The organism is Lysobacter sp. GX 14042 (assembly GCF_021390425.1).
In the GTDB taxonomy this organism is placed as follows: domain Bacteria; phylum Pseudomonadota; class Gammaproteobacteria; order Xanthomonadales; family Xanthomonadaceae; genus Novilysobacter.
The window spans coordinates 1-56,762 of sequence record NZ_JAJUWY010000006.1 but is presented as its reverse complement, the minus strand read 5'-3'; the positions used below and the strand labels follow the sequence as shown (position 1 = coordinate 56,762).

Genomic DNA, 56,762 nt, shown 5'->3' with positions numbered 1-56,762 from the left:
CGTGGCCAGGCTCAGTACGCTCTTGCGCAAACGCTTGTGCTGCATTGCCCTACTCCCCAGAAAAATTTTCCACGTGGACGTGCCCCCCAGGTATTGCCGGGCTGTGTGTAGCATGGGCTTCACATGAGGTCAATAATTTATTCTGCGAAAGCCTCCGCTTTGAATCATGTATTCCCAGCGGTCCTTCTCCTTAACGGGCGGGGCCCGCAGATCCGGCCGGGCCGTTGCGCGGGGACTGCGCCGCACCGCCGCAGGATCCCGCGGCCCCACGTATCCTTGTGCGCACCAGACAGCGCTCAACCGTGGCCAGAAGAATGCCTTTCGACAAGATCCTGATCGCCAACCGCGGCGAGATCGCCTGCCGCGTCATCCGTACCTGCCGCGCGCTCGGCATCCGCACCGTCGCGGTGTATTCCGAGGCCGATGCCGATGCGCAGCACGTGCGCCAGGCCGACGAGGCGTATCCGATCGGCGGGCCGCAACCGGCCGACAGCTACCTGCGCGGGGACGTGATCCTGGAGGTGGCGCGGACCGCCGGGGCGCAGGCGATCCATCCCGGCTACGGGTTCCTGTCCGAGAACGCGGACTTCGCCGAGGCCGTCGAAGCGGCGGGCATCGCCTTCATCGGGCCCAAGGCGGCCTCGATGCGCAAGATGGGTTCCAAGGCGGGCGCCAAGGACCTGATGGCCGCGGCGGGGGTGCCGGTGGTGCCGGGCTACACCGGCGAGGACCAGGACCCCGCCCGGCTGCAGGCCGAGGCCGACCGGGTCGGTTACCCGCTGATGATCAAGGCCGCGCACGGCGGCGGCGGCAAGGGCATGCGCATCGTGCGCCAGGCGGCGGAGTTTGCCGCGGCCCTGGAGTCCTGCCAGCGCGAGGCGCGCAACGCCTTCGGCCGCGACCGGGTGCTGCTGGAGCGCTACATCGAGCAGCCGCGGCATATCGAGATCCAGGTCTTCGGCGATGCCCACGGCAACGTGATCCACCTGGGCGAGCGCGAGTGCTCGGCGCAGCGGCGGTACCAGAAGGTGCTGGAGGAGTCGCCCTCGCCGTTCGTGAGCCCGGAGCTGCGCGAGCGCATGGGCGAGGCCGCGGTGCTGGCGGCGCGGGCGATCGACTACGTCAACGCCGGCACGGTGGAGTTCATCGTGGCCCCCGATGGCGGCTTCTGGTTCATGGAGATCAACACCCGGCTGCAGGTCGAACACCCGGTGACCGAATGCGTGACCGGGCTGGACCTGGTCGCCTGGCAGCTGCAGGTCGCCGCCGGGCAGCCACTGCCGCTGGCCCAGGACCAGGTGCGCCACGACGGCCACGCGATCGAGGTGCGCCTCTACGCCGAGGACCCGGACGCCGGCTTCCTGCCCGGTTCCGGCCGCCTGCAGCGCCTGCGCCTGCCCGGCAAGGTCCGCATCGACTCCGGCGTGGTCGAGGGCGACGAGGTCACGATCTTCTACGACCCGATGATCGCCAAGCTGATCGTCCACGATGCCGACCGCCCGCGCGCCCTCGCCCGGCTGCGCGGGGCGCTCGCGCAATGCGCCGTCGTCGGCCCCAAGTCCAACATCGGCTTCCTGGAACGGCTGGTACGCCATCCGGCGGTGGTCGAGGCGACCATCGACACCGGTTACCTGGACCGCCACCTGGACGAGTTCACCGGCGCGTCGGCGGAGGCCGGCGGCGATCCGGCGGCGGAAACGACCCGGCGGGTCGGCGCGGTGGTGGTCCACCTGCTCGCGGCCGCCCGCGCCGCGCGGCACTGCAACGCGGCTTCCGGTGACCCGCAGTCCCCGTGGACGGCGGGCGACGGCTGGCGCCTGGATGGCCCCGCCATTCGCCACCTGGCCTTCGAGCACGACGGCGGGCGGCTGGAGGTGGCTGTCAGCGGCGGGGCCGGACGCTGGCGCATCGCCCTGGACGGCGCGACCCACGAGGTCGAGGGTGCGCGCCTGGACGACGGCGTGCTCAGCGCCCGCATCGACGGCCACGGGGTGCGCCTGCAGGTCCTTGATGCCGGCGCCCGGGTGCTGGTGCACGATGGCGTGGCACGGCTGCTGCTGCAGCCACGGCCGCTCTACCAGCCGCCCGCCGGGGCCGCGGGGGCCGGGGCCGACAGCGTGCTGGCGCCGATGCCGGGACGCGTGGTGGTGGCGCGGGTCGCGGCCGGCGATGCGGTGGTGGAAGGCCAGGAGCTCATGGTGATCGAGGCGATGAAGATGGAGTTGAGCCTGAAGGCTCCGCGCGGCGGCACCGTCGCCGAGGTCCGCGCGGTCGCCGGCGACTTCGTCGAGGCCGACGCGGTGCTGGTGGCGCTGGAGAAGGCGGAGGCCGCATGAGGTCGCGGGTGCGGGTGGTCGAGGTCGGTCCGCGCGACGGGCTGCAGAACGAGAAGGCGAGCGTCGCCACGGCCGACAAGATCGCGCTGGTCGACCGCCTTTCGGCGACCGGGCTGCAGAGCATCGAGGCCACCAGCTTCGTCAGCCCCAGGTGGGTGCCGCAGCTGGCGGATGCCGCCGAGGTCTACGCCGGCATCAGCCGCCGGCCCGGCGTGCACTACCCGGTGCTGGTCCCCAATGAAAAGGGCTACGCGCGCGCGCGCGAGGTCGGCGTCGAGGAGATCGCGGTGTTCACCGCCGCCTCCGAAGCCTTCAACCAGCGCAACATAAACGCCTCCATCGACGCGTCCCTGGAGCGCTTCGCACCGGTGCTCGAGCACGCCCGGGCCGACGGGGTACGGGTGCGCGGCTATGTCTCCACCGTGCTCGGCTGTCCCTACCAGGGCGCGGTGCCGGTGGCCGACGTGGTGCGCGTTGCACGTGAACTGCATCAGATGGGCTGCTACGAGATATCACTTGGAGACACCATTGGCGTGGGAACGCCCGGCAAGGCGCGCGACATGCTGCGCGCCGTGGCCGCCGAGGTGCCGATGACGGCGCTGGCGGTGCACTTCCATGACACCTTCGGCCAGGCGCTGGCCAACATCCTCGCCTGCCTGGAGGAAGGGGTCGCGGTGGTCGATGCGGCGGTCTCCGGCGCCGGGGGCTGCCCGTACGCGCCCGGGGCAAGCGGCAACGTCGCCACCGAGGACGTGGTCTACATGCTGCACGGGCTGGGCATCGAAACCGGGGTGGACCTGGACGCACTGGCGGCGACCGGCCGCTGGCTCGCCGGGCTGCTGGGCCGCGAGACCGGCAGCAAGGCCGGAAGGGCCCTGGCAGCCACGTGAAGCCCGCTCCGCCCGCGCCTTCTTCCGCGCGGGTCGAGCCGCGCTTCCGCGACGTGGTGGAGTGCCTGGACCAGGGCATCGTGGTCCGCGACCAGCGTGGCCGGATCGTCTACGCCAACCCGGCTGCCCGGCGCATGTTCGGCCAGGATGTCTCGCCCGAGCTGCCCTTCCCCGGCACCCAGCCGCGCTGGAAGTTCATCGACGAGCGCGGCCGCGAGGTACCCGGCGACGCGCTTCCTTCCGCGATCGTGCTGCGCACCGGCGAGCAGGCAGGCCCGCGGGTGCTGGGCATGTTCGACCGCGAGGCACGCACCCTCGGCTGGGTCCGGGTCACCGCCATGCCGCAGGGCAATGGCCGCAACGGCCGCCCGCGCTACGTGACGACGCTGTACGCCGACGTCACCGGGCTCAAGCGCGACAGCGCGCTGTTCGCCCGTGCGCAGTCGCTGGCCAGCATCGGTGGCTGGGAGTGGGATACCGGCCGTGACCGGCTGTACCTGACCCGCGAGGCGAAGCGCATCCTCGGGCGTGACCCCCCGCCCGCCAACCGCGACGCGCTGCTGGCCTGCCTGGTCGAGAGCGACCGGCGGCGGCTGCTGCAGGCACTGGAGGCGGCGGTCGAGCGAGGCCGCGGCTTCGGCCTGGAGCTGCAGGGCAGCCGCGGCGGCGGGCACCCGTTCTGGATGCGGGTCATGGCCGAGGCCGAGGCCCACGGTCCGCTCAGCGCGCGGATCACCGGCACCATCCAGGACATCACCCGGCAGAAGCAGGACGAGGAGACCCTGCGGGTGCAGGCCCGCACCGACCCGCTCACCGGACTGCTCAACCGCGATGCGATCCGCGCCGAGCTGGCCGAGCGGCTGGGCGACCCGACCCAGTCCGCGCTCGCGGTGCTGTACGTCGACCTGGACCGCTTCAAGATCGTCAACGACGTGCTCGGCCACAGCGCCGGTGACCGGCTGCTCACCGCCGCGGCCAGGCGGATCCAGGCGGTGGTCGGCAGCGAGGGACTGATGGCCCGCCTGGGCGGCGATGAGTTCCTGGTGGTGTGTTCGCTCGCCGACGATCCCGGACGCGCCGTGCGCATGGCCGAGGCGATCCTGGCCTCGTTCGACGCCAGCTTCCGGGTGGAAGAGGAGGAATTCGCGGTCACCGCGAGCATCGGCATGGCGGTCGCGCCGCAGGGCGGCACCAGCGCCCAGCTGATGATCCAGAACGCGGATGCGGCGATGTACGCCAGCAAGCGCCGCGGCCGCAACGGCTGGCAGGTGTTCACCCCGGAGCTGGCCGCCGAACAGCAGCGCCGGCTGCAGGTGGAGACCCAGCTGCGCAACGCGGTGGCCCACGGCGAGTTCCACGTCGTCTACCAGCCCCAGGTGGACCTGGCGACCGGCCGGCCGGTCGCCGCCGAGGCGTTGCTGCGCTGGAACAACCCCGCGCTGGGCGTGATGATGCCCGGCGAGTTCATCGACCTGGCCGAGAACACCGGCGACGTGGTCGGGATCGGCAGCTGGATGCTGCGCCAGGCCTGCCGCCAGCTGTGCCGCTGGCGCGCGCAGGGCCTGCCGCTGGAGCGGATCGCGGTCAATGTCTCGTTCCGCCAGTTCCTGTCCGGCGACCTGGCCGAGCAGGTGGCCGGGGCACTCGCCGAGTTCAGGCTGCCGGGCGAGGCGCTGGAACTGGAACTGACCGAGCGGGTGCTGGTGGAGGACGCGCCGGAGACCAATGCCGCCTTCGCCGCGCTGCAGGCGCTCGGGGTGAAGCTGAGCATCGATGACTTCGGCGAAGGCTACAGCGCACTCAACTACCTGCGCCGGCTGCCGATCCACGGCCTGAAGATCAGCCAGCTGTTCGTCCAGGGGGTACCGGACAACGCGTCGGACGTGGCGGTGTGCGAGGCGGTGATCGGCATCGCCCGCAGCCTGCGCCTGGGACTGGTGGCCGAAGGGGTCGAGACCGCGGCGCACCGCGACTTCCTGATTGGCCGCGGTGTGCGCATCGGCCAGGGCTTCCTGTATGCGCCGGGCCTGCCGGCGGAGGAATTCGAGGCAAGGTTCGGCACCGCGGCGCCGGTCACCTAGAATCAGCGGCTGTCCCGTTCCAGGATCCAGCATGCAGCTCAACGGTTCGCGCGCCCTCATCACCGGCGGCGTCTCCGGCCTCGGCCTGGCCGTCGCCCGCCACCTCACCACCCACGGCGCCCGTGTCGCGCTGTTCGACGTCAACCAGGACAAGGGCGCCGAAGCCGTCGCTGCCCTGGGCGACGACAAGGCCCGGTTCTTCGCCACCGACGTTTCCGACGAGGCCCGGGTCCAGGCCAGCGTGGAGGCCGCCCGCGACTTCCTCGGCGGGCTGGACATCGCCGTCAACTGCGCCGGCATCCTCGGCGCCGGCCGCGTGCTGGGCAAGGACGGCCCGATGCCGCTGGCCAAGTTCCAGTCCACGGTGATGGTCAACCTGGTCGGCAGCTTCAACGTCGCCAAGGCCGCCGCCGCGGTGATGCAACACAACGAGCCGGGCGACGACGGCGAGCGCGGGGTGATCGTCAACACCGCCTCGGTCGCCGCCTACGAGGGCCAGATCGGCCAGGCCGCCTACTCCGCCTCCAAGGCCGGCGTGGTCGGCATGACCCTGCCGATGGCGCGCGAGCTCGCCCGCTTCGGCATCCGGGTGATGACGATTGCGCCTGGCGTGTTCTGGACCCCGATGGTCGACGGCATGCCGCCGCAGGTGCGCGAGTCGCTGGAAGCCACCATTCCCTTCCCCTCGCGCCTGGGCCAGCCGGAGGAGTACGCCGACCTGGTCGCCTACATCATCGGCAACAGCTACCTCAACGGCGAGACCATCCGCCTCGACGGCGCCACCCGCCTCGCCCCCAAGTAACGGACCGGACCACGCATGAAGGCTTCAGACGTAAAGAAGGGCAACGTCGTCGAGTACAACGGCGCTGTCTACCAGGTGCGCGACATCGACCGCAGCTCGCCCCAGGGCCGCGGCGGCAATGTCCGTTTCCGCTTCGTGATGTATTCGGTGCCCGGCGGCAACAAGGCCGACGCCAGCTTCGACGCCGACGACACCCTCGCCGAGGTCGAGCTGCTGCGCCGGCAGGCGACCTACTCCTACCGTGACGGCGAGGCCTTCGTGTTCCTCGACGACGAGGACTACACCCCGTACATGCTCGATGCCGACGTGGTGGGCGATGACGCCGGCTACATCGTCGACGACCTGGCCGGCTGCCACGTGCAGATCATCGACGACCAGCCGGTCGGCCTGCAGCTGCCGCAGACCGTGGCCATGGAAGTGGTCGACACCCCGCCCGAACTCAAGGGCGGCACCGCGACCAAGCGCCCGAAGCCGGCGAAGCTGTCGACCGGCCTGGAGATCATGGTCCCCGAGTACATCGCCACCGGCGAGAGGGTCCTGGTCAACACCACCAGCGGGGAGTTCAGCGGCCGCGCCGATTGACGCCCTCCCGCCATTTGCCGGCCATACGGCGCAACGAGGCATCCGCCGCCGGATCGCCAGCAATCTCCGCTATCGGGCGCCAGGCCAGGGCCAGCGATTCCCCGCTGACCACGAAGCGCTCCGAGCCACCGGCCCGCACCACGTAGCGCGCGTCGTAGTGCCAGTGGCCCGGCACGTCGCCGCGGGCCGGAATCCAGTGCCGGTCCAGGTCGAACAGCACCGGCTCGACCGCCAGCCCCTCCAGTCCCGACTCCTCCCGCGCCTCGGTCAGCGCGACCCGCGCGAGGTCCTCGTCGCCATCGGCGTGGCCGCCCAGCTGCAGCCAGCGGCCGAGCTTGCGGTGGTGGGTCAGCAGCACCCGCGTGCCGGTACGGTCGACCAGCCAGGCCGAAGCGGTGAAGTGGCCGGCCTGCCGGTCGCGGACATAGGCATTGCCTGCACCGCCGTGGTGCCCGTCGAGCAGCTCGCGGAACAGGGCGACCGTTGCGGCCTCCGCGGGCCAGCGCTGGAGGTAGTCCCCGAGTTGCCGGCCCAGGCTTTGGTCCGGACTCATGGAAGCCGGACTCACGGAAGCACGAACCCGCCCGCGGCGCGCTGCTGCGCGCGCAGGCGTTCGCCGAGGCCGGCGATGTTGGCGTCCACCGCGGCCAGCCCGGCCGCCAGCGGCGGATCCAGCAACGGCATGACCTGTTCCTCCAGCGAGGCCTGCAGGGCCTCCATGTCCCGGCGGCGGGCCGCGGCGGCCGACGCCACCTCGCGGCGCTCGGCCGCCTGCGGCAAGCCGTAGCCGGGCCGGCCACCGAGCAGCAGCGCCGGCCGGGTGGCCAGCCCCCCGCCTTCCAGCAGGCCGTCGAGGATGGCGGCAACCGCCTCGAGCACCGCCGGGTCCGCCACTGCCCCCTCCAGGTAGCGACGCTTGAGCCAGTCACGCGCGAGCGCGACCTGGCGCCGGCGCGCGGCGTGCTCCAGCAGCAACAGGGCGGCGCCGGCGCGCGGCGTACCACGTTCAAGCCACGGCTCCCGCTCCCGCGGATCCAGGGCGAACCAGCCGGCGGGCGTGGTGGCGGGGAACGGCGCGGCCGGCGCGGGCGTGCCAGCGTCCGCGGCGCCGGCGAACTCCTGCCGGGCGACATCGAGCATTTGCTGGAACCGCGCCTCCAGTGACTCGAAGCGGTAGCCCAGGCGCAGCGCCTCTCCCGCATCGTCCAGCACGCCGCCATCGGCAATGCCGCGCCGCTCCAGCTTCGACAGCAGCCCGGTCGGCGTGAGGGCGGCCAGGCGTTCGCCGGCCAGGCGCGGCACGCCGTCGTGCAGCAGCTTGAAGGTCTCCACCGCGCAGTTGTTGCCGATGAAGCGATAGCGGCCGTCGTAGCTCCAGTGCAGCCGCCCGACCCGCTCCAGCAACATCGCGATCTCGGCCGGCGCCAGGTCCAGCGGCAGCGAACGCAGCCCGCGCAACTGGACCGCGGTGTACTCCTCGACCACCTGTTCCAGCGGCAGCACGAACAGTCGCGACGGGTAGCCGCCGGTCAGGCCGGCCCAGCTCGACAGTTGCACGTCGTCGACGAAGGCCCGGAACGACAGCACCCGGTGGTGCTGCAGGTCCAGCCGGCATTCCGGCCCAGGCTCCCGTTCAGGGGCGCAGATGACCAGACGCAGCATCGAATGCCCCCAGCGGCTCATCCACTCTTCGTTGCCCTCTGCCAGCAGGTAGTCGACCTGGTAGACGCGCGCCGGGTCGAGCACGGCCAGCGCCGCTCCGCCCTCTTCCACAGGATCCAGGTAGGGGATCCCCGGGGCGCACTCCACCGCCTCCGGCGCCCAGCCGAAGTGGCTGGCGAAATGGCGGTGCATGGCCGGCCGCCGGCAGGCGTACTGCGGATCGAGCAGGAAGTGCTCCAGGTTCACCGCGACGAACTCGGCCGGACTGTCGAGCTCGTAGGGGTCCGGACTGCGGTCGCTGAAGGCGTTGCCGCGTTCGCGCCCGGGCTTGCGCGCCCGCTCCTGCCAGCCGGCCAGGTCGAGCAGGCGCGGATCCCGCGCCAGGCGCGCGCGACGGTCATGGAAGTGGCCAAGCTCATGGATGACCGTGGCCAGCAGGCGCTCGCGCACCACTGCGGCCGCGGCATCCGGCGCGTCCGCCAGCAACGACGACTGCAGGCCGGCATTGAGCAGCAGGGCGTCGGGGGTCGCCCGGCCGGCCACGTGCGCCGGCAGCCGGTCGCTCCAGCGCACCGTGACCGGCGGCGCCTGGCGCATGACCGGCGGCAGCTTCGCCTCCGCCTCGTCGAGCAGGGCACGGGTCGCCGCGCGTGTGTCGGCGCCGATAGCCCCGCGTGCATCGAGCTGCAGCACCGAGGCCGCCACCGGCGATGCGGCCAGCAGCGCGGCGAGCACGCCCGCCCACCGCCACGCGCGCGGCGGCGGCACGGCGGTCAAGGCGCCAGGATGGCGCGCGCCAGCTCCATGTCGCTGGCTTCGCGCGCCGCCGGCAGCTGTTCACGAACGTGGCGCAGCGCCGCTTCCAGCCGCGCGCCGCGCACCTGGCCCGCGGTGGCGACGAAGCTGGCGGCGTCGTCGCGCGCGGCCAGCACCACCTTGTCGTCGCTGAACGAGCCGCTGGTCGCCGAGACGCCATCGCTGGTACCGCCGACCGAGCCGGAGAGCGCATTGGAGGTGGTGTAGAAGCTGGAGGCGGCGACCGGGCCGGCAAGCGCAAGCAGGAGGCAGCCGGCGGCGAGCGTGGCGCGGGGGGCGGGACGGGCGCGGGTCATCTGTCGGGAACCTGGTTGCGGGCCGGCGGGAGGCCGGCGGCGGGCGACAGCGTAGCGCGCCGGGACGCCGCGCGCATGACTCGGGAAGGCGCCCGGACCATGCCTTTGGCCACGGTTGCCGCTGCTTCCCGCGCTGGGGTAACGTGGCCCGCTTCGTCACGTTGCTGTCATCGCAACGTCCAAGGCAGGCGCGCAACGACGCGCCTTCGACCACCGGGGGCCTGATGTCGAACCAGCCGATTCCGTCGGGCGCACGCGAGCCGACCCTGCTCCAGGCGCTCACCCCGCTGGCCCTGCTGGTCGCCCTGCTTGCGCTGGCGGTCTACCTGTTCGGCGAGGACGCCTCGTACGGACCCAACCAGGTCTCGCTGATGCTGTGCGCCGGCGCCGCGGCGATCATCGGCGTGCGCAACGGCCTGGACTGGGGCGCGCTGCAGCACAGCCTGGTGCACGGCATCTCGCTGGCGATCGTGCCGATCTTCATCCTGCTCGCGGTCGGTGGCCTGATCGGCACCTGGATCCTCAGCGGCACCGTGCCGACGCTGATCGTCTACGGACTGAAGCTGCTGCACCCCTCGTTCTTCTATCCCGCCGCCTGCCTGATCTGCGCCATCGTCGCGCTGGCCATCGGCAGTTCCTGGACGGTGGCCGGCACGCTCGGCGTGGCGCTGATCGGCGTGGCCCAGGGCCTGGACATGTCACCGGCGATCACCGCCGGCGCGGTGATCTCGGGCGCCTACTTCGGCGACAAGATCTCCCCGCTGTCGGACACCACCAACATCGCCCCGGCGGCCGCCGGCAGCGAGCTGTTCGCGCACATCCGGCACATGACCTGGACCACGGTCCCGAGCCTGGCCATCGCGCTGGTGCTGTTCACCGTGATCGGGCTGGGCAGCAGCCCCGGTGGCGGGAGCGAAGCCTTCGGCGACCTGCCGCGGGTACTGGGCGAGCACTTCGACCTGGGCTGGCACCTGCTGATCCCGATGGCGGTGGTTTTCGTGCTGGCGATGACCGGTTTCCCGGCCTACCCGAGCATCCTGATCGGCGCGCTGCTGGGGGCGCTGTTCGCGGTGGTGTTCCAGCCCGACGTGGTGGTCGCGCTGGCCGGTGACGACGCACTCTCGCGTCCGATGGCGCTGGTCGCCGGTGCGTGGAGCGCGCTGTCGGACGGCTATCGCGCCAGCACCGGCAACGCCGCGGTGGACGACCTGCTCACCCGGGGGGGCATGGTCAGCATGCTCAACACGGTCTGGCTGATCGTCTGCGCGATGGGCTTCGGCGCGATGATGGAATCGACCGGGCTGCTGGAGCGGATGGTCCGCAGCGTGCTCAAGGCAGCGCAGTCGACCGGCTCGCTGATCGCCGCGACCATCGGCACCGCGACCGCCGCGAACGTGGTCGCCGCCGACCAGTACATGTCGATCGTGCTCACCGGCCGACTGTACGAGCCCGAGTACCGGCGCCGCGGGCTGGACCCGGTGAACCTTTCGCGGGCACTGGAGGACGGCGGCACCATCACCTCGCCCCTGGTGCCGTGGAACACCTGCGGCGCGTACATGGCCGCGACCCTCGGGGTGGCGACCTTCGATTACCTGCCGTTCGCCTTCTTCAACCTGGCCAACCCGCTGCTGGCGATCGTGCTGGGGTACCTGGGCTTCAAGGTGCTCCGGCTGCCGGACGGCGGCAGCGCCGACGGCAGTGCGCCCGCGCCGGACGACGCGGGCACGGCGGAAGGCGCCACCCCGCGCGCCGGCTGACCGGCTCCGACAACCACCGACGGAAGAGATCACGAATGGAAAAGACGTCGTTGCACGGCATGTGGTCCTCCCGCATGGCCTTCATCCTCGCCGCCACCGGTTCGGCCGTCGGCCTGGGCAACATCTGGCGCTTTCCCTACCTGGCGTCGGACAACGGCGGCGGCGCCTTCGTGCTGGTGTACCTGGCGTGCATCTTCTTCGTCGGCCTGCCGGTGCTGATCGCCGAGATCCTGATCGGCCGCCACGGCCGCCGCAGCCCGATCACCACGCTGGCCTCGATCACCCGGGAGACCGGGGTATCGAAGGGCTGGACCGGCATCGGCTGGATCGGCATCGTCGCCGGCGTGCTGATCCTGAGCTTCTACAGCGTGGTCGGCGGCTGGACCCTGCGCTACGGCTGGCTGTACCTGGCGCAGCTGTTCGGCGGCGCGCACATCACCGATCCGGGGGCGGTGTTCACTTCGATGCTCGCCAATCCGGCGGAACTGCTGTTCTGGCACGCGCTGTTCATGGGCGCCACGGTGGGCGTGGTCGCGCTGGGGGTTGAAAAAGGCCTGGAGCGCGCGGTGCGTTTCCTGATGCCGGCGCTGTTCCTGACCCTGCTGTTGCTGGTGCTCTACGGCGCCACCACCGGCCACCTCGGCCAGGCCGCGGCCTGGCTGTTCCGCCCGGACTGGAGCAAGGTCGATGCGGGGGTGTTCGTCGCCGCCATGGGCCAGGCGTTCTTTACCCTGAGCCTGGGCATGTGCGCGATGATGACCTACGGTGCCTACCTGCCCGGCAACGTGTCCATCCCGCGCACGGTCGCCATCGTCGCCGTGTGCGACACCACCGTGGCGCTGATGGCGGGCCTGGCGATCTTCCCGATCGTGATCGCCTTCGGCATCAGCCCGGAGGGCGGCGGCCCCGGCCTGATCTTCACCTCGCTGCCGCTGGCGTTCGAGGTGATGACCGGCGGCATCGTCTACGGGCTGGCGTTCTTCGCGCTGCTGTTCGTGGCCGCGTGGACCTCTTCGATCTCGCTGCTGGAGCCGGCGACCGCCTACCTGGTCGAGCGCGGCCGCAGCCGCAAGGGCGCCGCGATCCTGATGGCGCTGCTGTGCTGGGCGCTCGGCCTGCTGACCGTGTTCTCGTTCAACCTGCTGTCGCACGTGCGCCTGCTCGACCGCGACCTGATGGGCCTGATCGAGCTGGTCGCCAACGACATCATGCTGCCGGTGGGTGGCCTGCTGATCGCGCTGTTCGCCGGCTGGGTGCTCAAGGACAACATCCTGCGCGAGCAGCTGGCCGGCATTCCCGCCTGGGGCTTCGCCCTGTGGCGCTGGCTGCTGCGGGTGCTGTGCCCGCTGCTGGTGGCCGCGGTCCTGATCAACGCGCTGCTCTGACCCCGAGACCTTCCCGATGCTGCACAACCTCCTGGCACGCAAGCCGATCGAACCGGCCGGACACGTCGATGCCGGCGAACCCGTCGAGGGCAGCCTGGAAGGCGAGATCACGCTCCAGCGCACCCTGACCGTGCGCCACCTTGTCCTGCTGGGCATGGGGGCGGTGATCGGCGCCGGGATCTTCGTGGTCACCGGCCAGGCCGCGGCGGAGCACGCCGGGCCGGCGATCATGCTCAGCTTCGTCCTGGCCGGCTTCGCCTGCGCGCTGGCCGGGCTGTGCTACGCCGAGTTCGCGGCCCTGCTGCCGGTGTCCGGCAGCGCGTATTCCTATGCGTACTCGACCCTCGGCGAGTTCGTCGCCTGGTTCATCGGTTGGTGCCTGGTGCTGGAATACCTGTTCGCCGCCTCCTCGGTGGCGGTGGGCTGGTCGAGTTACCTGGTGAGTTTCCTGACCGGCAGCCTCGGGCTGCCCTTCCCCGCCGCGCTGGCGGACGCCCCGGTGCGCTGGGACGGCACCGGCTTCGTGGCCACCGGCGCGGTGGTCAACCTGCCGGCGATCCTGATCGTCGCCGCGGTCGCCGCGCTGTGCTACCGCGGGATCACCCAGTCCGCGCTGGTGAACGCGGTGATCGTGGCGATCAAGGTGGTGGTGATCGCCGCCTTCGTCGGCTTCGGCGCGCAATACGTGGACCCGGCGAACTGGGTGCCCTTCATCCCCGAATCCGAAGGCCCGGGCCGCTTCGGCTTCGACGGGGTGACCCGGGCGGCGGCGATCGTGTTCTTCGCCTACATCGGCTTCGACGCGGTCTCAACCGCCGCCGGCGAGGCGAAGAACCCGCAGCGCGACATGCCGCGCGGCATCCTCGGTTCGCTGGCGGTGTGCACGATCATCTACATCGCGGTGTGCGCGGTGCTGACCGGCATGACCCACTACAGCCTGCTGGGCACCGCCAAGCCGGTGGTCAGCGCGCTGGAGCCCTACCCGGCGCTGGACTGGCTGAAGACCGCCACCGAGATCGGCGCCATCGCCGGCCTGTCCTCGGTGATCCTGGTGATGCTGATGGCGCAGCCGCGGATCTTCTACTCGATGTCCCGCGACGGGCTGCTGCCGCGGCTGTTCGGCAGGGTGCACCCGCGCTTCCGCACCCCGCACGTCAGCACGATCATCGTCGGCGTGGTGGCCTGCGCGCTGGCCGGGCTGCTGCCGCTGAGCGTGCTCGGCGAGCTGGTGTCGATGGGCACGCTGCTGGCCTTCGCCACCGTCTGCGCCGGGGTGCTGGTGCTGCGCTACACCCAGCCCGGACTGAAGCGGCCGTTCCGGGTCCCCGGCGCGCTGCTGATCTGCCCGCTGGGGGTGGCGACCTGCCTGTACCTGTTCTGGCAACCGTTCGTGGAGCACTGGATGATCTTCGTCGGCTGGACGCTGTTCGGGCTGGTGATCTACTTCGGCTACGGCTACCGGCACAGCCGGCTGCGCCCTGATGGCCGCGGGGTTCGATAAACTCGCGGCATGACCGCAAAAGCCCATGACGTGCAGCGCTTCGAGCGGTGCGCGGCCGAACTTGTCGCCAATGTCCGCGAGCTCGCCGCGTTCGGCTGGACCCCGGCGACCAGCAGCAACTTCTCGATGCGGATGGACCCGCAGCACGTTGCCATCACCGCTTCGGGCGGTGACAAGGGCCGGCTGGACACTGGCGGCATCATGGTCGTGGACCTGGACGGCGCGCCGGTCGGCACCGACCGCCGCCCGTCGGCCGAGACCCTGCTGCATACCCGGCTGTACCGGCGCTTTCCGGACGCGGGCTGCGTGCTGCACACCCATTCGCACAACCAGACCGTGGCCTCGCGGCTGTTCGCCGGCGCCGGCCACGTCCGCCTGGAGGGCTACGAGCTGCTGAAGGCCTTTGCCGGCAACAGCACCCACGAGACCGCGGTCGACCTGCCGGTGCTGCCCAACAGCCAGGACATGCTGGCGCTGTCGGCGCTGGCCGACGCCGAACTGGACCGCGGCCCGGCGTGGGGTTACCTGATCGACGGCCACGGGCTGTACGCCTGGGGCCGTGACATGGCCGAGGCCCGGCGCCACCTGGAGGCATTCGAGTTCCTGCTCGGCTGCGAACTGGACCTGAGGAGACTGCAGCGATGAGCCGCCTGCGCATCTTTGCCGACAACCGACCCGGTACCCCGCTGCTGGGCACCGAGGACCCGCTGCGCATCCGCGCCGAGCTGGAGCCGATCGGGGTCGACTTCCAGCAGTGGGAGGCCAGCCGGCCGGTGGCCGCCGGCGATGCGCCGGAGGCGATCATGGAGGCCTATCGCGCCGACATCGACCGGCTGGTCGCCGAGCGCGGCTTCCAGAGCGTCGACGTGGTCTCGATCGCCCCGGACCACCCGCAGCGCGAACAGATGCGGGCGAAGTTCCTCGACGAGCACTTCCACAGGGAGGACGAGGTCCGCTTCTTCGTCGACGGCTTCGGCCTGTTCACCCTGCACGTGGGCGACCGGGTGTACGAGGTGCTGTGCGAAAAGGGCGACCTGATCTCGGTGCCCGACGGCACCACCCACTGGTTCGACATGGGACCGGAGCCGCGCTTCGTCGCCATCCGTTTCTTCACCGACCCGGAAGGCTGGGTCGGGCACTTCACCGGCAGCGACATCGCCACCCGCTTTCCCCGCTACCAGCCGGCCGCCGGAGACAGGCAATGAAGGCGATCCTGACCGACATCGAGGGCACCACCAGCAGCATCTCCTTTGTCAAGGACGTGCTGTTTCCCTACGCGCGCCGCGCCCTGCCCGGCTTCGTCAAGGCCCGCGGCCAGGAACCGGCGGTGCGCCGCTGGCTCGACGAGGTCGCCACCGGACTGGGCGGCATGTGCCAGGACGCCATGGTGGTGGAGGTGCTGCAGGGCTGGATCGACGAGGACCGCAAGCACACCGCGCTCAAGGCCCTGCAGGGAATGATCTGGGCCGACGGCTACCGCAGCGGCGAATTCCACTCGCACTTCTATCCCGACGCGGTGGAGGCGCTGCGGCGCTGGCATGCCGACGGAACGGCGATCCACGTGTACTCCTCCGGGAGCGTGCCGGCCCAACGCATGCTGTTCGCCCACAGCGATGCCGGCGACCTGACCGGCCTGGTCTCGGGCTGGTACGACACCACCAGCGGCCCCAAGCGCGAGGCCGGGAGCTACCGGGCGATCGCCGGGGAAATCGGCCTGCCGGCGGGCGACATCCTGTTCCTGTCCGACGTGGTGGCCGAGCTGGACGCCGCCCGCGATGCCGGCCTGGCGACCACCCTGCTCGACCGTCGCGAGGATTACCCGACCGCGCGCACCGAAGCGGAATGGAACGGCCACCCCCGCGTCGAATCCTTCGCCGACATTCCACCCTACGGGTCGCGGGCTTCCAGGCGGTAGCGGGTGCGGGCGCGTTGTTCGCCCTGCCAGCGGTCGAAGGCGCGGACCTCGACGTCGTGTTCGCCGAGCGCCAGGTCGGTCGGCAGCGCGCCCCGCCACAGGTGGGTGCCGGGCTCGGCCTCGGGCGAGCGGTCATAGCCACGCAACGCGGCCGCCTCGTCGTCACGGACGTTCTCGGCCAGCAGCCGTGGGTCCGGCCGTTCGACCCGGCGCATGGGCTGCCAGTCGCCGCCGCCGACGCGGAACTCGACCCGCGTGTCCGGCGTGCCCATGAACACGTTCGCGTACACGCCCCAGGCCGGGTACGCCCCCTGCCGGAGCACCTCGGGTGCGCGCAGGGCCATGGCTCGGGTCAGCGCCGGGTCGCCATCGGGCAGCCGCGCCGGATGCCAGGCCAGCCGGTAGTCGCCGTCGTCGATGTGCAACGTCGCGTAGCCGTTGGGCGTGCCGTCGGCCATGGTCGCGTCGGGAATCCCGGCCTCATCCTTCACCCCGGACCAGAACGCCCCGCAGGCCGCGCCCAGGTTGTACTCGTGCAGCGGCGCGGCGCCATTCCAGCCGCTGGCCGCATCGTGGAACACGTGGCGCTGCACGTGGCCATGGCCGCTGAGCAGCAGGACCTTGTCGAAGCGCTCCAGCAGGGCGAACAGGCGCTCGCGGTCGGCGCTGCGGAAGGTTTCCACCGCCGGGTCCGGATGGGTGTCGAAAAACGGGATGTGCGCGCCGAGCACCACCATGTGCTCGTCCGGCAGCGTCGCCAGGTAGGACTCCAGGAAGGTGAACTGGTCTTCGCGCAGCCCGCCGGTGTAGGCCGGCCGCTGGCCCGGCAGGTAGATCACGTCGTCGAGCAGCACGAACGCCGCGCCCGGTTCCTCCCAGGCATAGGTGTCGGGGCCGTAGCTGTGGCGCCAGGTCAGCAGCGAGCCGGCATCGCCGACTGCATCGAAGTCCAGGTCATGGTTTCCCGGCGCGTGCAGCCACGGGATCCCCAGCGAGGCGGTGTGCGCGTTGATCGCCGGATACAGCGACAGGTCGTCGTCGACGATGTCGCCCAGGCTCATGCCCAGCGCCGGCGCGGTGTGCGCCGCGACGTCGGCGATGATGTCGCGCGCGTAGTAGTCGACGTCGGCCGTGTTCTTCACCTGCGGGTCGGCCATCACCAGCACCTCCAGCGGATCCTCCGCCTGGGCCGCCGGCTGCAGGGCCACCTCCATGCGCTCGACCGCGCGTGCCGGGATGCCGCCGTAGCGCAACGCCGGGGAGCCGTCGGGGAAGTGGTGCTGCCAGAAGCGCGGCAGCCCGTTGGCGCCGGTCGGCACCGTGTAGCCGGGTGGCTTGATCGCGAACACGGTATCGCCCTGTCGCAGCGGCAGCCGGAAGTCCCCCTGCGCGTCGCTGAGCACCACGTCGCGGCCGTTGGAGACCTTGATCCCGGCCAGCAGGGTTTCGCCCGGATCGCGGCGCCCGTTGCCGTTGGCGTCCAGGAACGCCGTGCCCGGCACCTGGAGCTCCGCGGCCTGCGCGGTGCCGCCGGCCAGTACCAGGGTGAAGGCGAGTGCAAGGGTGTCCAGGTGCATGTCGTCCTCCTCAGTCGGCCCACGCATTCCGGGCGGCGGCCAGTACCACGCCATCGGTGACCAGCTTCACGGCGGCGGCCACGTCGCCGTCCATCGCCCGGTCACGCGGCATGAAGGCGATGCGCCCGCGGATCGCCGCATGGGCGGCCGCGACCGCCCTGCCCGGCCGGAACTCCGGCGCCGCGGCGAGCTCGGTGCACAGCCCCTCGACATCACGGTGGAACGCGGCCTGCAGCGGCTCGCCGTCCCGGCGTGGCCCACCCTGGATCTTGCGCGCCAGCGCCGCGGCACTGCCTTCGCGGGCCAGCTTCCGGGCGGCGTTGATCATCGCCAGGCGCAGGTCCAGCGCCTGCGCGGCGGTGTATAGCTCCAGCCCCAGCACCTTGCCCAGGTCGTCGACCATGGCCAGCACGTGGCGCGCCTCGTTGGCGCCCATCGACACGTGGTCCTCGGCGTTGGCGCTGGTCGGGATGGAGTACACCGAGGCCGGCATGGCCCGGCTGGCCAGGTCGTTGACGATCGCCGCGGCGGTGTACTGGACGATCATGAAGCCGGACTCGGTGGCGTCCTCGTTGCCGATCAGGAACGCCGGCAGGCCGTCGTTGGTGGCCGGGTCGACCAGCTTGTTGAGCCGGCGCTCGGAGATGCTGGCCAGGGTCGGGATGGCCGCCTTGAGGTAGCTCATCACCAGTGCCAGCGGCATGCCGTGGAAGTGGCCGGCGGAGATCACCTGCTGCTCGACGTGCTCGGCTTCGGCATCGGGGAACACGATCGGGTTGTCGGTCAACGCGTTGAGCTCGATCTCCAGCACCCGCGCGGCCTGGGCGACCGCATCGCGCACCGCGCCGTGCACCTGCGGCACGCAGCGCAGCGAGTAGCTGTCCTGCGGCTGGTGCTTCTTGCCGCCACGGAACGGGCGGAAGCGCTGGTAGAACTTCTCCCGGCCGTGGCGCTGGTCGGCCGGCACCCAGTCCCAGCCGATGTCGAAGCCCGGCGCGTCGGCATCGTCCTGCGGCCAGGCGTCCGGCGACCAGGGGCGGAAACGCGGCACCAGGTGGTAGCCGATGTCGGCCAGGGTCGAGCCTTCCAGCAGCTTGCGCAGGTGCGCGGCGACCTCGACCTGCCCCGGGTGCGGGCGCAGGGCGTGGACCTCCCCGGCGAACGCGCCCAGGCGCCCGGCGAAGGCATCGACGGTCATCGCCGCGGCCAGGTCGGCGGTGTCGAGCAGTTCCTCCAGCTTCGACAGCGCCAGCACGCCGCAGGCCAGCATCTGCGCGGTGCCGTTGTTGAGCGCCAGGCCTTCCTTGTAGGACAGCGTCACCGGCTCCAGGCCGGCGCGCGACAGCGCCTCGCCACCGGGGATGCGCTCACCCTGGTAGAAGGCCTCGCCGCCGCCCAGCAGCACGATGGCCAGGTGCGACAGCGGCGCCAGGTCACCCGAGGCCCCCACCGAGCCCAGCTGCGGCACCACCGGCACGATGCCGGCGTTGAGCATCGCCACCAGTGCCTGCAGGGTCTCCACGCGGATCCCGGAGTGCCCTCGCAGCAGGGTGTTGATGCGGATGCACAGCATCGCCCGCACCACCTCCGGCGCGAACGGCTCGCCCACGCACACGGCGTGGGTGACGATCAGGTTGTGCTGCAGTTCGGCGTGCAGGGATTCGTGCGGATTGGCGGCATCGCCGCCGGCGCCGCTGCGCACCCGGCGGGCACCCAGCAGCCGGTCGGCATTGCTGCCGAAACCGGTCGACACGCCGTAGATCGGCTCCTCGCGGGCGACCTGGGCGGCCAGGAATTCGGCCGCCTTCGCCACCGCCGGGAGGCGCGCGGCGTCCAGTTCCACCGCGGCGCCATGGGCGACCGCGACCAGTTGCGCCCGCGTCAGCGAGCATCCGTCCAGCTTCACCGGCGTCATGCCGCGCCCCCCTGTTGCATGCGCGCCCGCAGCGCGGCCACCAGCCCGGCGCGCGGCGCCTCGAACTGGTCGCCATCGCGCAGGTCCTTGATCGTCACCACCCCGCGCGCGGCCTCGTCCCCGCCCAGCACCGCGACGAAGCGGATGCCGGCGCGGTCGGCGTACTTGAACTGTTTACCGAGCTTCGACGCCTCCATGACCACCTCGGTATCGATCCCGCCGGCGCGCAGCTCGGAGGCCAGCGCCAGCGACTGCGGCAGCGCATCGGCGTCCATCTGGGTGACCAGCACGTCGACCGTGCTCTCGCCGGTGGCCACCAGGCCGGCTTCTCGCAGCTGCCAGAACAGCCGGGTCAGGCCGATCGAGATGCCGACGCCCGGAAGCCTGGATCTGGTGTAGTGGCTGGCCAGATCCTCGTAGCGCCCACCCGAGCAGATCGAACCGATCTGCGGATAGTCGTCCAGCGTGGTCTCGTACACCGTGCCGGTGTAGTAGTCCAGGCCGCGGGCGATGGAGAAGTTGAGCGCGTAGTCGGCCTCCGGCACGCCCATCGCGCGGACCAGCCCAAGTACCTCGCGCAGCTCGGCCACGCCCTCGCGCAAAACGCCGTTGTCGCCTTCCAGCGCGTCCAGCCGGGCGATCGCGTCTTCATGCGAGGTGGAGCGCACCTGGACGAAGGCCATGATCGCGTCCACCGCGTCGGCGGCGAGGCCGAAGCCCTCGCCGGCCAAGGTTTCGCGCACGTAGTCGGGGCCGCGCTTGTCAAGCTTGTCGACCTCGCGCAGCACGCGGGCCTGCAGGTCCGGATCGGCAACGCCGCGGGCCTCGAAGAAGCCGCGCATCAGCTTGCGGTTGTTGAGCTGGATGGTGAACCTGCCGATCGCCAGATCGGAAAACACCGCGTGGATCACCGCCGGGATCTCGGCGTCGTAGCGCACGCTCAGCGTGTCCTTCCCGATCACGTCGATGTCGCACTGGTAGAACTCGCGGAAGCGCCCGCGCTGGGCCCGCTCGCCACGGTAGACCCGCTGCATCTGGTAGCGCCGGAACGGGAAGGCCAGGTCGTGCTCGTGCTCGGCCACGTAGCGCGCCAGCGGCACGGTCAGGTCGAAGCGCAGCGCCTGCTCCGGCCGGCCCTCGCCGCCCTTCTCCAGCGCCCCGGTGGACTGGACGAAGTACACCTGCCGCTCGGTCTCGCCGCCGGACTTGGTCAGCAGCACCTCCGACAGTTCCATGACCGGCGTCTCCACCGGCAGGAAGCCAAACCGCTCGTAGTTGCGGCGGATGGTGTCCAGCATCCGCTGGAAGGCGACCTGGTCACGGGGCAGCAGCTCCATGACCCCGGGGGGCGTGCGTGGCTTGATCAAGACCGGCTCCGGGCGCGGGCGTTGAGGGGAGCCGACAAGTCTAGCGGGCGGGTGGAGGTGTGTCGCAGTTCGGCATCCGGCGAACCAGGATTCCCCCTTGCCTGCCCCCGGGGCCGCCGCTACAATGCGCTGCTCCCGTCGGGGTGTAGCTCAGCCTGGTAGAGCGCTACGTTCGGGACGTAGAAGTCGCAGGTTCAAATCCTGTCTCCCCGACCAAAGAATCAACGACCAAGGCCGCCCTTCCGGGCGGCCTTTTTCGTGATGCCACGGGACTTCCTGAAGTCCTCGCCGACACGGCGATTCCATAATGTCGGCAATAGTTTACTCTTGCCGACATTATGGAACAGACTCCCTGCATGACGAACGCCTTCGAACTGGCTCGCGACCTGATCGGCCAAGGCACGGCCCGTTCCCACGAACTTGAAGCGGCTGGCGTGGCGCGTTCGCAACTGAGCCGGCTTGTAGTCAGCGGCCAACTGGTCCGGGTCGCTCGAGGCTTGTATGCACTACCTGGACGGGAACCAGCTTCGGATGAGGCCTTGGTCATCGTGGTCAAACGAGTTCCGGAGGCGATTTTCTGCCTCCTGACTGCGCTTCGCCTCCACCGCCTCACTACGCAGGCCCCTCATGAAGTCTGGATTGCCATCGGCCACAAGGACCGGGCTCCACGTCTTGATTGGCCTCCGTTGCGCGTAGTGCGGTTCTCCGGCTCCTCTCTGGAAGCCGGGATCGAAACCCGCGTGGTCGACAATGTCCCCGTCAAGCTCACCAGCATTGCCCGCACCGTTGCTGACTGCTTCAAGTTCCGCAACAAAATTGGCGTGGATGTCGCCATGGAGGCGCTGCGGGAAGCACGTCGCAGCAGGGTGACGTCCATGGACGAACTCTGGCACTTCGCCCACATCTGCCGAGTCGCGAATGTGATGCGCCCGTACCTCGAGGCACTGTCGTGAATGCGGCGCCACCGGCAAACCGGATCGCATCAATTCGCCAACGTCTACTGGACCGCGCCAGGTCACGCGGTGAGGAGTTCCAGTTCGTACTCGACCGGTTCGCCGTGGAGCGACTGCTGTACCGACTGTCGCAATCGGTGCATCGCGATGAGTTCGTGCTCAAGGGGGCAATGCTGTTTGCGCTCTGGTTCGACCAGCCGCATCGCCCGACCCGCGATGCCGACTTCCTGGGTTTCGGCCCACCCGATGCCGAAAGGCTGGCCGGGACGATCCGCCAGCTCTGCACGATCGATGCCGATGACGGGTTGAGCTACGACACGAACTCCATCGTCGTTACGTCCATTCGCGAGGAAGCGCGCTACGACGGTCTCAGGGCATCTCTACTGGCCCGGCTCGGCAATGCCCGTTGCACCGTCCAGTGGGATGTCGGGTTCGGCGATGCCGTCACCCCCGCGGCACTGCAAATGCCCTTTCCGACCTTGCTTGACGACATGCCGGCGCCGGAGCTGCGCGTTTACCCGCGCGAGACCGTATTCGCCGAAAAGCTGGAAGCCATCGCCCAACTGGGAATCGCCAATAGCCGGATGAAGGACTACTTCGACCTGTTGACGCTGGTCCGGGAAGGCACCATCGATCCAACAGAACTTGCCAATGCCGTGCGCGCCACATTCGAACGCCGTGGCACGCCGATTCCGGTATCACCGCCGTTCGGACTGAGCCGAGCCTTTGCCCAGGACGCGCAGAAAAACGCCCAGTGGCGGGCCTTCCTGAAACGGAATCGCCTGATGGCGCCCGACCTCGAGGTCGCCGTCGCCGAAATCCGCGACTACGTCACTTTGCTCGACACATCCCCGTGCCGCGCCTGTCCCGTCCCGCGCACCACGTAGCGCTCGATGGTCAACGCCTCCAGCCCCATCGGGCCGTAGGAATGCAGGCGGGTGGTGGAGATGCCGATCTCCGCGCCCAGCCCGAGCGCGCCACCGTCGTTGAAGCGCGAGGAGGCGTTGACCATTACCGCGGAACTGCGGACCGACTGCACGAAGCACCGCGCGGCCTCTTCGTCTTCGGTGGCGATCACCTCGGTGTGGTCGGAGGTGTGCCGGCGGATGTGCGCCACGGCATCCTCGAACGAGTCGACCACCTTCACCGTCAGGATCGGCGCCAGGTACTCGGTGTCGTAGTCCTCCGGCGTCGCCTCGGTGGCCTGCGGGAACAGCCCGCGGGTACGCTCGTCACCGCGGATTTCGGCACCGCGCGCCTGCAGCTCGGCCAGTGCGCCGGGCAGCCAGCCGGGCGCGATGTCGGCATGCACCAGCATCGTCTCCAGTGCGTTGCATACGCCGGGGCGCGAGAGCTTGCCGTCGATCGCCAGTTTCAGCGCCAGCGCCGGGTCCGCCGCGCGGTCCACGTACAGGTGGCAGACACCCTTGTAATGCTTGATCACCGGCACCCGGGCGTTCTCGGCCACGAAGCGGATCAGCCGCTCGCCGCCGCGCGGGATCGCCAGGTCGATGAGGTCGCTGAGCTGCAGCAGTTCCAGCACGTGCTCGCGGGCGGTGTCCTCCAGCAACGCCACCGCTTCCCGCGGCAGGCCATGCTCCTCCAGCGCGCGGTGCAGGCACCGGGCAATGGCGATGTTGCTCTCGCGGGCCTCCGAGCCACCGCGCAGCAGGACCGCGTTGCCGGCGCGCAGGCACAGCGCCGCCGCGTCGGCGGTGACGTTGGGACGGGCCTCGTAGATCATCGCGATCAGTCCCAGCGGGATCCGCACGCGGTCGACCTGCAGGCCGTTGTCGAGGGTGCTGGTGCGGGTCACCTCGCCGACCGGGTCCGGCAGCGCGGCCACTTCGCGGATGGCCTGGACAATGCCGTCGATCCGCGCCTCGCCGAGCTGCAGCCGGTCGAGCATGGCCCCGCTGGTGCCGTTGCCACGGGCACGCTCCATGTCCTGTGCATTCGCAACCAGGATGTCGCTGCGCCCGGCGTCGACGGCATCGGCCATCGACTCCAGCAGCGCGGCGCGGGCGGCGCCGTCCAGTGTCGCCAGTTGGACCGCGGCCTCGCGGGCTTTCACGGCGAGCTTGCGTACGTATCCGGTCATCAGCATGCCTCCAGCATGGTTTCGGGGGCGGGTGTGGCGGCGGGTCCGAGCAGCACCAGGTCGTCGCGGTGGATCACCGAGGCGCCGTTGTCGAAGCCGAGCACGTCGGAGATCTCGCGGGTATGGCAACCGGCGATGCGCTGCAGGTGGTCGGACTGGTACTGCACCAGCCCGCGGGCCAGGCGCTTGCGTCCCCTGGCCGGCAGGACGTCGACCATCGCCGAACGGCTGAAGTCGCCCTCCACCGCGACCACCCCGCCGGGCAGCAGCGAGGCGCCGCGGCGGGTCAGCGCCTCGGCGGCCCCCTCATCGATGCGGATCACGCCGCCGCTGGGCGGGGTGTGGCGCAGCCAGAGCTTGCGCGCGACCAGCCGCTCGCCATGCGGCGGGATCCAGGTCCCGCGCAGGCGGCCTTCGGCCAGCCCATCGATGGTGGCCTCGTGGCGGCCGCTGAACAGCGCGGTGCCGATCCCGGCGGCGGCCGCCTTGCTGGCGGCCTCGAGCTTGGTGAGCATGCCGCCGGTGCCGAGCTCGCCGGCGCCGCCGCGCGCCATGTCCATCACCTCGGGGGTGATCGCATCGACCGTGGGCAACGGGCGCGCGTGCGGATCCTCCATCGGATGGCCGGTGTACAGGCCCGGGGTGTCGGTGGCGATCAGCAGCACGTCGGCGTCGACCAGCGAGGCCACCACCGCGGCGAGGTTGTCGTTGTCGCCGACCTTCAGCTCGTCGACCGCCACGGTGTCGTTCTCGTTGACGATCGGCAGCGCGCCGGCGCGCAGCAGCTCGCGCAGGGTGGCCCGGGCATTGAGGTAGCGCCGGCGGTTGCGCAGGTCGTCGTGGCTCAGCAGCACCTGGGCGACCGGCTGGTCCACCAGCCCCTGCCAGAGCCCCAGCATCGGGGTCTGGCCGATGGCGGCGAGCGCCTGCCGCTGGGTGAGGTCGGCGTCGCGGCCGGCAAACAGGCCGCGGCCGGCCGCCACCGCCCCCGACGAGACCAGCAGCACCTCGCGGCCCTGGTCATGGAAGCGGGACATCATCCGGGCCAGCGCGGCGGCATTGCGCTTGCCCAGCCCGCCCTTGCCATCCGACAGCAGGCTGCTGCCGACCTTGAGCACCGCGCGTTTCCAGCGCGGCATCGCTTGCTCGGGGAACTGTGGGGTCATCGGCCTGGGTTTCCTCCTCGTGCGTGGGCTCGGTGCACCACGCGGGACAGCCCGCGTGGTGCGACGGGAGCACAGCCGGATCCATGGCCAAGCGGCGCAGGCCGCTACACGCCTGGAAAAACAGACGAGGGAAGGATGGCAGTCCCGCGATACGACGCGCATGCGCGGTCGATGTTGACGTGCCGGCCCGGGGATGCCGGTCGTGCGACCGGCGGGCCTGCCTGCAGGACAGCGGCGTTACGTGCACCAACGCCGAAGCTGTACTCGAAAGCCGGGCAGTCTAACATACGCCGGCGCTTGGCCCAAGCCCGCGGCAGCCTACGCCTGCCGGTGATGGAAAAGCGCGATGAAGTCGGTCACCGGCATCGCCTCGAGCTGCTCCGGGGCAGCGGCGAGCGAAAGCAGGCGATCGACGCGGGTCCCGGGCAGCCTGCCCCGCACGGCCGATTCGAACTTCTCCATCAGCACCGGGATTCCCTCGGCGCGGCGCTTGCGATGGCCGATGGGATAGTCGATCGAGACCCGCCCGGTGGCGCTGCCGTCCCTGAAGAACACCTGGACCGCGTTGCCGATGTAGCGCCTGTCGGGATCGAAGTAGTCGCGGGTGAACTGCGCGTTTTCGCTGACGACCATCTTGCCGCGCAGCGCATCGATCCGCGGGTCGGCGGCGACCTCGTCGCTGTAGTCGTCGGCAGTGAGCCGGCCGAAGATCAGCGGCACGGCCACCATGTACTGGATGCAGTGGTCGCGGTCGGCGTAGTTGGACAGCGGACCGGTCTTGTCGATGATCCGCATGCCTGCCTCCTGGGTCTGGATCTCGATGCGTTCGACCTGGTCGAGGCGGTCCCTGACCTGCCCATGCAGCTGCATCGCGCACTCCACCGCGGTCTGCGCGTGGAACTCGGCCGGGAAGCTGATCTTGAACAGCACGTTCTCCATCACGTAGCTGCCGAAGGGACGCTCGAACCCGAACGGCCGCCCCTGGAAGGCGACGTCCCGGAACCCCCACACCGGGGCGCTCAGCGCGCTGGGATAGCCGGCCACGCCCTTGACCGCGTTGAGCGCATGGGTGACCGCGCGGCGGCAGGCATCCCCGGCCGCCCAGCTCTTGCGCGGGCCGGTGTTGGGCGCATGGCGGTAGGTCCGCAGCGCACCGTTGTCGATCCAGCTGTGCGAGACCGCGTTGACGATCTCGTCCCTGCCGCCGCCCAGCATCCAGGTGGCCACTGCGGTGGAAGCCAGGCGCACCAGGATCACGTGGTCCAGGCCGACGCGGTTGAACGAATTCTCCAGCGCATAGCAGCCCTGGATCTCGTGAGCCTTGATCGCGAGGGCAAGCACATCGCGCACGGTCAGCGGCGTGCCGCCCCGCGCCTCGGCCTTGCGGCCCAGGTAATCGGCAACGGCGAGGATCGCGCCCAGGTTGTCGGAGGGATGGCCCCATTCGGCGGCCAGCCAGGTGTCGTTGAAGTCCAGCCAGCGGATCTGCACGCCGATGTTGTAGGCGGCCTGGACCGGGTCCAGCTCGTGCCCGGTGTAGGGCACGCGCGCACCGCCCTTCATCTCCGCACCCGGGACCAGCGGCCCCAGGTGCCTCACACACTCCTCGTGGTCCATCGCCAGTGCCGCGCAGGCCAGCGAGTCCAGCAACATGTAGCGCGCGGTTTCGAAGGCCTCCCCGGACTCGATCGTGTAATCGACGAGGTAGTCGGCGATGTCGACCATCGACGGGTCGGGATCGGGACGCACTGCGGAACGGAGGGCGTGCTGGCTCATCGGCATGCACCTGGACTCGCGGATGGACCTCCGACTTTGCGGCCGATCACGTCATGCCGACGTCCATGCCCGCAGGCGGCCGCGCAGCACGTCCAGCCCCGGCTGCGCGCCGGCCCCCGGCGAGACGCGCGCCTGCAGGCTGGCCTCGGGCGAGCGGCCCTCGCCGGCCTGTTCCAGCGAGCCGGCGGCGGCGCGGTAGGCCTCCCGGAACGGGACCCCGGCCGCGGCCTGCTCCACCGCCACGTCGGTCGCATACATTCCGCCGTCGATCGCCGCGCGCATCACCTCCGCCCGCCACTCCAGGTTGCGCAGCAGGTCGGGCAGCAGTTCCAGCGCGCCCAGCCCGCGCCCGAAGGCATGGAAGATCGCGCCCTTGGAGAACTGCAGGTCGCGGTGGTAGCCCGAGGGCAGCGACAGCAGGTGCTCGATCTCCGCCCGGCCCGCCGCCACGCTGGCATGGCTGGCGCGCATCAGTTCGATGACGTCGGGGTTGCGCTTGTTGGGCATGATCGAGCTGCCGGTGGTGTACTGCGCCGGCAGCGAAACGAAGCCGAACTCGGCGCTGGTGAACAGGCTCAGGTCCCAGGCCAGCCGGCGCAGGTCCAATACCGCGCTGGACAGTGCCTCGATCGCGGCCATCTCGAACTTGCCGCGCGAGAGCTGGGCATAGGTCGCGGCCACCTGCATCCGGCCGAAGCCCAGCGCGCGCGTGGTGTAATCGCGGTCCAACGGCAGGTTCACCCCATAGCCGGCGGCGCTGCCCAGCGGGTTGGCATCGACCCAGGCCAGGGTGTCGCGGGCGCGCGCCGCATTGTCGATGAAGCCTTCCGCCCAGGCGGCCCACCACATGCCCAGCGAGGACACCACCGCCCGCTGCAGGTGGGTGTAGCCGGGCAGCGGCACCCCGCCCTCGGCCTCCGCGCGGTCCAGGGCGACGCCGGCCACCTCGACGCACAGCGCCTGCAGGCGGGCCAGCCGGTCCTTGAGCCACAAACGGGTCGCCACCAGCACCTGGTCGTTGCGGCTGCGCCCGGTGTGGATGCGCCGGCCGGTATCGCCCAGGCGCTCGACCAGCCGTGCCTCGATCGCCGAGTGGCCGTCCTCGTAGCGCGCATCGAGCACGAACGCGCCCGACCCGAAGTCCGCCGCCAGCGCGTCGAGCTCGCGGCCGATCGCCTCCAGCTCGTCCGCCGACAGGATGCCGATGCGCTGCAGCCCCTCCGCATGCGCGCGGCTGGCGCGGATGTCGAACAGGAAGAACTCGCGATCCAGGATCACGTCATCGCCGGCACAGAAGGCCTGGATCCGCCCGTCGACCTGCACCCCCGGTTTCTGCCACAGCAACCCGCTCATGCCCTTTCTCCCTCATGGCCGCGCACGGCCCCGCCGTCATGCCCGCGAACGGCCACAACGTTATGCCCGCGGACGCGGGCATCCATGGACGTACCGATCCCCGCCCACTCATCCAGCCCGAACGCCAGGTTGAGGTTCTGCAGTGCCTGGGTCGCCGCGCCCTTCAACAGGTTGTCTTCGGTCGCCACCACCACCAGCCGCCTGCCATCGGCCGACAGGGTGAACCCGCCGATCTCGACGTGGTGCCGGCCGGCAATCGCGCTGACCCACGGCGCTTCATCGACCACGCGCACCAGCGGCTCGCCGGCGTAGCGGTCGTGGTAGCGCGCCATCACCTCTTCCCGCCGCAGCGGCGCGGCCAGGTGCAGGTTCACCGTCACCGTGATGCCGCGGAAATGCGGGGCGACGTGCGGCATGAACTCGACCGGGTGGCCGAGCCGGGTGCTGACTTCGCGCTCGTGCACATGCCCGGTGAGCGCGTACGGCATCAGGTTGTCGCGCAGCTTCTCCGGGTCGTTGCGGTCCGAGGGCGTGGTCCCTGCGCCGGAATGGCCCGAAACACCGAAGCACTGCACGGGCCCTTCGAGCAGCCCGAGCATCGGCTCGATCGCCAGCTGCATCGCGGTGGCGTAGCAGCCGGGGTTGCTGATCCGGCGCTGGCCGGCGTACCGGACGCGGGTGAGCTCGGGCAGGCCGTAGTACCAGCCCGGGTCGAAGCGGTAGTCCGCCGACAGGTCGATCAGGAGCGCCTGCGAACCGGCCGCGTCGAAAGCCTCGACGCAGCGCGCGGCCTTGCCGTTGGGCAGCGCCAGCACGACCGCATCGGCCCCCAGCGCCGGCAGTTCCGCGTAGTCCGGGGCGCGGTAACGCAGCTCGCCCGCGTACGCCGGGTTGTGGTCGGCGACGCGTTCACCATCCAGCGCACGGGATGAGACGAAGGCGAGCTCGAAGCCCGGGTGCCCGGCCACCAGCCGGATCAGTTCCGCGCCAACGTGGCCGCGTGCGCCGACGATGCCGAGCCGGACGGGAGCGTCGCTCATGCCTCTGCCTCCTTCCCCACCAGCGGCGCGCCCAGCGTCGGCGCACGTCCGCGGCAATGCGCCACGCAGCGTGCGACCACGTCCAGGTCGTCGATGCCGTACCAGAACACCTTCCAGTCCTCCTGCCGCAGGTGGCCGTCGGCCTCGGCGTAGTAGAACGCGTTGACCGGGTTGCGATGGCGCGAGCGCCAGAACAGGCGCGGGGTGCGTTCGCGCATCACCTGCCACACCGCGCGCCCCAGGCCCTCGCCCTGGGCCTCGTCGAGCACGGCGAACTTGTCCAGGTAGTCCTGCCCGTCGACGTCGGCCAGGATCACCGCGGCGCGGTAGTTCTCGCTGACGTAGGCACGGCGCAGCGGGGTGCGTTCGAAGTAGCCGTCGACCAGCTTCTTCCCGAACGCGGATTCGATCAGCGTGCGCAGCCGCGGCAGGTCCAGTTCGTCCCAGGATGCCGCCTGCAGTACCTGTTCGCCGCGCCGCACCAGGGTGCCCGAGCCCTTGTGGGTGAACAGTTCGCTGGCCAACTCGGCCGGGCGGGTGATCGACACCGACGAGGACGGCGGCAGCCGGTCCAGCAACGTCTTGATCTGGGCCAGCTTCAGGCGCATGCCGCCGTTGACCCAGTCGGCCTCCATCAGCGATGCGTACTCGGTGGTCAGGTTGATGGAGTCGATCACCCTGCCCTGCGCGTCCAGCAGGCCGCCGGTGCCGGTCAGGAAAACGATCTTGTAGGGCTGCAGCTCGGTGACCAGGGCGTTGGCGGCGTAGTCGGCGTTGACGTTGACGATCTGCCCGCCGGCGGTCTCGCCCAGGCTGGCGATCACCGGGATCGAGCCGGCGGCCAGCGCGGCGCGGACCGGTGCGCGCTCCACCCCGCTGACCTCGCCGACCAGGCCCAGCCGCACCGGATCGATGACCTTCGCCTCGAACACGCCGGAGACGATCGAAGTCGCGCGCGCGCCGTGCCGGTGCAGCGCCTCGACCAGCCGCAGGTTCTGCGCATGAAACACCCGCCGCACCACGGCCAGTGCCTGCGGGGTGGTGATGCGCAGGCCGTCGACGGTCTGCTTTTCGATGCCGGCGGCGGAGAGTTCCGCGTCCAGCTGCGGGCCGGCGCCGTGAACCACGATCGGGGTCAGGCCCACGTCCTGCAGGAAGGCCAGCGACGACGCCAGCGCCTCCAGGTCGTCGCGCAGCACCGCACCGCCCACCTTGACCACGGCGAAGCGCGCGGCGTCCAGGCGCGAGAAGCGTTTCAGGTACTGGCTCACCTCGCGGGTGCTGGCCATGGAAGACAGCAACCGGACGATGGTCTGCCGGGTCTGCAGGTCACGTGGATCAGGGTTGATGGTCATGACAGGATCCCGGCTACCGATTCCGCATACCGCTGCAGCTGGTCGAGTTCGACCCACTCATCCGCCGCATGCGCCTGGGCGATGTCGCCGGGGCCATAGACCAGCGCCGTCAGCCCAGCGGCGGAAAACAGCGAGGCCTCGGTCCAGAAGTCCACGGCGTTGCCGACCGGCAGGCCGAGCTCATCGGCCAGGTCACGCGCCTGCAGCCTGCGCGCCTCCGCATCGGCGACGTCGCCGGCCGGCAGCGGCGGACCACGGAAGGTCTCTTCGTAATGGCCCACGGCCGCATCGGGAGCGAGCCCCCGCAAGCGCCCGTGCAGTCCGTCGACCGACATCGACGGCAGCGGGCGGAAGCCGAAACGGACCTCCGCGTCGGGCGCGATCATGTTGGCCTTGATGCCGCCTTCCACGCGCCCGATGTTGAAGCGCAGCCCGGCCAACCCGCCGAAGCGCTGCTGCGCTTCGCCCTCGACCAGGTCCAGCGCGCGGCTGCCCCAGCGCATCGCCTGGTGCAGCGCGCTGGCCCGCATCGCGTCGGCGCCGGAGGCGTGCCCGGCATTGCCGGTGAAACGCATCAGCACCGAGCTGATGCCGCGGTGGGCCAGCACCGCCTCGCACGCGGTGGGCTCGGCAATGATCGCCTCGTCGAAGCCATGATCGCCGGCGAGGAAGGCCCTGATGCAGCGCGCGTCGTTGGCCTCCTCGTCGGTGGAGAACAGGAACGCGGCGTCACCCGTGGTCCGTGCCGCGGCGGCCAGCAGCCCGGCGGCCGCGCCCTTGATGTCGCAGGCACCCAGGCCGGTCGCACGCCCGCCGGCAACCCGCAGCCGGTGCGGGTCCGCGGTCCACGCCGGCGAATCCGGCACCGTGTCCAGGTGCACGTTGAACACCCGCCGCGGATTGCCACGCACCGCGAGCAGCGACACCGCGCCATCGCCGTGGTCGGTCACCTCGATCCGGAATCCCGGCAGCTGCGCGCGCAGGTAATCGAAGATCCCGCCGGTCCCGATCAGCCGCGGCGGATTGCGGGTGTCGAAGCCCACCAGCGCCTCCAGGTGGCCCAGCACATCCTCAAGCACCGGCAATTCCCCCGTTCCCGGCGCCCGGTGCCCCGTTCCCGCCCCGGTTCACCTGCGCCCACAAGGTGCTGCTCATCCCGAACAGCTTGATGAACCCCTCGGCCTCCGCCACGCCCCAGTCGGCGGCCTGGGCATAGGTCGCGCCGCCGGCAGCGAGGATGTGCGGCGAATCGACCGCCACCGCGTCCACCCGGCCACCCTCGGTACGCAGCACCACCTCGCCATTGACGGTGGCCTGGCTGGAGGCGAGGAAGGCCTCCAGGTCGGCCTTGAGCGGATCGGAGAAGAAGCCTTCGTAGACCAGCTCCACCCACTTGCGCGCGACCTCGGGCTTGAAGCGGTTCTGCTGCTTGCTCAGGACCGCCTCCTCCAGCGCGCGGTGCGCGGCCAGCAGCGCCACCAGGCCCGGCGCCTCGTAGACGATCCGGCCCTTCAGGCCGATGGTGGTGTCACCGGTGTACAGGCCGCGGCCCACGCCGTACTGCGCCAGCGCCCGGTTGAGGCGCGCCAGCAGCTCATGCCCGGGCAGGCGCTCGCCATCCAGGCTGACCGCCTCGCCCTGCTCGAAGCCGACCCGCAGCTCCAGCGCCTCGTCGGGCCATTGCGCGCGCGGCAGGCACCAGCCCACCGCGCCCTCGCCCGGCACCTCCCAGCGGTCCACCTCGCCGCCGGACAGGGTCACACCCAGCAGGTTCTCGTTGATGGTATAGGCCTGCTGCTTCGCCCTGACGTGGAAGCCGCGCGCCTCCAGGTACTGCTGCTCATAGGCGCGCACCTGGGTGTGCTCCTTCTGGATCTCGCGGATCGGGGCGACGATCCGGTAATCCCCCCGGGCCATGACCGCCAGGTCGAAGCGCACCTGGTCGTTGCCCATCCCGGTGCAACCGTGGGCAATCGCCCGGGTGCCCAGTTCGGCCGCCCGCCCGAGCGCCGCCTCGACGATCAGGTAGCGGTCCGAGACCAGCAGCGGGTACTGGCCCTGGTAGCCCTCCCCGGCCCGGACGAAGGGCTTGACGAAGCCGTCCCAGATCGCCGGACCGCCATCGACGGTGACATGGCTGGCCACGCCCAGCTCGTGGGCGCGCTGCTCGATATAGGCGCGCTCCCCGGCGTCCACGCCACCGGTATCGGCAAAGACCGTATGGACCTCCCAGCCACGCGCGGCGAGGTAGGGAACGCAGAAACTGGTGTCGAGGCCGCCGGAGAAGGCGAGGACGATGGGGCGGGGCTGGGTCATGGGCTGGAACCTGAAAAAGCTCGGGGAACGGGTGGAGAGGAACGGGGAACGAGGAACGGGTGTCAGCGCACCAGCGCCGACATCACCGCCTTCTGCACGTGCAGGCGGTTCTCCGCCTCGTCGATGGCGATGCATTGCGGGGAATCCATCACCGCGTCGGACGCCTTCACGTTGCGCCGCAGGGGCAGGCAGTGGCTGAAGACCGCGCCGCGGGTCAGGGCCATCTTCCGCTCGTCGACGATGAAGTGGCGGTGCCGTTCGCGGATCGCCTTCTCCGCTTCCCAGTTACCGAAGTACGGCAGTGCGCCCCAGCTCTTGGCGTAGACCACGTCGGCGCCGGCGTAGGCGCTGTCGGGGTCGTGGCTGACGCTCAGCGAGCCGCCGCTCTCGGCCACGTTGCGGGCCGCCCAGTCCATGTAGCGCGCGTCGAGCACGTACTCGGACGTGGGGCACAGCAGGGTCACGTCCATGCCCATCCGGGTGGCGATGGCCAGGGCGGAATTGGCGACCGCGGTGTTCAGCGGCTTCGGGTGGTAGGTCCAGGTCAGCACGTACTTCTTCCCGCGCAGGACCTGCTCCGGACTGGATCCCGGCTCGCGGCCCAGGAAGTGCTCCTGCAGCGCCATCACGTGGGCCAGTTCCTGGCACGGGTGGGTGATGGTCTCCATGTTGATCACCGGCACCGGGCTGAACTTCGCGAATGCCCGCAGCACCCGGTCCTCGCGGTCCACCGACCAGTCGGCGAACCGGGGGAACGCGCGCACCCCGACCAGGTCGGCGTAGCGGCCCAGCACCCGGGCGACCTCGGCGATGTGCTCCTCGGCCTCGCCGTCCATCACCACGCCGGTATCGAACTCGATCGGCCAGGCGTCCTTGCCCGGCTGCAGCACCACCGCGTGGCCCCCCAGCTGGAAGGCGCCCAGTTCGAAACTGGTGCGGGTACGCATGGACGGGTTGAAGAACACCAGCGCGATCGAGCGCCCCCTGAGCTGGTCGCCCAGCGGGCTGCGCTTGAACTGCGCGGCACGGGCCAGCAGGTCGTCCAGGCCGGACCGGGACCAGTCCTGGGTGTTGAGGAAGTGGCGGGGGGACATCGCGAGGCTCCTTGGAGGGAAGGCGCCGGGCGGTCGAGGTACGAAAAAGCCCAGCGCGGTGGCTGGGCTTGCGTACCGCGTACAACGATGCGTGCGCGTACTACCCGGCCGGAATGTCGGTCGAGCGTCGGCGCGCGCGCGAGGTCATGCCGGCCGCCATGCGGGCGGAGGTCAGGATGTCGGCGTGGGCGCGCAGGGCATTCATCGAGCGGAGGATCTTGGCACGCGGCAGGGACGGCGGCAAGCGCCTACTCGCTGTGGTCGCCGACCACCACCGGGGTCACGCCGACCCGGATGCGAAGCCGGTTGCCCGGATCGTCCGGCAGCCTGGAGCGGAACTTCAGCCCCTTGTAGTCGTAGTCCACGTCATAGGCGATCGGACGGCGGAACTCGCGCTGGACCGGCACCGTGCGGCAGTCCACGCGCGGCTCGCCCGCGTCCCCGCCATCGCTTCCGCCCAGCGCGTCGCGCACGCGGCCGACCACGCGCTGCAGCCGCGACGGCCCGTCCGCGTCCGCCGCGGGTTCGCCGGCCGGATCGCACTCCTGCTCGACCGCGGTCGCCGTCAGGGTCTGGTACACCGGGGTGACCTGCAGCACCTGCGCATAGGCGAAACGGACGTTCTCGGCCTGGATGACCGTGCGGGTCTCCTGTCCCCAGGCAGGGAATGCCGCGGCTGCAAGCAGCAAGGCAAGCGGCGCAAGGCTGGACTTCATCGGTGGGCAGGTCCTTCGCAGGCAACCGGCAGAGTGTAGGTGCCGTGCACGCACGGGGGCTGAACCCCTGCTGGTGCGCGGTCCGCGGCCACGCCGGGGCGGGCCGGTCGCCGCGCCGGGTAGAATGTCGCAAACCTGTCCGATGTCCCCATGAGCCTGCACCTCTTCAACAGCCTGACGCGGCGCGTCGAACCCTTCCGGCCGCTCGATCCCGCGCGCCCCACCATGTACGTATGCGGGCCGACCGTCTACAACTACGTGCACATCGGCAACGCGCGCGGCCCGGTGGTGTTCGGGGTCCTGGCCGAGCTGCTGCGGCGCCGCTTCGGCGCCCTCGCCTACGCCCGCAACATCACCGACGTCGACGACAAGATCAATGCCGCGGCCGCCGCACAGGGCGTGCCGATCTCGGCGATCACCGACCGTTTCGCCGCCGCCTACCGCGAGGACATGGCCGCGCTGGGCGTGGCGCCGCCGGACATCGAGCCGGAGGCGACCGCGCACATTGCCGAGATCATCGCGATGATCGAGCGGCTGGTCGCCAGTGGGCACGCCTACGCCGCGGAAGGCCACGTGCTGTTCTCGGTCGGCAGCTTCGCCGGCTACGGCAGGCTCTCGCGGCGCGACACCGGGGAGATGCTCGCCGGCGCCCGGGTGGACGTCGCTCCGTACAAGCGCGATCCCGGCGACTTCGTGCTGTGGAAGCCGTCGACCGCGGAATTGCCGGGCTGGGACTCGCCCTGGGGCCGCGGCCGCCCGGGCTGGCACATCGAATGCTCGGCGATGGCCGCCGCGCACCTGGGCGAGACCATCGACATCCACGCCGGCGGGGTCGACCTGCAGTTCCCGCACCACGAGAACGAGATCGCCCAGAGCGAATGCGCCCACGGCGGGCGCACCTTCGCCCGGTTCTGGCTGCACAACGGCATGCTGACCTTCGGCGGCGCCAAGATGAGCAAGTCGGTGGGCAACATCGAGAAGGTCCACGACCTGGTCCGTGCCCACCCACCGGAGGCGCTGCGCTATGCCCTGCTCAGCGCGCACTACCGGCAGCCGCTGGACTGGTCCGCGGCGCTGGTCGAGCGCAGCATCAGGACCCTGGACCGGTTGTACGGCACGCTGCGCGACCTGGCCGGCGTGCAGGCCGGGCCTATCATCCCGGCGGAACTCGAAGCCGCGCTGGACGACGACCTCAACACCCCGCAGGCGCTGGCCGAGCTCTCGCGCATCGCCGGCGAGGCCCGCAAGGCGGGCTCCGATCCGGAACGGGCGCGCTTGAAGTCGCAGCTGATCGGCGCCGGCCGGGCGCTGGGCCTGTTGCAGCAGGATCCGGCCGGCTGGTTCGCCCGCGACGCGGCTGCCGGGGACGATGCCCGCATCCAGGCCCTGGTGGAAGAGCGCGAAACGGCCAGGAAGGCGCGCGACTTCGCCCGCGCCGACGCCATCCGCGACCAGCTCGCCGCCGAGGGCGTGCTGCTGGAGGACACCGCCGCCGGCGTGCGCTGGCGCCGCGGCTGAGACAACGAGGATCCCGTGACCGCTTTCCCCGACTCCCCCTTCCCGCTCGAACCCACCGCCCGGGCCGCCCAGGCCGCCATCGTCGAGGAGTTCGGCTTCTTCAGCGACTGGTCCGAGCGCTACCAGTACCTGATCGACCTGGGACGCAAGCTGCCGCCCTTCCCGGAAGCCTGGAAGACCGAAGAGCACCGGCTGCACGGCTGCCAGTCGATGGTCTGGATCGTCCCGGAGAACCGCGACGGCACCCTGCACTTCCACGCCATCAGCGACTCGGCGATCGTGTCGGGCCTGATCCATCTCGCGCTGCGGGTCTACTCCGGGCGCAGTCCGGAGGAGATCCTCGCCACCGAACCGGACTACGTCGCCGACATCGGGCTGGCGCGGCAGCTTTCGCCGACCCGCAGCAACGGGCTGGCGGCGATGCTGGGGTTCATTCGCCAAGCGGCGGCTGAGGGGATTCGCGGCTGAGGCCGCTCCCCGCGGGCGCTCCGGTGGAGCCGACCACGGAAAAGGCCCCGCTCTGCGGGGCCTTTCGGTATCGCGCAGGGGAACGGGAGCTCAGTCGCCCATCTGCTTGCGCAGGTGCTCCCAGCGTTCCTGGGCATCCAGGGTGCGCTCGGCGGTCAGCCGCGCCTCCAGGCGATCCAGGCCGATCTCCTCGCCGGTGTCGACGCAGTAGCCGTATTCGCCCGAGTCCACGCGCTTGAGGGTGCTGTCGATCTTGCTGATCAGCTTGCGGTAGCGGTCGCGGGTGCGCAGTTCCAGCGAGTTCTCGGTCTCGCGGGTGGCCCGCTCGGCCTCGTCGCCGACGTCGCGCACTTCCTCCTTGAGGTTCTCGATGGTCTGCTTGGACTCTTCCACCAGGTCCTCGCGCCACTGCATCAGGCGCTGGCGGAAATACTCCAGCTGGAGCGCGCTCATGTACTCCTCGTCCGCGTCCGGGCGATAGCCGTCGGGGAGGATCGGGCGGCCGGTGTTCTTGTCGGTCTTGTACTGCACGGTCTTGTACTTGCTCCGGGGAGTGGGTGCCTGCGGCTTGGCTGCCACCGCCACGGCGACCTTGCCGGGACGGCGCGCGGCCGGCGCGCCGGCGGTCTTCGCCGGAGCGGTGGTCGCCTTGGCGGCCTTCGCCACCTTGCTGGCCGCCTTCTTCGCGGCGGCCCCGGAGGCGGTTTTCGCAACCGCCTTCTTCGCCGGGGCTTCGCTGGCGACGGCCTTCTTCGCCGCTGCCTTCTTCGCCACCGCCGCCTTCTTCGCGGGAGTCTTGGCCGCCGCCTTGCTGGCGCTGCTGGTGGCCTTCGCGGCCTTCTTGACGGTCTTCTTCGCTGCCACTGTCGGGTATCCTTGGTCAGTCCCTTGTGACGGGAAAGCGCGCTGTTATACCCTGCCCCGCAAGCGGCGGCAACCGCGCCACAGCGGGTTCCCACACCGCGCGCCCGTCACTTGTCATGGCGCCTGCCGTGTGCCGCAGCGGCTTCGCGCCACATCGATGGTGAAGGCCCCATCCTACCCCGCCGCGACAACGCGTGCCCGGCACCGGACCCCCGTGATCGAACGCGTCCTCATCGTCCTGCTGAAAGGCTACAAGCGCTTCGTCAGCCCCCTGCTGGGACCCCGCTGCCGTTTCCACCCGAGCTGCTCGAGCTACGCGATGCAGGCCATCGCCCGCTTCGGCGCGCTGCGTGGCGGCTGGCTGGCGCTGCGCCGCATCGCCCGCTGCCATCCACTCAACCCCGGCGGCCACGACCCCGTGCCGCCCGCCCACTGACCGAGGACCCCCATGAGCCCATCGACCCTGATCGTCAATGCCCGCCTGGTCAACGAAGGACGCGAGTTCGACGGCGACCTGCGGATCGAAGACGGGCGCATCGCGCGGATCGGCAGTGGACTGTCGGCGCGGGAGGGCGAGCCGGTGGTCGACGCCGCCGGCCGGCGCCTGCTGCCGGGCATGATCGACGACCAGGTGCATTTCCGCGAGCCGGGCATGGAGTACAAGGCCGACATGGCGGTGGAGTCCGGCGCCGCCGTCGCCGGCGGGCTGACCAGCTTCATGGACATGCCCAACACCAGCCCGCCGACGCTCGATGCCGACGCGCTGGAGGACAAGTACCGCCGCGCCGCCGGCCGTGTCCGCGGCAACTACGGCTTCTACATGGGCACCAGCACCTCCAACCTGGAGGCGATCCAGCGCCTGGACCCGCGCAGTGCGCCGGGGGTGAAGGTGTTCATGGGCGCCTCCACCGGCAACATGCTGGTCGACGACCCGGAGGTGCTGGACGCGGTGTTCCGCGACGTACCCACGCCGATCATCACCCACTGCGAAGACACCCCGATGATCGAGGCCGCCACGGCCCGGTACCGGGAGAAGTACGGTGACGACATCCCCGCGGCCTGCCACCCCGACATCCGCTCGCGCGAGGCCTGCATGAAGTCCACGCAACTGGCGATCTCGTTGGCGCGCCGGCACGGCACCCGGCTGCACGTACTGCACATCTCCACCGCCGACGAGCTGGCGCTGTTCGAGCGCGGACCGCTGGTGCGCCCCGATGGCAGCCGCAAGCAGATCACCGCCGAGACCTGCATCCACTTCCTGCGTTTCGACCGCCGCGACTACGAGGCGCTCGGGCACCTGATCAAATGCAACCCGGCGATCAAGGACCCGGCCGACCGCGAAGCGTTGATCCAGGCCCTGGCCGACGACGTGCTCGACGTGCTCGCCACCGACCACGCCCCGCACCTGCTGGAAGAAAAGCGGAACCCCTACACCAGGGCGCCCAGCGGGCTGCCGCTGGTGCAGTACGCGCTGGTCGCCGCGCTGGAGCTGGTCCATGAGGGCCGGCTGTCCACCGCGCAGGTGGTGCAGAAGTTCGCCCATGCCCCGGCGCAGCTGTTCGACGTGAAGGAGCGCGGCTTCCTGCGCGAGGGCTATGCCGCCGACCTGGTACTGGTCGACGACACCCCGTTCACCGTGCGCCGCGAAGACGTGCTGTCGAAGTGCGGCTGGTCGCCGTTCGAGGGCCGCAGCTTCCACAGCCGGATCGCCTCGACCTGGGTCAATGGGCAACTGGCCTGGGACGGGACGCAGCTGGTCGGCGCGGCGGCCGGCCGGCGCCTGGAGTTCGACCGTTGAGCGTGCGCTCCGCCTGCCTGGCGCTGGCGCTCGCCGCCGGGGCTGGGATCACGGCCGCGCCCCCGGCGTCCGCCGCGCAGTCCGCTGCGGCCGATACGCGGGTGGTGTTCCCGGCTTCGGTGCAGCAGGGGGCGATGGTGATCGGCCGGGTCCCGCCGGGCAGCCGCGTCACCCACGCCGGACGGACCCTGCGGGTCACCGGCTACGGCAGCGTGGTGTTCGGGGTGGCACGCGACCAGGCCGGACCGGTGGAGGTCCGGGTGCAGCGTCCCGACGGCCGCGTGGAGACCGTGGCGGTACGGGTCGACGCCCGCGACTGGCCGGTGGAGCGCGTCGGCGGGCTGCCGCCAAAGACCGTCTCGCCACCAAAAGCGGTCGCCGAACGCATTGCCCGCGAGCAGGCCCGGGTGGCCGAGGCGAGGACCCGTGACGAGGCCCGCGCCGGATTCGCCGAGCATTTCACCTGGCCGGTGGAGGGGCGCATCAGCGGCCGCTTCGGCAACCACCGGGTCTACAACGGCACGCCCGGCGCGCCGCACTCGGGCATGGACATCGCCGCCGCCACCGGCACCCCGGTCAGGGCACCGGCATCGGGCATCGTCAGCTTCGCCGACGATCTCTACCTGACCGGCGGAACGGTGGTGCTCGATCATGGCCACGGCGTCAGTTCCAACTTCCTGCACCTGTCGCGCATGGACGTGGAACCGGGCACCGAGGTCCGCCAGGGCGAGGTGATCGGCGCGGTCGGCGCCACCGGCCGGGCCACCGGGCCCCACCTGCACTGGGGCATGAACTGGTTCGACGTCAGGATCGATCCGCTGCTGGTGCTCGAGCGCCGGTAGCGTGGGCTCCGGCGCCGGCGCGCAGGCCGGCCCAGCGGCTGGCGCTGACCCGGTCGCGGCCGGCCTGCTTGCTGGCATAGAGCGCCTCGTCGGCACGCCTGACCAGCTGGTCGGCACCCTCCCCCTCCATGAGCTGGGCCACCCCCAGGCTCAGGCTCGCAACCAGGTGCGTGCCCTCGATCTCCAGGCTCCGGCAGTTGACCGCCGAGCGCAGGTTCTCGGCCATGCCCACCGCCTCGTCCAGCGCCGTGTCCGGCAGCAGCACCAGGATCTCGTCACCTCCCCAGCGCCCGAACAGGTCGTAGGTGCGCAGCCGGTTGCGGGTACGCAGGGCGATGATCCGGATGCACTGGTCGCCGACCGGATGGCCGTGCACGTCGTTGACCTGCTTGAAGTGGTCGATGTCGAAAAAAACCACCGACAGCGGCGTCCCCGAGGAGTGGGCGGCGTGCACCGCCTCGCCGAGCCTGGCCTCGATCGCCGGACGTGACAGCCCGCCGGTCAGCAGGTCGTAGGAGGCCATGCGGCTGGCGTCGTCGCGGTCGCGGCGCAGCTTCTGCAGGGTCTCGCCGAGACCGGTCATCACCACCAGTCCGGACAGCACGCAGCTAGCCGGCAAGGCGTGGCCCAGCCACGGCGGCCCCAGCCACGCCCCGTTGAGCTCGGCCAGGTGGGCCAGCAGCAGCGCGGTCATCGGCAGCCAGGCGACCAGCAGGAACAGCGCCGGGCGCCGGCCGCGGGCCGCCTCGGCGAGCGCCGCCAGCACCACGGTGGTGGCCATTGCCGCGGCGACCACGCTGGTGGCGACCAGCACCTTCGCGCCGGGAATCACCAGGACCGCGAGGGCCAGTGCGCACATCGCCGCGCCAAGCACGCGGAATACCGGCACCAGCGCCGGCCGGTGCCTGGCAAGCCCGAGATAGCGGCCCGCGAACACCATGCTCGAAAGCAGTGCCAGCAAGCCCGACAGGTGCACCAGCCTGGGGTCCCAGGCCAGCCATGCGAGCGCCGGCGCCATCAGCGCCTCACCGCCGCTGGCGGCGAAATAGACCGCCTGGCTGGCCAGTGCCAGGGCGAGCAGGCCGAAGATCGCCTCGCGCACCCCGAACCACAGCCCAAGCGCGAGTACTGCCATCACACCCAGCCCCGCCAGTCCCGCGCTGCGCCAGGCCACGTGCAGCAGGTCGGCGCGATGGACCTCCGCGAGCGGGTCGATCCGCACCCGCATCGGGTGGCCCAGTGGCGTACGCACGCGCAGGTAGACCGCGTCGCCGGCACGCAGGCCGGATGCAAGCGGCACCGCCAGTACCCGCAGGGACAACCGGCCATCGCCCATCCCGTGGCGCGATGGGCGCACGTCGCCGGGCAACCACGCCTCCACCATGGCCTGGTGCGGACCGAGCACCACCAGTTGCGGCAGCGCATCGGGCGCCACGTCGCCGTGCACGCGCACCCGCCACCAGCCGGTCTCGTCCGGCGGCTGGCTCAACACCGCGCCGCGCACCGGAACGAACGCGTCCTCGAGCCGGCCGCCGAGCACCTCCGCCGGCAGCGGGTCACCGGGGACATGGGCAACCGAGACCTCCACCAGCGAAGGCCCTTCGGCCAGGCTGCCATCGTCGTCCGTCCCGCTGCAACCGGACAGCAGCAGCATCGCCCACAGGGCGGATGCCGCCAGCGCGGCCCCGCCCAACGACCGCCACGACAGCTCCATGCAGCCCCCCAATTGCATCGCAGGCGCGGGACCCTGCCATCCGTCCCGTACGGACCAAGCGTACTTATACCCGGGCGGCCTTCCAGGCACGCCACAGGGTGCTCCAGCCGGACAGCGGCTGGCCCGGGTCCGCGGCGTCGAGCCGGCCCCGCGCCAGCGCCGTCCAGATCCGGCGTGGCCGGGAACTGGATGCGGCACCCGGCCAGCGCTGCCTCAGCTCGGCTGTCCATGCCTGGCGCGGATCGCCCGACCCCGCCGATGCCAGCAGCGTGAGCGGGATGTGGGCGTCGTTGTCATGGGTGAAACGCGATAGCAGCAGCCAGGCGGACAGCGGCCCGTGGTCCGCCTCCCGGCCGGGCGCGGCACCGAACAGCGCGCCCTCCACCGCCGCTGCCGCGCGCGCGAACGGCGCGAGCTGGTCGAAGGCTTCCGCGGCATCGCCGGGACGTTCACGGGTTCCGGGCAGGCTGTCCAGCGCGGCGGCCAGGACGCCCCAGGGCGCGCCGGTACGCAGCAGCGACAGGCCCAGCGGATGCCGGCGCACGCCGCGCTCCCAGCCCCGCAGCTCCTCCTGCCACCAGCCGAGCTTGGCCAGTCCGGGCCGCGGGTCCGCGCCACCCCAGGCGGCATCACCCAGTTCCTGCACCAGCGCGGCCCAGGCCAGCGCACGGGGGCGCTCGGCGGCGGGCACGAACACCTCGGCGATCGGCCATTCCGGCCAGCGTGCCCGCCACTTGTCGAGGAAGGCCTGCAGCGCGGCGGCGTCGCCCTCGCGGGCATCGGCCGGGGCCACCGGGGTCAGTTCCGGGCCGGCCACGCCGCCGCCTCGCACAACTGCCGGGGATCCTCGACCAGCACGTCCCCGCGCCAGGCGAACGGGTCGTCAGTGCTGAGCCGGTAACCCCACAGCGCGACCACCGAGGGCATGCCGGCCCCGTGCGCGGCGACGATGTCGCGCTCGTCGTCGCCGACATAGGCACAGCGCTCCGGCTCGATGCCGAGGATGCGGGCGGCGTGCAGCAGCGGCGCCGGGTCCGGCTTGCGCACCGGCAGGGTGTCGCCGCCGACCAGCACCGCGCAACGCTCCTGCCAGCCGAGCATCGGCATCAGCGGAATGGCCAGGAATTCGGGTTTGTTGGTGACGATGCCCCAGGGACGGCCGGCGGCCTCCAAGGTCGACAGCAGGGGCTCGATGCCCTCGAAGGCCGAGCAGTGCCGGCCCAGCTCGGCCTGGTAGGACGCCAGGAACTCGGGAACCCATGCCTCTCGGGTCGCCTCGTCGATGCCCGGGAAGGCGGCGGAAATCATCGCCCTCGCCCCCTTGGACACGTGCGGGCGCAGCTCGGCCAGCAGCATCGGGGCGGTCTGGCGACGCGCGCGCATCGCGTTGGCGGCCGCCAGCATGTCCGGGGCGCTGTCGAGCAGGGTGCCGTCCAGGTCGAACAGCACCGCGTCGGGGAGCCGCGCCGCCATCAGCCGGCGCCGGGCTTGCGGGCGCAGGCCAGGTAGTTCACGTCCGGCCGGCGGATCACCCGCGCGGCGTTGCGCCAAGGCTCATAGGCCAGCCCGCTGACGTCCTCCAGCTCCAGCCCCGCGGCACGCAGCATCGCGCCCAACTCCGAGGGCCGGATGAAGTCGCGGTACTGGTGGGTGCCGCGCGGCAGCAGCCGCGCCAGGTACTCGGCGCCGACGATCGCCAGCGCGAAGGCCGCCGGGGTGCGGTTGAGGGTGGACAGGAACAGCAACCCGCCGGGCCGGAGCAGGCGCGCGCAGGCCTCGACCACCGAGGCCGGGTCCGGCACGTGCTCGAGCATCTCCATGCAGGTCACCACATCGAAACTGCCGGGCGCCTCGTCGGCCAGCGACTCGACCGCCTGCTGCCGGTAATCGACCTCGACGCCGGACTCCCTGGCGTGCAGGCGCGCGACCCTGACCAGCTCCGGCGCCAGGTCGAGCGCGGTGACCCTCGCCCCGGCGACGGCCATCGCCTCGCTCAGCAGCCCGCCACCGCAGCCCACGTCCAGCACCCGGGCACCGGCCAGGGTGGCCCGGGCGCCGACGTAACCCAGGCGCGCCGGGTTCAGCGCGTGCAGCGGCTTCTGCGGTCCTTCCGGATCCCACCAGCGCTGCGCCAGGGCGCCGAACTTGTCCAGCTCGGCCTGGCTGAAGTTGTGGCCGGCGGTGGTTCCAGTCATCGGTTCTGCTGCTCCAGGATCGTGGCGATGCGGCCGCGCCACTGGCGTGCGTTGGCGAGCAGCGCCGCGGCGTCCATGTCGACCAGGTCGCGCCCGTCCAGCTTGCGGTGGCCGGCGATCCACACGTCGGTCACCTGCTGGCGCCCGGTGGCGTAGACCAGCTGCGAGATGGCGTTGAACAGCGGCTGGGTCTCCAGCGGATCCATGTCGACCAGTACCAGGTCGGCCTGCTTGCCCGGTTCGATCGAGCCGATCCTGTCGTCGAGGCCGATCGCCTTCGCCCCGCCCAGGGTGGCCGCGCGCAGCGCGCTGGCGGCGCTGAACGCGGTCGCCTCCCCGGCGACCGCCTTGGCCAGCTGGGCGGCGGTGCGCATCTCGCCGAACATGTCCAGGTCGTTGTTGCTCGCCGCGCCGTCGGTGCCGATCGCCAGGTTGACCCCGGCCCGCTCCAGCTTCGCCACCGGGCAGAAGCCCGAGGCCAGCTTGAGGTTGGATTCCGGGCAGTGCACCACGCTGACGCCGCGGCTGGCGCACAGCTCGATCTCGGCATCGGTGAGCGCGGTCATGTGCACCGCGACCAGGCGCTCGTTGACCAGGCCGAGCCGGTCCAGCCGCGCGAGCGGACGCTGGCCGTGGTCGCGCTGCGAGTCCACGACCTCCTGCTCGGTCTCGTGGGTGTGCAGGTGGACCTGCAGGTCGAGCTGGTCGGACAGCGTGCGGATGCGGGCGAAGGCCGCGTCGGACACGGTGTACGGGGCGTGCGGCACGAAGGCCAGCGAAACCAGCGGGTCATCGCGCCACTGGTCGTGGACCTGGATCGCCTTGTCGAAATACTCCTCCTCGCTGGCCGCCCAGGCATTGGCGAACTGCGCCACCGGCAGGCCGACCACGGCACGGAAGCCCAGCCGCTTGTAGGTGGCGGCCTCGACGTCGGGGAAGAAGTAGTTCTCGTTGGCGCAGGTGGTGCCGCCGCGCAGCATCTCGGCCACCGCCAGGGTCACCCCGTCGGCGATGAACTCCGGCCCGACCACCGCGCCTTCCACCGGCCAGATGTGCTCCTGCAGCCAGGTCATCAGCGGCAGGTCGTCGGCGATCCCCCGCAGCAGGTTCATCGGGTTGTGGGTGTGGGCGTTGACCAGGCCCGGGATCAGCACCGAGCCGGGGCGCGAGACGGTCTCCGCCGGCTGGAAGCGGGCACGCGCCTCGGCGGCCGGCAGCACGGCGAGGATCTCTCCGCCGCTGACGGCCACGGCATGGTCTTCAAGCACCACGCCATGCGGCTCGATGGGGACTACCCAACCGGCTTCGATGAGGAGGTCGCAGGACTGGAGCATGCTCACTTGACCCGGCTGACGTACTCGCCGGAGCGGGTGTCGACCTTGATCAGTTCGTCCTGGTTGACGAACAGCGGCACCCGCACCACCGCGCCGGTCTCCAGGGTGGCCGGCTTGCCGCCGCCGCCGGAGGTGTCGCCACGCAGGCCCGGGTCGGTTTCGGTGATCTTGAGCTCGACGAAGTTCGGCGGCTGGACCATGATCGGGGTGCCGTTCCACAGGGTGACCACGCACTCCTCCTCGCCCTTGAGCCACTTGGCGGCGTCGCCCATGCCGGCCTCGTCGGCCTGGACCTGCTCGAAGCTGGACGGGTCCATGAAGTGCCAGTGCTCGCCGTCGCTGTAGAGGTACTGCATGTCGGTGTCGACGACGTCGGCGGCTTCCATCGAGTCGGTCGCCTTCATGGTGACTTCCTGCACCCGGCCGCTCTTGATGTTGCGGTACTTGACGCGGGTGAAGGCCTGGCCCTTGCCCGGCTTGACGTACTCGGTGTCGGTGATGATGCACGGGTCGTTGTTGACCAGGATCTTCATCCCGTTCTTGACGTCGTTCATGCCGTAGGTGGCCATCTGGAGCTCCTGAAAGTGAAGGCGGCTAGAATGTCCGGCTCGCCACGCCGGCCCGGCGCGGCGGAAACACAGGTCCGGAATGATACCCGCAGCCCTTCCCACGATGCAGTCGCCGCGCTGGCAGCAGCTGTGGCGCGAGGCGGTGCGCGACGGCGGCGAGCTGCTCGGCCTACTGGGCCTGGACCCGGCGGCGCTGGGCCTCAGCGCCGGGGCGGCGCGGCAGTTCCCGTTGCGGGTGCCGCGCGGCTTCGTGGCCCGGATGCGCCACGGCGACCCGGCCGACCCGCTGCTGCGCCAGGTACTGCCGGTCGACGCCGAGATGCGCCCCGCGCCGGGCTTCAGCCTGGACGCGGTGGGCGACGGCGCGGCGAGCGCCGGCGACGGGATGATCCGCAAGTACAACGGCCGTGCCCTGCTGGTCGCCACCGGAAGCTGCGCGATCAACTGCCGCTACTGCTTCCGCCGGCACTTTCCCTATGCCGAGCAGACCGCCTCGGCCGCCGGCTGGGCGGCGGCGCTGGAGCGCATTGCCGCCGACGGCGGGATCGAGGAGGTGATCCTCTCCGGTGGCGACCCGCTGTCGCTGTCCGACGCCAAGCTGGCCGCCTTCACCGATGCCTTGCGGGCGGTGCCGCACGTCCGTCGCCTGCGCCTGCACACGCGGTTGCCGGTGGTGCTGCCGGAGCGGGTCGACGACGGTTTCACCGACTGGATCGCATCGTTGCCCTGGCCGGTTGCCGTGGTCCTGCATGCCAACCATGCCAACGAGTTCGACGCTGGCGTGGATGCCGCCCTCGCGCGCCTGCGCGCGGCCGGCGCGAGCCTGCTCAACCAGGCGGTGCTGCTGCGCGGGGTCAACGACTCCGTCGACGCGCTCGCCGCACTGAGCGAGCGCGGCTTCGCCGCCGGCGTGCTGCCCTATTACCTGCACCAGCTCGACCGGGTCCAGGGCGCGGCCCACTTCGAGGTCGACGATGCGCGCGCCCGCCAGCTGCACGCCGGCCTGGCCGCACGGTTGTCCGGTTACCTGGTCCCGCGGCTGGTGCGCGAGGTCGCCGGCGATCCCGGCAAACGGCCGCTGTAACGCATCGCGCACGCGACCGCCGGCACATCCGCCACCGACGGGAATGGACGCTCGCCGGCGCATCTGTCATAACCCCCGCACGCCCCCTGCCCCGGAGGAGCCCGCCCACATGCCACCTGTTGATGAAGCCGCCCTGCGCCTGCTGATCGTCGATGACAGCGTCGAGGCGGCCGAGGCGATCGTCAGCGGCCTGCGCAACAGTGGCATCGCCGTCCGCCCCAGCCGGCCCGAAGACGCCGAGGCGCTTGGCGCGCTGCTTGCCGGCCCGCCGGCCGACCTGGTGCTCGCCGACCTCGCCTCGACGACGGTCCCGCCCGGCCAGGTGATCGCCCAGGTATCGGCCAGCGGCAAGGACCTGCCGGTCCTGCTGCTCGCCGAGGCGATCGACGATGCCGTGGTGTTGCAGGCCCTGGAACTGGGCGCGCGGGGGGTGCTCCTGAAGGGCAACAAGGCACACGTGGAGGGCCTGGTCCGCGAAGCCTGGTCCGACCTGCTGGCGCGCCGTGCCCAGCGGCGCCTGGAGTCGCAGCTGCGCGAGACCGCGCGCCGCTGCGATGCGCTGATCGACTCCTCGCGCGACCCGATCGCCTACGTCCACGAGGGCATGCACATCCGCGCCAACGAGGCCTACCTGGAGATGTTCGGCTTCGGGAGCTTCGAGGATGTCGAGGGCATCTCGCTGCTGGACATGGTCGCGCCCGAGCACGTGGAAGGCTTCAAGCAGCTGCTCAAGCAGCTGGCACGCGGCGAGGCGCCACCACCGCGCTACGAGGTCCAGGCACGCACCCTGGAAGGCGGCGGCTTCCCGGCGGTGATGGAGTTCGCCCCGGCCACCTACGAGGGCGAGAGCTGCGTGCAGGTGGTGCTGCGCCGGCAGGAGTTCGACCCCGAGCTGGCCCGCGAGGTCGAGGAACTGCGCCACCGCGACGTGGTCACCGGGCTGCTCAACCGCCCGACCTTCCTGCACGCACTGGAGGAGCTGGTCAAGGACGCGGCCGCCGGTGGCTCGCACTGCGTGCTGCTGATCGAGCCCGACCACTATCCCCGCCTGCTGGAGGAGATCGGCCTGGATGCGGTCGACTCGCTGCTGACCGCCTTCGCCCGCCGCCTGGAGCACGTGCTCGGCGAGGGCGACCAGTGCGGGCGGCTGGGCGACCACCAGTTCGGCGTGCTGCGCCGGGACAGCGACTACCACGGCACCGTGGCGCTGGGCGAGAAGATCCGCACCGCCTTCGCCGACAGCGTGCTGGAGGCGGGCGAGCGCTCGCTCACCGCCACGGTCAGCATCGGCGGGGTCCAGATCGGCGAGAAGATCGCCAGCCTCAACGAGGTGCTGGCCCAGGCCCACCAGTGCATCCAGGGCGCGAGCACGGTCGGCGGCAACCGGGTGCAGATCTTCGACCCCTCCGCGGTCGACCGCGCCGAGGAGGAGCGGGTCGCGGCCTGGGTCTCGCGCATCCGCGATGCGCTCGACTCCGACCGCTTCGTGCTGCACTACCAGCCGCTGGTCGCCCTGCACGGCCAGCCCGGCGAGCACTACGACGCTTTCCTGCGCATCCGCGGCGATGACGGCGAGCTGATCCCGCCGGTGAGCTTCCTGCCGATCGCCGAGGAGCACGGCCTGCTGTGGGAGATCGACCGCTGGGTGGTGCGCGAGGCGATCACCCGGCTCGCGGCGCAGCGCCTGGCCGGCCGCCCGACCACGGTGATGGCCCGGGTGTCCGACGTCGCGCTGCAGGATGACAGCCTGGTCACCCTGGTCCGCCAGCAGCTCGCGCAGCAAGGCGTGGACGGCGGGCAGCTGGTGCTGCAGCTGGCCGAGCCCAAGGTTTCGACCCAGCTGCGCGCAGCCCAGGAGTTCCGCCGCCAGATGGCGGAGCTGGGCGTGCGCATGGCTCTGGAACAGTTCGGCAGCGGGCTGAACTCGTTCCAGTTGCTGGGCCACTTCGATGCCGCGCTGGTGCGCATCGATCCCGCCTTCTCCGAGGACCTGGCCGGCAGCCCGGACAACCAGAAGCGGCTGCGCGAGCTCACCGACAAGGCGCACGACATGGGCAGGCAGGTGATCGTCGATACGGTCAACGATGCCAGCACCATGACCGCGCTGTTCAGCGCGGGCATCGACTACGCCCAGGGCGCCTTCCTGGCCGCCCCGGGTCCGGACATGGACTACGACTTCGGCTGAGGCGGTCCCCCGGGGTCCCCTCAGGCGGCGGTGCGCACGCGGTCGTCCAGGCGCTGCAGGGCGGCGATGCGCTCCTCCAGCGGCGGATGGCTCATGAACAGCCGGCGCAGGCCGTGGCCGACCGCGCCGCTGATGCCGAAGGCCTGTACCTGGCGCGGCAGGGTGTTCTCGCCGTAGGTCTGCGACAGCCGCTGCAGCGCGGCGACCATCTTGCCGCGGCCGGCCAGCTGCGCCCCGCCGGCGTCGGCGCGGAACTCGCGCCGGCGCGAGAACCACATCGCGATCATGCTGGCGAACAGCCCGAAGACCATGTCCAGCACGAACACCGTGGCGAAGTATCCGATGCCCACCCCGCCGTCGCGGTTGCCACTCAGGTAGCCGTCGATGACCCGGCCGACCACCCGCGAGAGCACGATCACGAAGGTGTTGAGCACGCCCTGGATCAGCGCCATGGTCACCATGTCGCCGTTGGCCACGTGGCTGACCTCGTGGCCCAGCACCGCCTCGGCCTCGTCGCGGTTCATCGAGCGCAGCAGGCCGGTGGACACCGCCACCAGCGAGTTGTTGCGGCTCGGACCGGTGGCGAAGGCGTTGATCTCCGGGGCCTCGTAGATCGCAACCTCGGGCATGGCGATGCCGGCGGCCTCGGCCTGGCGGCGCACGGTGGACACCAGCCACTGCTCGCCCTCGTTGAGCGGCTGCTCGATCACCCGCGCCCCGGTACCGCGTTTGGCGACCCACTTGGACATCATCAGCGAGATGAACGAGCCGCCGAAGCCGAACACCAGGGCCATCACCAGCAGGCCGCCGTTGTTGCCCAGGCTGATGCCGAACACGCCCTGCAGGATGCTCAGGACGATGCCCAGCAGGACCACCACGGCCAGGTTGGTTGCAATGAAAAGCGCGGCGCGCTTGAACATCGGTGACTTCCTCATTCGCGCCGGATGCGCGTTTTCGATAGACCGGAAGTGTGGCAGTTTGGACGCGAATTCAATATCAGCGGTCCACGCCGCCAGCCCCTGCAAACGCCGTTGAACGCTCCCAGCACTCCCTCCGGCCCGGCGTTGCCCACCGCCCGTGGCCGGTTCGCGCCCTCGCCCACCGGCGACCTGCACGCCGGCTCCCTGCTGGCCGCGCTGGGCAGCTGGCTGTTCGCGCGCAGCGCCGCCGGCGGATGGCTCGTGCGGATCGAGGACGTCGACCGCCCGCGCGAGGTGCCGGGCGCGGCGGCGCGCCAGCTGGAGACCCTGGCCGCCTGCGGCCTGGTGGCCGACGGCCCGGTGATCCGCCAGAGCGAGCGCGGTGCCGTCTACCGCGGGGCGCTCGACCGGCTGCTCGCGCAGGGCGATGCATTCACCTGCCACTGCAGCCGGGCGGACCTGGCCGCCACCGGCGGCGTGCATGCCCGCTGCGTGGCGCGCCGCGAGCGCCCGGATCCCGCGGTCCGGTTCCGGGTCCCGCCCGGAACCCGCATCGGCTTCCACGACCAGGTCCAGGGCCGTTACGAACAGGATCTGTCGCGGACGGTCGGCGACTTCGTCCTGCTGCGCGCCGATGGCTGCTGGGCCTACCAGCTGGCGGTGGTGGTCGACGACGCCGCGCAGGGCATCACCGGGGTGGTCCGCGGCGCCGACCTGATCGACTCCACGCCGCGCCAGATCCTGCTGCAGCGGGCGCTCGGCCTGCCCACGCCCACCTACGCCCACCTGCCGCTGCTGCTGGGTCGCGACGGCCGCAAGCTGTCCAAGTCCGACGCCGACCTGCCGGTCGATCCGGCCGACCCGCTGCCCGCGCTGGCGGTGGCCTGGCGGCACCTGGGCCAGCGGCCCCTGGAACTGCCGCGCGGGACCGCGCCAGCGGATTTCCTGCACGCCGCGATGGCGGGCTTCGACCCGCGGCGGATCCCGCGCACGCTCCCCTTTCCCGGGGCCTGATCCATGCCATCCGGGGGTTTGCACGCCCCCGGGGCATCGGCGATGCTCGGGGCTCGCCCGCGCGTCCCGGAAGTTCCATGCGACTGATCAAGAAGTATCCCAACCGCCGGCTCTACGACACGGAGATCTCCAGCTACATCACCATCGAAGACGTACGCCAGCTGATCGTCGAAGGCGAGGCGTTCCAGGTCTGCGACGCACGCTCGGGCGACGACCTGACGCGGCAGGTCCTGCTGCAGGTCATTGCCGAGCACGAACAGGGCGGCTCGCCGCTGTTGAGCCCTGCGCTGCTGATGCGACTGGCGCGCCTGCATGGGGATGCACGCCAGGGCGAGGTCGCCCGCTGCCTGGAGGACGCGCTCGACCGGCTCGGTGCGCCGCCGGCCCCGGCCCCCGGACCGGAGCGCGCCGGCGCGGCGGCGACGTCCTCCGTGCAGCGCCCGGCGCCGTCACGCCGGGCCCAGGCGCAGAACCTCACCGGCAGCTTCGGTCCGGTCGCCACCATGGCCCGGCGCCCCGGCGGCTGAGCGGCCGTTCCACGAGCCGGCCGTCCGACGGCCCGGCGGTTCCACGCCCGGCCGCTCAGCCGCCGGGCGCCGGCTGCCCGCCGCAATAGCGGGCATGGAACTCCAGCGCCTCGGGCATGAGCTGCTGCAGGCGCGCGATCCGGTTGGCCGGATCCGGATGGGTGGAGGCGAACTCCGGCGGGCTCGGGCCGCCGGTCGCCGACATGCGCTCCCACAGGCCGATCGCCTCGCGCGGGTCGTAGCAGGCCGCCGCGGCGAGCATCAGCCCGACCTGGTCGGCCTGGCTCTCATGGTTGCGGCCGTAGGGCAGGATCAGGCCGTACTGCGCACCCGCGCCCAGGGCACCCATCACCATGGCCTGCCGCTGCGGGTCGGCATCGCTGACCGCGACTGCCGCCGCCATCTGCCCCAGTTGCACCAGTTCCTGCTGCGCCAGGCGCTGCGAGCCATGCCGCAGCAGGGCGTGGGCGATCTCGTGGCCCATCACCACCGCCAGCGCGTCCTCGTTCCGGGTGACCGGGAGCAATCCGGTGTAGACCGCCATCTTGCCGCCCGGCAGGCAGAAGGCGTTGGCCTGCTCGGACTCGATCACGCTGACGTCCCACTGGAAACCGCGCCAGCTGTCGGGTACCTGTTGCTGGTTCCGCGCCGCCAGGTCGGCGCTGACCTGCGGCACCTTGTCCACCAGCCGCGAGGCGATGGTGCGGACCTGCACGCTGACCGGCGCCGCCGGGTCCACCAGGGCGCCCTGTGCGTTGGCATCGCCCAGCACCTGCTGGTAGGCCTGCGCGCCCAGCTGCACCTCCTCGGCGGGAGTCGCGGCGTAGTGCGCGGCCTGTCCGGTGTAGGGGTCGATCTCGGCACTGCCGAACCAGCGCCAGGCCGCGAACGCCGCGAAGGCGACCAGCACCCACCACTTGATGCCCCCGCCCCGGCGCCGCGCCCCGTCCGCCTGTGCCTGCTGCCCCGTGCCGAGCCGAATCCTCATGCCTCGCTCCCGCCCGGCGGGCCGGGCATCAGATCCCGCGGACGACCCGGAAGCCGACCCGCGCGTTGGTGGTGGTGGTCGGGCTGCCCAGGCGCCACGCCGAGCGCGTCTGCGCTGGCGAGCTGGCCCATGAGCCGCCACGAACCACCTGGTCACGGCAGCCGGGATTGATCCACGCCCGGCCGTCCGCAGGCGCCCGCCGGTAGCTGTCATGCCAGCAGTCGGCGACCCATTCGCTGACATTGCCGGCGATATCGTGAAGGCCGAATGCATTGGCTGCGTAACTGCCGACCGGGGCCGGCCCCCAGGCGCCGTCGTCGTAGCCATCGAAGGCGTTGCGCCATTCCCGGCCGCCCGGCGAACGGTCGCCGCCGCCGGTGAAATTGCCGCTGCCCGGTGGCGGCGGACCCTCGCCCCAGGGAAAGCGTGCCGGGCTGCCGGCGCGGAGCATGTACTCGAACTCGGCCTCGCTGGGTAGCCGGTAGGCCTCGCCGGTCTGCTCGGCCAGCCAGTCGGCATAGGCCGCCGCGTCCTGGGCACTGACGTGGACCACCGGCTGGCGGTCGTCGGCGCGCTCGCCAAGGTAGTCACTGCTCCAGTCCACGCCACTGCGCCGGACCATGTTCCCGCTGCGCTCGTCATAGACCACCGAATAACCGCGGCGCACCGCGCGGGCGCGGTAGCCGGTGGCGGTGATGAAGCGGCGGAACTCGCCCACGGTCACCTCGGTACGCGACACCGCCAGGCCACGGTCGAAGCGGACCTCGCGCACCGGGCGTTCGGCATCGCTGGAGCCGGACTCGCCGGCCGGCGCGCCCATGTGGAAGGTGCCGTGCGGGATCACCACCATCTCCGGTCCGCGCCCGCCGTTGCGCAACGCTTCGGTGAACGACTGCCCCGGGCGGAACAGCCCGTAGTGGGTCGCCAGCTCAATGCGCTCGCGCAGCTCGGTGGCCGCCGTATCCCCGGGATGCGCGATGCGCAGCAGGGTCTCCAGCTCACGCTGCGCCAGCGCGATGCCGTCATCGCGCGAAAGCGCGGCGATGCCGTCATCGCGCAACTGGCGTACCCGGGCCCCGCGGTGACCCGCCAGGCGCCGGCGGGCCTCCTCGACGGTCGTGGCCTCCGGGCGGACCTCGGCGGCGCGGTCCAGCCACTGGCCCGCCTGTTCGTACTCGTCGGCGTCGGCCGCCTGTTCGGCACTGCGGATCAGCGCGCTTTCCACCGCGGCCAGCCCCTGCAGCGCGCGGGCGTCATCCGGACGCAGCTCCAGTGCCCGGCGGAAGTGCGCCTCGGCGGGAATCGGACCCTCGAGCGGGGCACCGCCGGCGGCGAGTGCGCGCTCGCCCTGCGCGCTCTCATGGTGGGAGCGGCGCGCCTGTTCGATGCCCTCGAGCAGTTGCGCCGCCTGCGGGTCATCCGGGCGCAGCTCGCGCAGCGCGGCGCCGGCCTGCTGCGCCCGCTGCAAGGCGGACGGGTCAGCGTCGAGCGCCGCCAGCTCGGCTTCCACCCGCGCGGCGAGCGCATCGACCGAGCGCTCCAGTCCCTCGGCGACCGCGGCGTCTTCGGGGAGCTGCCCGGCGAGCGCCAGGTACAGCGCGACCGCCCCGGACTCCGGGTCCAGCAACTCGCCGGCCTCGAGTGCCTCGGCGGCGCGGACGCGCAGCGCCCCGGCCTGGTCGGGATCGATCTCCAGCTGCGGGCGCTCCCATTCCACGGTGGTCTCCGGCTCCTCGCCGGCCCCGGCGGGCAGGACCGGGGGCGCGGCCTGGTGCTCCTCGCCGGCCGAGGTGCGCGGCTCGCCGGCCTCGCCGTCTTCCCCACGTCCACAGCCGGCAGGGATGGCCAGGACGGCCACCGCGCAGGCCAGCAGCAACGCGTGGGTGACGCGGCGGCGGGCGCGAGCGTGCGGAGCGGGCTGTGCTGGCAATGGCATCCGGCGATCGTCCTCCTGCCCGCACGCGCGCCCGGCAGGGCGCGCCCTGAAGGCTGCGCTGAAAGTAGGCTATTGTCGCCTGCCCCGGCAACTTCGCACCTACGCGCCTGCACGTGCCCCATCCCAGCACCGATTCCAACACTGCTCCGTCCCCCGATCCGATCTGGATTTCCGAACCGGCCGCACTCGATGCACAGCTCGCCCGGCCACTCGCGCGCGTGGGCCTGGATACCGAGTTCATCCGCGAGCGCACCTACTGGCCGAAGCTCGCGCTGGTGCAGATTGCACTGGAAGTGGACGGCGGCCTGCGGATCCTGCTGGTCGACACCCTGGCGCCCGGGATGGCCGAACCGGTCGCCCGGCTGCTGCGCGACCGTTCCGTGCTCAAGGTGATGCACAGTCCCAGCGAGGACCTGGTCGCCTTCTCCCATGATTGCGGCGCGCTGCCGGACCCGCTGTTCGACACCCAGGCCGCCGCCGCGCTTGCGGGCATGGATGCCGGGATGGGCTACCAGCGGCTGGTCGAGCAGGTCACTGGCGTGCTGCTGCCCAAGGGCGAGACCCGCTCGGACTGGCTGCGCCGGCCGCTGTCGACCGCGCAGCTGGGCTATGCCGCCGACGACGTGCGCCACCTGTTCGCCCTGCATGACGAACTGGACCGCAGGCTCGGCGAGCTGGGCCGGCGCGACTGGCTTGCCGCCGATGCCCGGCGCACCCTCGAGCGCGCCGCCGCGCCCGAATCCGAGCGCTGGCCGCACCTGTCGCTGCGCGCCGCGCAGTTCCTCGATCCTCCGGCCCAGCAGCGACTGCTGCGCCTGCTGCGCTGGCGCGAAGCCTACGCCCGGGAGACCGACCGGCCGCGCACCTGGATCCTCGACAACGAACTGGCCAACGCCCTCGCCCGCCAGCCGCCACCCGACGCGGCCGGGCTGCAGGCGCGCCTGGACGCCCACCCCAAGGCACCGCGCAAGCTGGGGCCGCTGATCTGGAAGGTCCTCAACGAGCCCCTGCCCGACGAGGCCGACGCGCCCGATGCCTCCGGCATCGAGCGCCTGGACAGGCAGCGCATGCGCGCGGTCAAGGATGCGGTCGCCTTGCGCGGCCGCGAACTCGGCCTGCCCGACGGCGTGCTGGCCTCGCGCAAGCACCTGGAGGCCCTCCTGCTGGCCCCCGGCCAATGGCCCGGGGCGCTGGAGGGCTGGCGCCGCGAACAACTGGAACCGGTGCTCGCCCCGCTGCTTGCCGGCATCGCCACCGGCGTCGGCAACAGGGACTAGCGCGACGCGCAGGGCACCGGTAGAATTGCCGCCTTCAATGGGGCGGTAGCTCAGCTGGGAGAGCGTCGCGTTCGCATCGCGAAGGTCAGGGGTTCGATCCCCCTCCGCTCCACCAAATCCCGGAACGCCGGCCACTGGCCGGCGTTTTCATTTCCGCGACCTACGGTCGCTTGCGCACCGCCCGCGTTTCAGGCCGCGTGCCGTTCATGCGAGAATGCCCGGCCTCACGGCCCCGTAGCTCAGCTGGATAGAGCGTCCCCCTCCTAAGCAACGGATCGTAATTTTTGGTTTTAGGCGGGTCGTCGTACGCCATTGTTTTTTCTATGTTTTTTTCTCTCCGACGCTCTTCACTACCTCCTGAATAGCATCAAAAAGCATCAAAAAGCACGGTCTAGCGTCCCAGAAGTGTCCCAGCCTTCCGAGCGGGCGCAAGCGTTGGTCATTTCGGGCTCCTGCCTGTAGCGGTCCTCCAAGCACTCGCTTGCGACCTTTGGACCCAGTAGTTCGTCTCCTCTTCTAGCCCATCGACTGCCTTTCCCGCAGTCGCCTCACCCGTGTCTCTGGTCCCGTCTGATCTTCACATCGGGCATCATCAAGGGAGCACAAACAGGGGGAGGGGCTGGATGACACCGAACGACTTCATCAGGAAGTGGCGGGACGGCGGAGATGAACGCCGAGACTGGCACTCCTTCTTCGATGACCTCTGCCGTCTGGTTGGGCATAAGACGCCACGAGAGGCCGACCCAGAGCACACTTGGTTTACCTACGAATACGGGG

General features: G+C 71.1%; 50 protein-coding genes, 2 tRNA genes and 1 pseudogene (1 of these 53 running past the window's edge). 25 read left to right on the top strand and 28 right to left on the bottom strand.

Annotated features, from left to right (window positions below; all coding sequences use genetic code 11):
• A protein-coding gene (locus tag LY625_RS09565) for a TonB-dependent receptor (protein WP_233739883.1) crosses the window boundary here: on the bottom strand, positions 1–45 show its beginning. It extends 2,961 nt beyond the left edge of the window; 45 of the gene's 3,006 nt are visible here — the first part of the coding sequence; its start codon is at positions 43–45; its stop codon lies beyond the left edge, outside the window.
• 269 nt (positions 46–314) lie between these two features.
• Here LY625_RS09565 and LY625_RS09560 point away from each other — a divergent pair, with 269 nt between their 5' ends.
• Genes LY625_RS09560 through yeiP form a run of 5 tightly spaced genes read left to right on the top strand, consistent with a single transcriptional unit; the run spans position 315 to position 6,691 of the window.
• Complete coding sequence (locus LY625_RS09560) at positions 315–2,336, top strand: acetyl/propionyl/methylcrotonyl-CoA carboxylase subunit alpha (protein WP_233739882.1); 2,022 nt, start codon at positions 315–317, stop codon at positions 2,334–2,336.
• Positions 2,333–3,226: a hydroxymethylglutaryl-CoA lyase gene (locus LY625_RS09555; RefSeq protein ID WP_233739880.1), complete on the top strand. Its 894-nt coding sequence runs from the start codon at positions 2,333–2,335 to the stop codon at positions 3,224–3,226. Before LY625_RS09560 ends, LY625_RS09555 begins: the two co-directional genes overlap by 4 nt.
• On the top strand, positions 3,223–5,307 hold the full coding sequence (locus LY625_RS09550) for an EAL domain-containing protein (RefSeq protein WP_233739879.1): 2,085 nt from the start codon (positions 3,223–3,225) through the stop codon (positions 5,305–5,307). Before LY625_RS09555 ends, LY625_RS09550 begins: the two co-directional genes overlap by 4 nt.
• A 31-nt stretch (positions 5,308–5,338) precedes the next feature.
• Positions 5,339–6,109, top strand: a complete 771-nt coding sequence (locus LY625_RS09545; RefSeq protein WP_233739877.1) for an SDR family NAD(P)-dependent oxidoreductase — start codon at positions 5,339–5,341, stop codon at positions 6,107–6,109.
• A gap of 15 nt (positions 6,110–6,124) precedes the next feature.
• The gene (gene yeiP, locus LY625_RS09540; RefSeq protein WP_233739875.1) at positions 6,125–6,691 is read left to right on the top strand and encodes an elongation factor P-like protein YeiP; all 567 of its coding nucleotides are present in this window, start codon (positions 6,125–6,127) and stop codon (positions 6,689–6,691) included.
• Here yeiP and LY625_RS09535 read toward each other — a convergent pair.
• From LY625_RS09535 to LY625_RS09525, 3 genes are read right to left on the bottom strand one after another with little or no spacing between them, the layout of a single operon-like run.
• On the bottom strand, positions 6,672–7,244 hold the full coding sequence (locus tag LY625_RS09535) for an NUDIX hydrolase (protein WP_233739874.1): 573 nt from the start codon (positions 7,242–7,244) through the stop codon (positions 6,672–6,674). The genes yeiP and LY625_RS09535 overlap by 20 nt on opposite strands.
• Before the next feature lie 11 nt (positions 7,245–7,255).
• Positions 7,256–9,088, bottom strand: coding sequence for a DUF4105 domain-containing protein (locus LY625_RS09530; protein ID WP_233739872.1), 1,833 nt, complete (start codon positions 9,086–9,088; stop codon positions 7,256–7,258).
• A 38-nt stretch (positions 9,089–9,126) separates the two neighbouring features.
• Positions 9,127–9,465: a DUF2388 domain-containing protein gene (locus LY625_RS09525; RefSeq protein WP_233739871.1), complete on the bottom strand. Its 339-nt coding sequence runs from the start codon at positions 9,463–9,465 to the stop codon at positions 9,127–9,129.
• A 143-nt stretch (positions 9,466–9,608) separates the two neighbouring features.
• On the opposite strand from LY625_RS09525, the gene nhaC reads away from it, so the two are divergent.
• From nhaC to mtnC, 6 genes are read left to right on the top strand one after another with little or no spacing between them, the layout of a single operon-like run.
• Entirely contained in the window at positions 9,609–11,222 is a 1,614-nt protein-coding gene (nhaC, locus tag LY625_RS09520; protein ID WP_233739869.1) for a Na+/H+ antiporter NhaC, read from the top strand.
• A gap of 35 nt (positions 11,223–11,257) precedes the next feature.
• Positions 11,258–12,607 (top strand): sodium-dependent transporter, encoded by a 1,350-nt coding sequence (locus LY625_RS09515; RefSeq protein WP_233739867.1) that lies wholly within the window; start codon positions 11,258–11,260, stop codon positions 12,605–12,607.
• A 16-nt stretch (positions 12,608–12,623) separates the two neighbouring features.
• Positions 12,624–14,108, top strand: a complete 1,485-nt coding sequence (locus tag LY625_RS09510) for an amino acid permease (protein WP_233739865.1) — start codon at positions 12,624–12,626, stop codon at positions 14,106–14,108.
• Positions 14,109–14,117: 9 nt separating this feature from the next.
• Positions 14,118–14,753 (top strand): methylthioribulose 1-phosphate dehydratase, encoded by a 636-nt coding sequence (locus tag LY625_RS09505; protein WP_233739864.1) that lies wholly within the window; start codon positions 14,118–14,120, stop codon positions 14,751–14,753.
• Positions 14,750–15,313 (top strand): acireductone dioxygenase, encoded by a 564-nt coding sequence (locus LY625_RS09500; RefSeq protein WP_233739862.1) that lies wholly within the window; start codon positions 14,750–14,752, stop codon positions 15,311–15,313. The genes LY625_RS09505 and LY625_RS09500 overlap by 4 nt, the downstream gene beginning before the upstream one ends.
• Entirely contained in the window at positions 15,310–16,023 is a 714-nt protein-coding gene (gene mtnC, locus LY625_RS09495) for an acireductone synthase (RefSeq protein ID WP_233739860.1), read from the top strand. Before LY625_RS09500 ends, mtnC begins: the two co-directional genes overlap by 4 nt.
• On the opposite strand, the gene LY625_RS09490 is transcribed toward mtnC, so the two are convergent.
• Genes LY625_RS09490 through hisS form a run of 3 tightly spaced genes read right to left on the bottom strand, consistent with a single transcriptional unit; the run spans position 15,996 to position 20,882 of the window.
• Positions 15,996–17,600 (bottom strand): calcineurin-like phosphoesterase C-terminal domain-containing protein, encoded by a 1,605-nt coding sequence (locus LY625_RS09490; protein WP_233739859.1) that lies wholly within the window; start codon positions 17,598–17,600, stop codon positions 15,996–15,998. The two genes, mtnC and LY625_RS09490, sit on opposite strands and share 28 nt — an antisense overlap.
• A 10-nt stretch (positions 17,601–17,610) precedes the next feature.
• Positions 17,611–19,515 carry an aromatic amino acid lyase gene (locus tag LY625_RS09485; RefSeq protein ID WP_233739857.1) on the bottom strand — a complete coding sequence of 635 codons (1,905 nt, stop codon included), beginning with the start codon at positions 19,513–19,515 and terminating at the stop codon, positions 17,611–17,613.
• Positions 19,512–20,882, bottom strand: a complete 1,371-nt coding sequence (gene hisS, locus LY625_RS09480; RefSeq protein WP_233739854.1) for a histidine--tRNA ligase — start codon at positions 20,880–20,882, stop codon at positions 19,512–19,514. The genes LY625_RS09485 and hisS overlap by 4 nt, the downstream gene beginning before the upstream one ends.
• Positions 20,883–21,021: 139 nt before the next feature.
• On the opposite strand from hisS, the gene LY625_RS09475 reads away from it, so the two are divergent.
• The 3 genes from LY625_RS09475 (at position 21,022) to LY625_RS09465 (ending at position 22,722) form a co-directional block, all read left to right on the top strand.
• Positions 21,022–21,098: transfer RNA gene (locus tag LY625_RS09475), tRNA-Pro, on the top strand.
• Positions 21,099–21,238: 140 nt separating this feature from the next.
• Positions 21,239–21,835 carry a type IV toxin-antitoxin system AbiEi family antitoxin domain-containing protein gene (locus LY625_RS09470; RefSeq protein ID WP_233739853.1) on the top strand — a complete coding sequence of 199 codons (597 nt, stop codon included), beginning with the start codon at positions 21,239–21,241 and terminating at the stop codon, positions 21,833–21,835.
• On the top strand, positions 21,832–22,722 hold the full coding sequence (locus LY625_RS09465) for a nucleotidyl transferase AbiEii/AbiGii toxin family protein (RefSeq protein ID WP_233739852.1): 891 nt from the start codon (positions 21,832–21,834) through the stop codon (positions 22,720–22,722). The genes LY625_RS09470 and LY625_RS09465 overlap by 4 nt, the downstream gene beginning before the upstream one ends.
• Here the strand turns inward: LY625_RS09465 and LY625_RS09460 are convergent.
• The 11 genes and pseudogenes from LY625_RS09460 to LY625_RS09410 all read right to left on the bottom strand — a co-directional run bounded on the left by LY625_RS09460 (position 22,662) and on the right by LY625_RS09410 (position 34,752).
• On the bottom strand, positions 22,662–23,936 hold the full coding sequence (locus LY625_RS09460) for a glutamate-5-semialdehyde dehydrogenase (protein WP_233739851.1): 1,275 nt from the start codon (positions 23,934–23,936) through the stop codon (positions 22,662–22,664). The two genes, LY625_RS09465 and LY625_RS09460, sit on opposite strands and share 61 nt — an antisense overlap.
• Complete coding sequence (gene proB, locus LY625_RS09455; protein ID WP_233739850.1) at positions 23,936–25,102, bottom strand: glutamate 5-kinase; 1,167 nt, start codon at positions 25,100–25,102, stop codon at positions 23,936–23,938. The genes LY625_RS09460 and proB overlap by 1 nt, the downstream gene beginning before the upstream one ends.
• Before the next feature lie 318 nt (positions 25,103–25,420).
• Positions 25,421–26,878: a bifunctional 2-methylcitrate dehydratase/aconitate hydratase gene (locus LY625_RS09450; protein ID WP_233739849.1), complete on the bottom strand. Its 1,458-nt coding sequence runs from the start codon at positions 26,876–26,878 to the stop codon at positions 25,421–25,423.
• A 51-nt stretch (positions 26,879–26,929) separates the two neighbouring features.
• Positions 26,930–28,231 (bottom strand): argininosuccinate lyase, encoded by a 1,302-nt coding sequence (argH, locus tag LY625_RS09445; RefSeq protein ID WP_233739848.1) that lies wholly within the window; start codon positions 28,229–28,231, stop codon positions 26,930–26,932.
• A gap of 92 nt (positions 28,232–28,323) precedes the next feature.
• A pseudogene (argC, locus tag LY625_RS09440) lies at positions 28,324–29,271 on the bottom strand (N-acetyl-gamma-glutamyl-phosphate reductase); the annotation flags it as partial.
• Positions 29,268–30,626: an acetylglutamate kinase gene (locus tag LY625_RS09435; protein WP_233739847.1), complete on the bottom strand. Its 1,359-nt coding sequence runs from the start codon at positions 30,624–30,626 to the stop codon at positions 29,268–29,270. The pseudogene argC and the gene LY625_RS09435, both read right to left, overlap by 4 nt.
• On the bottom strand, positions 30,623–31,705 hold the full coding sequence (locus LY625_RS09430) for an acetylornithine deacetylase (RefSeq protein WP_233739846.1): 1,083 nt from the start codon (positions 31,703–31,705) through the stop codon (positions 30,623–30,625). Before LY625_RS09430 ends, LY625_RS09435 begins: the two co-directional genes overlap by 4 nt.
• Positions 31,698–32,942, bottom strand: coding sequence for an argininosuccinate synthase (locus tag LY625_RS09425; RefSeq protein ID WP_233739845.1), 1,245 nt, complete (start codon positions 32,940–32,942; stop codon positions 31,698–31,700). The genes LY625_RS09430 and LY625_RS09425 overlap by 8 nt, the downstream gene beginning before the upstream one ends.
• 62 nt (positions 32,943–33,004) lie before the next feature.
• On the bottom strand, positions 33,005–34,036 hold the full coding sequence (locus LY625_RS09420; protein WP_233739843.1) for an N-acetylornithine carbamoyltransferase: 1,032 nt from the start codon (positions 34,034–34,036) through the stop codon (positions 33,005–33,007).
• Positions 34,037–34,136: 100 nt separating this feature from the next.
• Positions 34,137–34,280 carry a hypothetical protein gene (locus LY625_RS09415; protein ID WP_233739841.1) on the bottom strand — a complete coding sequence of 48 codons (144 nt, stop codon included), beginning with the start codon at positions 34,278–34,280 and terminating at the stop codon, positions 34,137–34,139.
• Between the two features lie 4 nt (positions 34,281–34,284).
• Positions 34,285–34,752, bottom strand: a complete 468-nt coding sequence (locus LY625_RS09410) for a hypothetical protein (RefSeq protein ID WP_233739839.1) — start codon at positions 34,750–34,752, stop codon at positions 34,285–34,287.
• A 150-nt stretch (positions 34,753–34,902) separates the two neighbouring features.
• Between LY625_RS09410 and cysS the strand changes: the two genes are divergently transcribed.
• Positions 34,903–36,270 carry a cysteine--tRNA ligase gene (gene cysS / locus LY625_RS09405; protein ID WP_233739837.1) on the top strand — a complete coding sequence of 456 codons (1,368 nt, stop codon included), beginning with the start codon at positions 34,903–34,905 and terminating at the stop codon, positions 36,268–36,270.
• Between the two features lie 15 nt (positions 36,271–36,285).
• Complete coding sequence (locus tag LY625_RS09400; RefSeq protein WP_233739827.1) at positions 36,286–36,738, top strand: SufE family protein; 453 nt, start codon at positions 36,286–36,288, stop codon at positions 36,736–36,738.
• Between the two features lie 90 nt (positions 36,739–36,828).
• Here the strand turns inward: LY625_RS09400 and dksA are convergent, their stop codons facing one another.
• Positions 36,829–37,602 (bottom strand): RNA polymerase-binding protein DksA, encoded by a 774-nt coding sequence (dksA, locus tag LY625_RS13505; RefSeq protein WP_233739825.1) that lies wholly within the window; start codon positions 37,600–37,602, stop codon positions 36,829–36,831.
• A gap of 157 nt (positions 37,603–37,759) precedes the next feature.
• On the opposite strand from dksA, the gene yidD reads away from it, so the two are divergent.
• Genes yidD through LY625_RS09380 form a run of 3 tightly spaced genes read left to right on the top strand, consistent with a single transcriptional unit; the run spans position 37,760 to position 40,242 of the window.
• Complete coding sequence (yidD, locus tag LY625_RS09390) at positions 37,760–38,038, top strand: membrane protein insertion efficiency factor YidD (RefSeq protein WP_233739823.1); 279 nt, start codon at positions 37,760–37,762, stop codon at positions 38,036–38,038.
• 12 nt (positions 38,039–38,050) lie between these two features.
• Positions 38,051–39,400: a dihydroorotase gene (locus tag LY625_RS09385; protein ID WP_233739821.1), complete on the top strand. Its 1,350-nt coding sequence runs from the start codon at positions 38,051–38,053 to the stop codon at positions 39,398–39,400.
• A 2-nt stretch (positions 39,401–39,402) separates the two neighbouring features.
• Positions 39,403–40,242, top strand: coding sequence for a M23 family metallopeptidase (locus LY625_RS09380; protein ID WP_233740103.1), 840 nt, complete (start codon positions 39,403–39,405; stop codon positions 40,240–40,242).
• Here the strand turns inward: LY625_RS09380 and LY625_RS09375 are convergent.
• The 6 genes from LY625_RS09375 to efp all read right to left on the bottom strand — a co-directional run bounded on the left by LY625_RS09375 (position 40,205) and on the right by efp (position 46,054).
• Positions 40,205–41,956 (bottom strand): diguanylate cyclase, encoded by a 1,752-nt coding sequence (locus LY625_RS09375; protein WP_233739810.1) that lies wholly within the window; start codon positions 41,954–41,956, stop codon positions 40,205–40,207. The two genes, LY625_RS09380 and LY625_RS09375, sit on opposite strands and share 38 nt — an antisense overlap.
• Before the next feature lie 64 nt (positions 41,957–42,020).
• Positions 42,021–42,773: a phytoene/squalene synthase family protein gene (locus LY625_RS09370; protein WP_233739808.1), complete on the bottom strand. Its 753-nt coding sequence runs from the start codon at positions 42,771–42,773 to the stop codon at positions 42,021–42,023.
• Entirely contained in the window at positions 42,755–43,432 is a 678-nt protein-coding gene (gph, locus tag LY625_RS09365; protein ID WP_233740102.1) for a phosphoglycolate phosphatase, read from the bottom strand. The genes LY625_RS09370 and gph overlap by 19 nt, the downstream gene beginning before the upstream one ends.
• Positions 43,429–44,151, bottom strand: coding sequence for a bifunctional 2-polyprenyl-6-hydroxyphenol methylase/3-demethylubiquinol 3-O-methyltransferase UbiG (gene ubiG / locus LY625_RS09360; protein ID WP_233739806.1), 723 nt, complete (start codon positions 44,149–44,151; stop codon positions 43,429–43,431). The genes gph and ubiG overlap by 4 nt, the downstream gene beginning before the upstream one ends.
• Positions 44,148–45,485, bottom strand: coding sequence for a TRZ/ATZ family hydrolase (locus tag LY625_RS09355; RefSeq protein WP_233739804.1), 1,338 nt, complete (start codon positions 45,483–45,485; stop codon positions 44,148–44,150). Before LY625_RS09355 ends, ubiG begins: the two co-directional genes overlap by 4 nt.
• A 2-nt stretch (positions 45,486–45,487) precedes the next feature.
• Positions 45,488–46,054: an elongation factor P gene (efp, locus tag LY625_RS09350; RefSeq protein WP_233739802.1), complete on the bottom strand. Its 567-nt coding sequence runs from the start codon at positions 46,052–46,054 to the stop codon at positions 45,488–45,490.
• Between the two features lie 79 nt (positions 46,055–46,133).
• Here efp and epmB point away from each other — a divergent pair, with 79 nt between their 5' ends.
• Positions 46,134–47,138: an EF-P beta-lysylation protein EpmB gene (gene epmB / locus LY625_RS09345; protein WP_233739800.1), complete on the top strand. Its 1,005-nt coding sequence runs from the start codon at positions 46,134–46,136 to the stop codon at positions 47,136–47,138.
• A gap of 109 nt (positions 47,139–47,247) precedes the next feature.
• A complete protein-coding gene (locus tag LY625_RS09340) occupies positions 47,248–49,323 on the top strand; it encodes an EAL domain-containing protein (protein ID WP_233739799.1) in 2,076 nt (691 codons plus the stop codon).
• 20 nt (positions 49,324–49,343) lie between these two features.
• Here LY625_RS09340 and htpX read toward each other — a convergent pair whose 3' ends face one another.
• Complete coding sequence (gene htpX, locus LY625_RS09335; RefSeq protein ID WP_233739796.1) at positions 49,344–50,243, bottom strand: protease HtpX; 900 nt, start codon at positions 50,241–50,243, stop codon at positions 49,344–49,346.
• 111 nt (positions 50,244–50,354) lie between these two features.
• Here htpX and gluQRS point away from each other — a divergent pair, with 111 nt between their 5' ends.
• Positions 50,355–51,257 carry a tRNA glutamyl-Q(34) synthetase GluQRS gene (gene gluQRS / locus LY625_RS09330; RefSeq protein WP_233739794.1) on the top strand — a complete coding sequence of 301 codons (903 nt, stop codon included), beginning with the start codon at positions 50,355–50,357 and terminating at the stop codon, positions 51,255–51,257.
• Between the two features lie 77 nt (positions 51,258–51,334).
• The gene (gene phaR, locus LY625_RS09325) at positions 51,335–51,784 is read left to right on the top strand and encodes a polyhydroxyalkanoate synthesis repressor PhaR (protein WP_233739792.1); all 450 of its coding nucleotides are present in this window, start codon (positions 51,335–51,337) and stop codon (positions 51,782–51,784) included.
• 55 nt (positions 51,785–51,839) lie between these two features.
• On the opposite strand, the gene LY625_RS09320 is transcribed toward phaR, so the two are convergent.
• Together LY625_RS09320 and LY625_RS09315 are read right to left on the bottom strand one after the other, a co-directional pair.
• A complete protein-coding gene (locus tag LY625_RS09320) occupies positions 51,840–52,772 on the bottom strand; it encodes a M48 family metallopeptidase (protein ID WP_233739782.1) in 933 nt (310 codons plus the stop codon).
• Positions 52,773–52,800: 28 nt separating this feature from the next.
• A complete protein-coding gene (locus LY625_RS09315) occupies positions 52,801–54,708 on the bottom strand; it encodes a formylglycine-generating enzyme family protein (protein ID WP_233739780.1) in 1,908 nt (635 codons plus the stop codon).
• A 113-nt stretch (positions 54,709–54,821) separates the two neighbouring features.
• Here LY625_RS09315 and rnd point away from each other — a divergent pair, with 113 nt between their 5' ends.
• Positions 54,822–55,985, top strand: coding sequence for a ribonuclease D (gene rnd, locus LY625_RS09310; RefSeq protein WP_233739772.1), 1,164 nt, complete (start codon positions 54,822–54,824; stop codon positions 55,983–55,985).
• A 39-nt stretch (positions 55,986–56,024) separates the two neighbouring features.
• Positions 56,025–56,100, top strand: a tRNA-Ala gene (locus tag LY625_RS09305).
• Positions 56,101–56,762: the final 662 nt, after the last annotated feature.

Excerpts from the sequence above, each read along its gene's own strand:
- LY625_RS09560 (WP_233739882.1), top strand. The coding sequence starts at position 315 with ATGCCTTTCGACAAGATCCTGATCGCCAACCGCGGCGAGATCGCCTGC.
- LY625_RS09555 (WP_233739880.1), top strand. The coding sequence starts at position 2,333 with ATGAGGTCGCGGGTGCGGGTGGTCGAGGTCGGTCCGCGCGACGGGCTG.
- LY625_RS09545 (WP_233739877.1), top strand. The coding sequence starts at position 5,339 with ATGCAGCTCAACGGTTCGCGCGCCCTCATCACCGGCGGCGTCTCCGGC.
- yeiP (WP_233739875.1), top strand. The coding sequence starts at position 6,125 with ATGAAGGCTTCAGACGTAAAGAAGGGCAACGTCGTCGAGTACAACGGC.
- LY625_RS09535 (WP_233739874.1), bottom strand. The coding sequence starts at position 7,244 with ATGAGTCCGGACCAAAGCCTGGGCCGGCAACTCGGGGACTACCTCCAG.
- LY625_RS09525 (WP_233739871.1), bottom strand. The coding sequence starts at position 9,465 with ATGACCCGCGCCCGTCCCGCCCCCCGCGCCACGCTCGCCGCCGGCTGC.
- LY625_RS09515 (WP_233739867.1), top strand. The coding sequence starts at position 11,258 with ATGGAAAAGACGTCGTTGCACGGCATGTGGTCCTCCCGCATGGCCTTC.
- LY625_RS09510 (WP_233739865.1), top strand. The coding sequence starts at position 12,624 with ATGCTGCACAACCTCCTGGCACGCAAGCCGATCGAACCGGCCGGACAC.
- LY625_RS09505 (WP_233739864.1), top strand. The coding sequence starts at position 14,118 with ATGACCGCAAAAGCCCATGACGTGCAGCGCTTCGAGCGGTGCGCGGCC.
- LY625_RS09500 (WP_233739862.1), top strand. The coding sequence starts at position 14,750 with ATGAGCCGCCTGCGCATCTTTGCCGACAACCGACCCGGTACCCCGCTG.
- mtnC (WP_233739860.1), top strand. The coding sequence starts at position 15,310 with ATGAAGGCGATCCTGACCGACATCGAGGGCACCACCAGCAGCATCTCC.
- LY625_RS09490 (WP_233739859.1), bottom strand. The coding sequence starts at position 17,600 with ATGCACCTGGACACCCTTGCACTCGCCTTCACCCTGGTACTGGCCGGC.
- LY625_RS09485 (WP_233739857.1), bottom strand. The coding sequence starts at position 19,515 with ATGACGCCGGTGAAGCTGGACGGATGCTCGCTGACGCGGGCGCAACTG.
- LY625_RS09470 (WP_233739853.1), top strand. The coding sequence starts at position 21,239 with ATGACGAACGCCTTCGAACTGGCTCGCGACCTGATCGGCCAAGGCACG.
- LY625_RS09460 (WP_233739851.1), bottom strand. The coding sequence starts at position 23,936 with ATGACCGGATACGTACGCAAGCTCGCCGTGAAAGCCCGCGAGGCCGCG.
- proB (WP_233739850.1), bottom strand. The coding sequence starts at position 25,102 with ATGACCCCACAGTTCCCCGAGCAAGCGATGCCGCGCTGGAAACGCGCG.
- LY625_RS09450 (WP_233739849.1), bottom strand. The coding sequence starts at position 26,878 with ATGAGCCAGCACGCCCTCCGTTCCGCAGTGCGTCCCGATCCCGACCCG.
- argH (WP_233739848.1), bottom strand. The coding sequence starts at position 28,231 with ATGAGCGGGTTGCTGTGGCAGAAACCGGGGGTGCAGGTCGACGGGCGG.
- LY625_RS09435 (WP_233739847.1), bottom strand. The coding sequence starts at position 30,626 with ATGACCATCAACCCTGATCCACGTGACCTGCAGACCCGGCAGACCATC.
- LY625_RS09425 (WP_233739845.1), bottom strand. The coding sequence starts at position 32,942 with ATGACCCAGCCCCGCCCCATCGTCCTCGCCTTCTCCGGCGGCCTCGAC.
- LY625_RS09420 (WP_233739843.1), bottom strand. The coding sequence starts at position 34,036 with ATGTCCCCCCGCCACTTCCTCAACACCCAGGACTGGTCCCGGTCCGGC.
- LY625_RS09410 (WP_233739839.1), bottom strand. The coding sequence starts at position 34,752 with ATGAAGTCCAGCCTTGCGCCGCTTGCCTTGCTGCTTGCAGCCGCGGCA.
- cysS (WP_233739837.1), top strand. The coding sequence starts at position 34,903 with ATGAGCCTGCACCTCTTCAACAGCCTGACGCGGCGCGTCGAACCCTTC.
- yidD (WP_233739823.1), top strand. The coding sequence starts at position 37,760 with ATGGTGAAGGCCCCATCCTACCCCGCCGCGACAACGCGTGCCCGGCAC.
- LY625_RS09385 (WP_233739821.1), top strand. The coding sequence starts at position 38,051 with ATGAGCCCATCGACCCTGATCGTCAATGCCCGCCTGGTCAACGAAGGA.
- LY625_RS09375 (WP_233739810.1), bottom strand. The coding sequence starts at position 41,956 with ATGGAGCTGTCGTGGCGGTCGTTGGGCGGGGCCGCGCTGGCGGCATCC.
- ubiG (WP_233739806.1), bottom strand. The coding sequence starts at position 44,151 with ATGACTGGAACCACCGCCGGCCACAACTTCAGCCAGGCCGAGCTGGAC.
- LY625_RS09355 (WP_233739804.1), bottom strand. The coding sequence starts at position 45,485 with ATGCTCCAGTCCTGCGACCTCCTCATCGAAGCCGGTTGGGTAGTCCCC.
- efp (WP_233739802.1), bottom strand. The coding sequence starts at position 46,054 with ATGGCCACCTACGGCATGAACGACGTCAAGAACGGGATGAAGATCCTG.
- epmB (WP_233739800.1), top strand. The coding sequence starts at position 46,134 with ATGATACCCGCAGCCCTTCCCACGATGCAGTCGCCGCGCTGGCAGCAG.
- LY625_RS09340 (WP_233739799.1), top strand. The coding sequence starts at position 47,248 with ATGCCACCTGTTGATGAAGCCGCCCTGCGCCTGCTGATCGTCGATGAC.
- htpX (WP_233739796.1), bottom strand. The coding sequence starts at position 50,243 with ATGTTCAAGCGCGCCGCGCTTTTCATTGCAACCAACCTGGCCGTGGTG.
- phaR (WP_233739792.1), top strand. The coding sequence starts at position 51,335 with ATGCGACTGATCAAGAAGTATCCCAACCGCCGGCTCTACGACACGGAG.
- LY625_RS09320 (WP_233739782.1), bottom strand. The coding sequence starts at position 52,772 with ATGAGGATTCGGCTCGGCACGGGGCAGCAGGCACAGGCGGACGGGGCG.
- LY625_RS09315 (WP_233739780.1), bottom strand. The coding sequence starts at position 54,708 with ATGCCATTGCCAGCACAGCCCGCTCCGCACGCTCGCGCCCGCCGCCGC.